Genomic DNA, 56,188 nt, shown 5'->3' on the forward strand with positions numbered 1-56,188 from the left:
TGCGCCTTCACCCCAGCAGCAACAACCACAACAGCCTCCACCGATCGGGTGTTGCGCTGGCTCCTGAACCTGCCCGTGCGCCATCACCGCGAACCGGGGGAGGAGGTGCGGGCGGCGGGGGCTCAGTCGGTCGGGCGCACGCGCACCCGCAAGGAGCGGGGGAGCACCTCGATCTGGAACGCGGTCACCTCGCCGTAGCCGTCGCCGTCCAGCTCGAACGGCTCGGGGTGGCGCAGGGCGACGATCACCTTCTTGCCGGTGAGGTAGCGCAGCGCACGGACCGACTTCTGCGCACCCTGCAGCCGGCGTCCCACCTCGGTGCGGTGGAGGACGTAGTTCTCGACCACCACCTTCGACCAGATCTGCAGCCAGCCGAAGAAGCCGTCGGGACGCAGCGCGACGATGTCGAGCTTGCCGTCGTCCAGCGTGGCCTCGGGCAGCAGCACGATGTTGCCGGGCAGGTTTCCGCAGTTGCCGATGAGCAGGGTGTGCATGTTGCGGGTGCGCTGCGGCTCGGCGTCGACGCCGATCCGCATCCGGATCCGGTTGCCGCCGCGCACGGCGTTGGCGATCGCCCGCGCGTAGGCCAGCCAGCCGATCTTCTTCTTCAGCTCCTCGTCGGTGTGCTCGATCATCTGCGCGTCCAGCCCGAGCCCGGCCAGCACCACGAAGGCCAGCTCCTCCTCGCTGCCGTCCTTGCGGCGGATCCGCGCCATCCCGACGTCGATGGACCGGTCGTGACCGGCGAAGGCGGTGCTGACCGCCTGGCTCAGGTCCTTCAGCTCCAGGTCGAGGTTGCGGGCGAGCAGGTTGCCGGTGCCCGACGGCAGCAGGCCCAGCGCGACGTCGGAGCCGATCAGCCCCTGGGTCACCGCCCGGACGGTGCCGTCACCGCCGGCGGCGATCACCATGTCGACGCCCTGCTCGACCGCCTGCCGGGCCATCGCCTCGCCCGGGTCGTCGGCGGTCGTCTCGATCCAGCTGGTCTCGCCCCAGGACGCCTCCTCCGCGGCGGCGTCGACCGTCGCCCGCAGCACCTCCAGGTCGACCTTCGTCGGGTTGTAGACGACGGCGGCCCGCGGCGGCGGCTTCTCCTCGCGGGTGTCGGCCTCACGCACCTGCTCCGCGGTCGCGGACGCGGCGTGCTCGGGGGAGGTGGAGCTGTCCGGGTCGGCGCTGGTGCGGGGCCGGGCGGGCTCGGGCCCGGGCTCCTCGGAGCGGGTCATGCGGCCCAGACTCCCACAGCGACCGCCCTGTGCCGCCGACACGACGTGGCGCGGGTCACCGTCGCAGCTCCGTCTCCTCCAGGCGCAGCTGCACGGTCCGTCCGTCCTCCCAGGTGTTGGCCCCCGGTGCCACCTCCGGCTCGGGGATGTCGGCCCGGCGCCGCCGCTTCTGCTCGGTGGACACCCCCAGCCGCTCGTCGCGCTCGCGCACCAGCTCCTCGCGCAGCTGGCCCTCGCCGGTGAAGGCCATCATCAGCTGGGGGATGCCGTAGGGGAAGTCCTCGTCGCGGTCGTACTGCCAGGTGTGGAAGGTCTTGCCGTAGGTGCGGACGAGGTCCTCGAAGTAGGCGTGCTCGGCGATCTCCGGGACACCGGGGGCCACCAGGGTGCCCGAGCGCACCTCGTGGTGGTGGCTGTGCCACAGCCGCTTCTCCTCCTCGGGCAGGCTGCGGAAGCGTTCCTCGCTGACGATGTACTCGATGCCGATCAGGCGGGCGTCGGGTGCGTTGCGGTCGAAGATGACGCACTGGTGCAGGTCGTGGCGCAGGTGGATGCAGAAGTGGCTCGCCTCCACCTGCCGGCCCATCTCGTCGGCGTACATGTGGAAGCCGTTGAGGTAGGTGCTCATCGACTCCAACGGGTACTTGCGCTGCAGCACCGACGAGCTGACGTCGAGCACGCGGTGCGCCAGCGGGTGGCCGCGCCCGGCGCGCAGCGTCGCCAGCACCTTCCGCCCGAGCAGGGCCGCCCCCGCCGCGAGCAGACCGGCACCGGCGCCGGCGGCGACCGGGAGCGTGCGTCCGCGACCGGCGGGTGTCCTGCGCTGCGAGGTCATGGCTCTGGGCTACCCGGGATCCCCGGCGCCAACCCTGGCCGGCGGCGGTGCGGGGTACCTACGATCGCCGGGTGAGGTCGACGATGATCGAGGTGGAACCGGGGACGTCGCTGCACGTCGCGGTCTACGGGCGCGGCCCGGACGTCCTGGTGCTGACCGGCGGCCCCGGCTGCGTGCAGTACCTGGAGGACGAGGAGATCGCCCCACCGGGCCACCGCTGCTGGTACGTCGAGCCACGCGGGGTCGGCCGCTCCGGCGGGGGAGCGCACAGCATGGAGCAGGCGCTGGCCGACCTGGAGGCGGTGCGGGAGCTCCTGGCCGTCGAACGGTGGACGGTGCTCGGCCACTCCTGGGGCTGCGACCTCGCGGTCCGCTACGCGCTGGAGCACCCGTCCTCGGTCGCGGGCGTGGTGGGGGTCGCCGGGCACGGACCGCACCGCGACCGCACCTGGTCGGCGGCCTACGAGGCCGGTCGCCCCACCGAGCCGGCCGTCGAGGTGGAGTGGAGCCGGGAGGTGCACGCCTCGCTGAGCGCCTCCTTCGACGAGTGGATCCACCAGCCCGGGCTGTGGCGCGACCTGGCCGACTGCCCGGTGCCGATGCGGTTCGTCGCGGCCGGGCAGGACATCCGCCCGTCGTGGCCGCTCCAACAGCTCGCCGCGGTGGTGCCCGGTGGCAGCTTCACCACCGTGGCGGACGTCCCGCACGACTTCTGGTCCACCCACCCCCGCGTCTGGGTCGGAACCGTCACGGACGCCCTGCGATCGACTGCCGCAGCCGCCCGCCCGGCCGATAGCATCTCCGGGTGAGCCGCTTCGACCTGGGTCTGCCCCTCATCCACTCCGGCAAGGTGCGGGAGCTGTACGCGTTCATGGACCCGTCGGCGATGCTGATGGTGGCCAGCGACGCCATCTCGGCCTACGACTTCGTGCTCACCCCGGACGTCCCCGGCAAGGGCGTGGTGCTCACCCAGCTCTCGCTGTGGTGGTTCGACCAGCTGGCCGACGTGGTGGAGAACCACGTGCTCAGCACCGACGTGCCGACCGCCGTCCGCGGCCGGGCCGTGGTCTGCGAGCGGCTGCGGATGTTCCCCGTCGAGTGCGTGGCCCGCGGCTACCTCACCGGGTCGGGGTGGGCGGAGTACCAGCGCTCGGGGACCGTCTGCGGGATCGCGCTGCCCGAGGGCCTGCGCGACGGCGACCGGCTCCCCGAACCCCTCTTCACCCCGGCCACCAAGGCACCCCAGGGCGAGCACGACGAGAACGTCGACTTCGCGACGGTGGTCGAGCTCGTGGGGGCCGACACCGCCGAGGAGCTGCGCCGGCTCACCCTGGAGGTCTACCGCACCGGTGAGCGGATCGCGCGGGAGCGCGGCATCATCCTGGCCGACACCAAGCTGGAGTTCGGTTCCCGCGCCGACGGCACCATCGTGCTGGCCGACGAGGTGCTCACCCCCGACTCCTCCCGCTTCTGGGACGCCGAGCGCTGGCAGCCGGGGGCGTCGCTGCCGTCGTTCGACAAGCAGTACGTGCGGGACTGGCTGACCACCGCCTCGGGCTGGGACCGGGCCTCCGACACCCCGCCGCCCCCGCTGCCCGAGGACGTCGTCCGGGCCACCCGGGAGCGCTACCTCGAGGCCTACCGCCGGCTGACCGGCAGCGAGCTGCGGCTCTGAGTGCACCGCCCGCCGGCGTCCGGGCGTCGGCGGGGGCGGCGCCGGAGCACTAGGATCTCGGCCATGGCACGTGTGGTGGTGGAAGTCATGCCCAAGCCGGAGATCCTCGACCCGCAGGGCAAGGCGGTGACCGGTGCGCTGGCGCGGATGGGTTTCGCGGGGCTGACGGTGCGCCAGGGCAAGCGCTTCGAGATCGAGGTCGAGGGCGAGCTCGACGAGGCCCGGCTGGCCCAGGTGCACGAGGCCGCCGAGAAGCTGCTGGCCAACACCGTGATCGAGGCCTTCGAGGTGCGCAGCGACGAGGCGTCGACCGCGCCGGTCGGCGGCTCTCCGGCCGACCCCGCCTCGGTCGCGCAGGGCCAGGTCTCCACCCAGCCCGACGTGCCGACGTCCGAGCCGGCGGCGACCGACGCCGCCGCGGTGCCGGCGGACAACCAGCCCGCCACCGAGGCCCCCAACGCCGAGGCGGCGGGCCAGTCGTGAGCGCCCCCGCCGCCACCCCGGACCTCGCCCAGACCGCCCCCGGCGCGCGGATCGGCGTCGTCACCTTCCCCGGCTCCCTCGACGACACCGACGCCCTGCGCGCGGTGCGGCTCTGCGGCGCGGAGCCGGTGCCGCTGTGGCACGCCTCGCAGAGCCTGGACGGGGTGGACGCCGTCATCCTCCCCGGCGGGTTCTCCTACGGCGACTACCTGCGCTGCGGCGCGATCGCCCGGTTCTCCCCGCTGATGGCCGAGCTGATCACCGCCGCCGGCCAGGGGCTGCCGGTGCTCGGCATCTGCAACGGCTTCCAGATCCTCTGCGAGGCGCACCTGCTGCCCGGGGCGCTGATCCGCAACGACGTGCGCACCTTCGTCTGCAAGGAGCAGCGGCTGCGGGTGGAGTCCACGGACACCGTCTGGACCCACGACTTCCTGCCCGCCGAGGAGATCTCCATCGTGCTCAAGAACGGCGAGGGCGGCTACGTCGCCGACGCCGACACGATCGAGCGCCTGGAGGGGGAGGACCAGGTGGTCTTCCGCTACCTCGGACCGAACCCGAACGGCTCGGTCAACGACATCGCCGGCATCACCAACGACCGCGGCAACGTGGTCGGGCTGATGCCGCACCCCGAGCACAACGTGGAGCCGCTGACCGCGCCGTCCACCGACGGCCGCCGCTTCTTCACCAGCGTGATCGGCTTCCTCGCCCGCACCCGCTGACGCCCGCCGCGGCGCGTCCGCTCAGGCCGACGCGTCCAGCTGCTGCTCGTAGTGGGCCACCATCGCCGGGTGGTAGTCGGCGAAGTCGGGTTCGGGGCCGCCGGTGACCACCGAGGCGAACCGGTCGAGGTAGTACTCCCACCCCGGGCCGGAGTCGCGGGCCTCGCCAGGCTCGACGAGGTGCTGGACGAACTCCAGCGTGGTGACGCCGTCGGCCCCCTCCTCGGTCGACTCCGACAGGTGGACCTCGAGGTCCCAGGTGCCGTACTCGTCGACCATCCGCACCCGCAGGTGCTCCGGTGCCTGGCAGGCGACGATGTCGAGGTCGCCGGTGGGCTCCTCGTCCTCGGCCGTCATGGTCAGCCGGACCGTCCGCCCGGCACCGGCCTCGCCGGTCCACGGCCCGATCCAGCGGGCCGTCCGCTCCGACTCGGTCAGCGCGGCCCAGACGTCGGCGCGCGGGGCCCGGAAGGTCCGGACCAGGACGAGGTCGGCGCCGGTCGCGGTGCGGGTCAGCCGGCCGGTGGGTGTGGGGCTCATGCGGTGTCCTCCTGGGTGTCGTCGGTGGCAGGTGCGTCCGGGCGAGCGGTGCGCCGGTCGCGGCGGGTGCGGTGCACCTCGGTCTCGAGGGCGTCCAGCCGCCGGGACCAGGGGTCGCCCAGCAGCTGGTGCAGCCAGGCGTCGAGCTCGTGCAGGGCCGTCGGGTCGAGCCGGTAGACCCGCTCCCGTCCCGTCGGCTCGTCCACCACCAGCCCCGCCTCGCGCAGCACGCGCAGGTGGCGGCTGATCGCGGGCCGGGAGATGGCGAACTGCCCCGCCAGCGCGTGCACCGTGCGGGGCGCGCGGTGCAGCAGCTCCAGGATCCGGCGTCGCACCGGGTCCCCGATCGCTGCTGCGGCGTCCACACCAGAACGGTAACAGGATGGTTACCGATACGCCAGGGGTAGCGTCGGGCCCGTGCCCGAGCACACGGTCGAGCTGGCGGTCGCGCGGTCCTGCCCGCCCGGGGTCGGATCGATGACCGGCTACCGCGGCGGAGGACCGGACGGGCTGCACCGCGGGCTGCCCTCGTCCCGGCTCACCTTCATCGTCAGCCTGGACGACGGGGTCGAGGCGGCCGCGGAGCCGGACGGGCTGCCCGCGGCCCGGCCGAACCCGCTGGTGCTCGGCGGGCTGCACGTGCGGACCAGCTGGGTGCGGCAGCGTCCCGGCCAGGCCGGCGTCCAGCTGGCGGTGCACCCGCTGGCGGCGCGGTCGCTGTTCGGCGTCCCGGCCGCGGAGCTGTCGGTGGACGACTTCGCCGGCGCGGACGTCCTCGGGGCGCCCGGACGCCGGCTGCACGAGCAGCTGTGCGAGGCGGGCGGCTGGGACGAGGCGTTCGCCCGGGTCGGCGACCACCTGGTGCGGCACCGCCGGGACGCGGCGGTGCGCCCGGAGCTGCGGCACGCCTGGGCCCTGCTGGAGGGCAGCGGCGGACGCCGTCCGGTCGCCGAGGTGGCCCGCGAGGTCGGCTTCACGGCCCGTCACCTCGACACCCTCTTCCAGCGCGAGGTCGGCCGCAGCCCGAAGACGGTCGCCCGGCTGATCCGCTTCGAACGGGCCACCACCGCGCTCGCCGGGCAGGCCCGGGTCGGGCGGGTCGACCTGGCGGGGCTGGCCGCGCGCTGCGGCTACAGCGACCAGTCCCACCTCAGCCGCGACTTCGTCGCCTTCACCGCGCTGCCGCCGCGGCGCTGGGTGGCCGAGGAGCTCTGGAACATCCAATCCGGCGGGCACCGCTCCGCGGCACCATCGGAGCATGAGCACACCGACCCTCTGGTTGACCCTGCAGGCCCGTGACGCCCCAGCGCTGATCGACTGGTACCGCGACGTCCTCGGCTTCGTCCTCACCGCGGAGCACCGCGACGGCGACCACGTCGGCCACGCCGAGCTGCTCACCGCCGACGGCGTCGGCGGGCTGATGCTCGGCAGCCACGTCGAGGGGCGGGAGTGGTCCATCCCGCCGGGCAGCGCGCACGCCTACGTGGTCTGCGCCGATCCCGACGCCCTGCACGAGCGGGCGGTCGCCGCCGGGGCGGAGGTGCTGCGGGCGCCCTCCGACACCGACTACGGCTCGCGCGAGGTCACCCTGCGCGACCCCGAGGGCAATTCCTGGACCTTCGGCACCTATCCCGGCACCGGTCGCTGAGGCGTGGCTCAGCCGTCGCCGGGCGGACGCCGGCGCTGACGTCGGTCGGCCTCGGCCTGGCGCTCCAGCAGCGCGCGGACGACGAAGCGGGTGAAGAAGACCATCACCACCACCACCGCGGCGAAGACGAGCACGACCACTCCCAGCGTGACGAGCGACGTGGCGCGGTCCCAGGTCTCCACGCCCCGACCGTAGCCCGTGCGTCCCGTCGCCGGCCCTGACCGCGGACGCCGTGAGGTCGAGCCGGGGCAGGCCGAACGGATAGGTTGCCCCCGTGGCAGATACCGTCGCGAACGCCCAGACCTCGCCCGACGTCACGCAGCCGTGGGCCGAGCTGGGGCTGAAGGAGCCCGAGTACGCCCGGATCCGGGAGATCCTCGGGCGCCGTCCCACCTCCTGCGAGCTGGCCATGTACTCGGTGATGTGGTCCGAGCACTGCTCCTACAAGTCCTCCAAGGTGCACCTGCGCAAGTTCGGTGCGCTGGAGCCGGTGACGCCCACCGGGGAGCTGCTGGCCGGGATCGGCGAGAACGCCGGCGTCATCGACGTCGGCCAGGGCTGGGCGGTCACCTTCAAGATCGAGTCGCACAACCACCCCTCCTACGTCGAGCCGCACCAGGGCGCGGCCACCGGGGTGGGCGGCATCGTCCGCGACATCCTCGCCATGGGCGCCCGCCCGATCGGCGTGATGGACCCGCTGCGCTTCGGCCCGCTGGACGCCCCCGACACCGCCCGGGTGCTGCCCGGCGTGGTCTCGGGCATCGGCGGCTACGGCAACTGCCTCGGGCTGCCCAACATCGGCGGCGAGGTGGTCTTCGACCACTCCTACCTCGGCAACCCGCTGGTCAACGCGCTCTGCGTCGGCAAGCTGCGCCACGAGGACCTGCACCTCGCCCACGCCACCGGCACCGGCAACAAGGTCATCCTCTACGGGGCGGCCACCGGCGGTGACGGCATCGGCGGGGCGTCCATCCTGGCCTCGGAGACCTTCGATCCTTCGACAGGCTCAGGACAGGCTCCGCAGCGGAAGCGGCCCAGCGTCCAGGTCGGCGACCCCTTCATGGAGAAGCTGCTGATCGAGTGCACCCTCGAGCTGTTCGCGGCCGGGGTGGTCAACGGCATCCAGGACTTCGGTGCGGCCGGCATCTCCTGCGCCACGTCGGAGCTGGCCGCGGCCGGTGACGGCGGCATGCACGTCGAGCTCGACCTGGTGCCGCTGCGGGACCCCACGCTCAGCCCCGAGGAGATCCTCATGAGCGAGTCCCAGGAACGGATGATGGCCGTCGCCTCACCCGAGCACGTGGACCGCTTCCTGGAGATCTGCCGGCGCTGGGACGTCCAGGCCACCGTGGTCGGCGAGGTCACCGACACCGGCCGGCTGGTCATCGACTGGCACGGCGAGACCGTGGTCGACGTCGACCCGCGCACGGTCGCCCACGAGGGCCCGGTCTACGAGCGCCCCTACGCCCGCCCGGACTGGCAGGACGAGGTGCAGGCCCGCGACGTCAACGCCCTCACCCGTCCCCGCACCGGGGCCGAGCTCGCCGAGACCGTGCTGGCGCTGGCCGGCTCGCCCAACCTGTGCGACCGCTCCTGGATCACCGACCAGTACGACCGGTTCGTGCTTGGCAACTCGGTGCTGGCCCAGCCCGAGGACGCCGGCGTGCTGCGGATCGACGAGGAGACCCAGCTCGGGGTCGCGCTCGCCACCGACTGCAACGCCCGGTTCACCCTGCTCGACCCGCGCCAGGGCGCCAAGCTCGCGCTGGCCGAGGCCTACCGCAACGTCTCGGTCACCGGCGCCCAGCCGGTGGCGGTGAGCGACTGCCTCAACTTCGGCTCCCCGGAGGACCCGGCGGTGATGTGGCAGTTCGTCGAGGCCGTCGAGGGGCTGGTCGAGGGCTGCGCGGTGCTCGGCACCCCGGTCACCGGCGGCAACGTCAGCTTCTACAACCAGACCGGCACCACCCCGGTGCTGCCCACTCCGACCGTCGGGGTGCTCGGCGTGCTGGAGGACGTCGCCCAGCGCGTCCCGATGGGGTTCGCCGCCGAGGGCGACACCGTCTGGCTGCTCGGCACCACCCGCGACGAGCTGGCCGGCTCCGCCTGGGCCGGCGTCGTCCACGACCACCTCGGCGGACTCCCGCCCGAACTCGACCTCGAGCACGAGATGCGGCTGTCGAGGCTGCTGCAGCGGGCCGCCCGGCAGGCTCTGCTCACCTCCGCTCACGACCTCTCCGACGGCGGCCTGTCCCAGGCGCTGGTGGAGTGCTGCCTGCGGCGCGGTCACGGCGTGCGGGTCCGGCTCGACGAGATCGACCCGTTCGTCGCACTGTTCTCCGAGAGCACCGGACGGGTCGTCGTCTCGCTCCCGGCCGACCGCGGCGAGCAGCTCGTCGAGCTGGCCGCCCAGCTCGACGTGCCGATCACCCAGCTCGGGGTGACCACCGCCGCCGACCCGGACGCCGCGCTGGAGGTGGAGGGCCTGTTCAACCTTCCGCTCTCCCAGGTCCGCGACGTCTGGACCGCCCCCATCCCGCGCGCGCTCGGCCTCACCGCCGGCTGAACGCGGCTCGCCCGGCGCGGGCAGTGCCTCGAACGGGCGGTGCTCGGGCCGTGATGTGCCGGACGCGCCGAGGCGCGCCGCGAGTGGGCGGTGCTCAGCCCTGACGCGGCGGACGCTGAGCCGCGCATCGAGTGGGCGGGGACCAGGTGGCGACGCGTCCGGGGGCTGAGAGGTGCCGCGAGTGGGCGGTGCTCGTGCTCCGCGCTGCCTCGGGGGCCGATGAACGCCGCGAGTGGGCGGTGGTGCTGCTGCGGACGGCGTCGAGAGCCGAGGTGTGCTCCGAGCGGGCGGTGGTGCTGCTGCCCGCGCCGTCGGGGCCGAGGTGTGCTCCGAGTGGGCGGTGATGCTGCTCCGCACCGCGTCGAGAGCCGAGGTGTGCCGCGAGTGGGCGGTGATGCTGCTCCGCACGCGTCCAGCGCCGATGCGCGCTCCGACCGGGCGGTGCTCGGGCCCCCGACCGCGTCTGGTGCCGACGGTGCGCCGAGAGGGCGGTGCTCAGGCTGGCCAGGACCTCAGCTCGCGGGTGAGCCGGTCGAGGTACTCCGGAGGGCCGGCCTCGCGGAACCACAGCCACAGCTCCGCGGCGTGCAGCGGCAACCAGACGCGGACGTCGGCGGGATCGGCCCCGTAGGCCTCGACCAGCGCCTCGCCGCGACGCGGGTCGTCCCGGGAGGCCCCGTAGGCCGCGCGGGACAGCTCGCGCAACGGATCGCCCACGTGGGCGGCCTCCCAGTCGACCACCCCGCTCACCAGCTCGCCGCTGAGGAGCAGGTTGCCGTTGGTCCAGTCCCCGTGGCAGAGGACCCGGCCGGACGCCGGTGGGATGCGCAGCGGCAGCGGTGGCCCGCCGGCCTCGCGGTAGCGGTGGATGGTGCGGGCGTCGTCGGGCGGGCCCGGCAGACCCGTCGGCGGTGGCAGCCGGTGCAGCTCGTGCAGCAGCGCCGCGGAGGCGCCGATGCCGGCGATCTGCCGGGAGGCGTCCAGGCCGTCCACCCGCTCACCCGGCAGCAGGGTCATCAGCACCGACCCCGGCGCTACGGCCACCAGCTCCGGCACCGGCAGCCCGCTGCCGGCCAGCGCCCGCAGCGCCTGCACCTCGGTGTCGTGGCGGACCGGGTCGGCGAACCGCTTCTCGACCAGCTCCCGGCCGTCCACCCGCACCACGCGGACCTGACCGACCGCTCCCTGTCGCACCCGCCCATCCTGCCCGCTCCTCCCCAGCCCGCCGACGGGGACGGGGCGTCGCCCGCGACCTCTCGGTAGGGTCGCCCCGTGCCGACCACCGAGTCCCTCGCCGCCGCCCTCGACCAGGTGATGCCGCGGGTCCGCCGCGACCTCGCCGACCTGGTCGCGATCCCGTCGGTGAGCGCCGACCCCGCCCACGCCGACGACGTCCGACGCAGCGCGGAGAAGGTCGCCGAGCTGGCCCGCGAGCTCGGCGCGGCCGACGTCTCGGTGGTCACCGAGGACGGCGGGCAGCCGGCGGTCATCGCGCACTGGCCCGCGCCCGCCGGCGCCCCGACGGTCTGCCTCTACGCCCACCACGACGTCCAGCCGACCGGGGACGCCACCCGCTGGAGCAGTGAGCCGTTCGCGGCCACCGAGCGCGGCGAGCGGGTGTTCGGCCGCGGCGCCGCCGACGACAAGGGCGGGCTGTCGGTGCACCTGGCCGCGCTGCGCGCCCTCGGCGGACGTCCGCCGGTGGGCGTCACGCTCTTCGTCGAGGGCGAGGAGGAGATCGGCTCGCCGACGCTGGGCCAGACCCTCACCGCGCACGCCGAGGCGATCGCCGCCGACGTCTTCGTCATCGCCGACTCGGCCAACTGGGACGTCGGCGCGCCCGCCTTCACCACCACCCTGCGCGGCCTGGCCGACTGCGTGGTGGAGGTCGCCACCCTCGACCACGCCCTGCACTCCGGCCAGTACGGCGGGGTGGTGCCGGACGCCCTCACCGCGCTCAGCCGGCTGCTCGCCACCCTGCACGACGAGCACGGCTCGGTGGCCGTGGAGGGCCTGACCGGCACCGACGGCCCCGACCTGGAGTACCCCGAGGAGCGGCTGCGCGCCGAGACCGGGATCCTCGACGGGGTGCGGTGGACCGGCACCGGGTCGGTGGTCAGCCGGTTGTGGACCCAGCCGGCGATCAGCGTGCTCGCGATCGATGCCACCCCGGTGGCGCAGGCGTCCAACACGCTGGTGCCGAGCGCCCGGGCCAAGCTCAGCCTGCGGGTGCCGCCGCACCTGGACGCCGTGGACGCCCTCGAGCGGCTGGTCGACCACCTCGAGACGCACGCCCCCTGGGGCGCCCGGGTCGAGGTCACCCGCGGCAGCACCGGTCAGCCGTCCACGGTGCCGCTGACCGGCCGGCACGCCGAGGTGGCCCGGCGGGCCTTCGCCGACGCCTGGGGGGTCGAGCCGGTCGAGGTCGGCCAGGGCGGGTCGATCCCGATGGTGGCCGAGTTCGCCGACCGGTTCCCCGACGCCACCGTGCTGGTCAGCGCCGTGGTCGACCCGGACTCGCGGATGCACGGCATCGACGAGTCGATGCACCTGGGCGACTTCGGCCGCGCCTGCCTGGCCGAGCTGCTGCTGCTCACCCGGCTCGCCGAGGGCCAGCCGGCATGAGCGCACCCCGGGGGCAGCGGTCGGCGGGCCGGCAGATCAGCGAGTCGGTGGTGGTGGACGCGCCGCCCGCGGTGGTCTTCGACATCCTGGCCGACCCGCGCCAGCACCGCCGGATCGACGGCTCCGGCACCGTCCGCGGGGTGGTGACCGGGCCGGCACGGCTGGCCCTGGGCGCGGAGTTCGGCGTGCGGATGCAGCTGTTCCGGGTGCGCTACAGGATCCGCAACCGGGTGGTGGAGTTCGAGCGCGACCGGCTCATCGCCTGGCGCCACTTCGGCGGGCACCGCTGGCGCTACCGGCTGGAGCCCTCGGGATCGGCCACCACCGTCACCGAGGAGTTCGACTGGTCGCGCTCACCGCTGCCGGCCCGGCTGGTGATGACCGTGCTGGGCATGAAGCGCCGCAACCGCCGCGCCATCCCGGCCACGCTGCAGCGGCTCAAGCACGCCGCCGAGGCCGACGCCGTGCAGGCCGGCCGCGCCGGCTGACGGCGCCCGCAGCACCCGGGGCCTCGGAGGAGGACGATCCCCACACCGGCTCCGAGCCGACGGCCTCCGGCCCGTGGCCCCAGCACCGGCACGCGGATGAGAGGTCTCTCACCTGCCCCTCCTGGCGGCCTCATCGGCGCGGACTTCACTGGTCACCATGATGAAGAAGACGACGACGTGGGTCGCCGTGGGCGGGACCGCGGCCGCACTCCTGGCACCGGTGGCGGCCCTCGCGGTCCGGCCCGCCAGCGACCCGCTCTCCGGCGCGACCGGCGTGGTCGTCGCGCACGCCCGCCAGGAGGTCCCGACCGAGAGCACCGCCCCGGCCGAACCGCGGACCGGGGGCACCGACCCCGAGGTCGTGCCGCCGGGCAGCCCCACCTCACCCGAGACGGCGGCGGACGCCCCGGGTTCGGCGAACAGCCCGGCCAGCCCGGTGACGGCCCTGACGGCGCAGAGCCCGGCCAGCCCGCAGTCCCCGGCCAGCCCCCGGACCGCGGTGAGCCCGGTCAGCCCGCGGTCTCCGGGAAGCCCCGACTCCCCGGGAAGCCCCGAGTCCCCGGAGAGCCCCGAGTCCCCGGAGAGCCCCGAGTCCCCGGAGAGCGCCGACTGAGGACGTCCACCGCGTCCCCCCACGGCCGCCCGGTGCCCGGCACCGGGCGGTCCGGCGTCGTTCCTGGGATGCTGGCCGGATGAGAGCCCCAGCGCTGCGCCGGTCCGCGGTGCGGACGCGCATCATGGCCGCGGTGCTGCTCACCACGCTGCTGGGGATGTCGGTGGCCGGGGTGGTCTCCTACGTGCTCGCCCGCCAGGCGACCTTCGACACCGTGCGGGAGGCCCTGGTGCAGGAGAGCGACGAGATCCGCACGATCGCCGAGCTGGTGGCTGAAGGAGGAGCCGAGGAGCCGATGAGCTCTCCGCGCGACGTGCTGTACCTGGCGATCAGCCGGTCGGTGCCCAACCCCAACGAGGCGATCCTCGGTCTGGTGGACGGCGCCGTCGAGATGGTGCCCCAGTCCGGCGACCCGTTCCAGCAGAGCCTGGCCGCCGACACCGAGCTGGTGCAGGCCGCGGCCGCGGTCCGGCCGGGGGCGGAGCTGGAGATTCGCTACCTCAGCACCGGGCAGCACCGCTCGGTCGCCTACCTGTCCATCCCGGTGCAGGTGGAGGGCTCGTCCAGCCTCGGGCACTACGTCGCGGTGGTCGACGTCGAGGCCGCGATGGCCCCGATCAACCGCACCCACCTCACCTACGCCGGCATCTGCGTCCTCACCCTGCTCGTGGTCGCCGCGGTCGGCTACGTCGTGGCCGGACGGCTGCTGGCGCCGCTGCGCTCGTTGCAGACCACCGCGCAACGGATCTCCGAGGCCGACCTGACCGACCGCATCCCCGCCGAGCAGCTCGCCGCCGGTGACGAGGTGTCGGACCTCGGCCTCACCGTCAACGCCATGCTCGACCGGCTCTCGGACTCCTTCGACCAGCAGCGTCGGATGCTCGACGACGCCGGCCACGAGCTGCGCACCCCGCTGACCATCGTCCGCGGCCACCTCGAGCTGGTGGACGCCGCCGACCCGGCCGACGTCATCCGCACCCGCGACCTGGCGATGGACGAGCTCGACCGCATGCACCGGATGGTGGAGGAGCTGATGATGCTGGCCCGCTCGAAGCTGCCCGACTTCACCGCGGTGCGTCCGACGGTGGTGGCCGACCTGCTCGACGACGTGCTGGCCAAGAGCACCGCGCTGGGGGACCGGCTCTGGCGGATCGAGCAGACCGTCGTGGACACCGTGCTGCTGGACCCGCAGCGGATCACCCAGGCCCTGCTGCAGCTGGTCAGCAACGCCGTGCGCTTCACCGGGCCCGGCGACCTGATCGCCCTCGGCGCGGACTGCGGCGGCGGTGAGCTGCGGATCTGGGTCCGCGACACCGGCAGCGGCATCGCCGCCGACCAGCAGGGGCGCATCTTCGAACGCTTCTACCAGGGCGGTCCGGCCGGTGCCGGCGCCCGCGAGGCCGGTGCCGGGCTGGGGCTCGCCATCGTCTCGGCCATCGCGGCCGGGCACGGCGGCACGGTCCGGTTGCGCTCGGCCCCCGGGGTGGGCAGCACCTTCACCCTCGTGCTCCCCGCCGTCCCCGACGAGGTCCCGGCGCCGCTGCTGGAGCGGACGCCGAGCCAGGAGGTCCGATGAGCTCCATCCTGATCGTGGAGGACGAGCCGCGGATCGCGGCCTTCCTCGAGAAGGGGCTGCGGGCCGCCGGCTATGCCACCCTGGTGGTCGGCGACGGCCCCGGCGGGCTCGACCACGCCCTGACCGGGGACTTCGACCTGATGGTGCTCGACATCGGGCTGCCCGGGATGGACGGGTTGTCGGTGCTGGAGAACCTGCGCGGCCAGGGCTCGACCCTGCCGGTGGTCATCCTCACCGCACGGGACTCCGTGGCCGACACCGTCACCGGGTTCGAGAGCGGGGCGGACGACTACCTGGCCAAGCCGTTCCGGTTCGAGGAGCTCGTCGCCCGGATCAAGGTGCGGCTGCGGGACCGCCCGACGGCGGCGAGCAGCACCCGCACCGTCGGCGGGCTGACCCTCGACCTGCACAGCCGCACTGTGCGGGTGGACGGCGGTCCGGAGGTCGAGCTGTCGGCGCGGGAGTTCGCGCTGCTCGACATGTTCCTGCAGCACCCCCGCCAGGTGCTCAGCCGCGAGCAGCTGCTGAGCCGGGTGTGGGGCTACGACTTCGACCCCGGGTCGAACGTGGTCGACGTCTACGTGCGCTACCTGCGCAACAAGATCGGCCCGGAGCGGATCTGCACCGTCCGCGGCGCCGGGTACCGGCTGACCGGCTGAGGGTCAGCGCCGGCGCAGCAGCCGGCGTCCCAGCGGGAGCAGCCGCTCCAGCGGGAAGGACGGCGCGTAGATCACCCCGGTGAGGTGGTGGCGGAAGCGGATGCCCATGACCACCTTGATGCCCCAGTGCAGGCCGAACACGCCGACGGACCAGAGCCGGGCCAGCCGGCGGTCCAGCAGGGCCAGCGGGGCCGCGAGCTCGAGCGCCAGCGAGCCGGCGGCCAGCACGGTGAACACCCGGGTGTGCGGGTAGAGCCGGGTGCCGGTGCTGCTCACCTGCTCCCCGAGCAGCGCCTTGCGCAGCGCGTCGGCGGCGATCTGGCTGCGCAGCGACTCCCCACGCACCCACGACCAGCCCAGCGGCCCCTTCACCTTGGCGATCGCGGTGACCAGGTAGGACGCCGCCGTCACCGCCTCCATCACCCGTCCCGGTGTGCCGTAGCGCCAGCTGTCCGGACGCGGGGCGCGGGTGTGCAGGGCGTCGACCGACAGCGCGTCGGCCGAGGGCGTGCAGCCGAGGACGGCGGTGTGCAGCACCAGGGCGTTGTCGTGGTGGAAGACCATGGACCAGCTGTTGCGGTAGGAGAGCGTCCACAGCAGCAGCGCGGCGTGGGCCGGGCCGGTGACCCGGTGCCACAGCCCGGCGGTGAAGGCGACGTCGGCGGCCAGCCCGGCGTAGAGCAGGCCGTCGGCCACCACCGGCGGCAGCGGCCGGCGCAGCACCCGGACCGGCCCGACCGGGGCGAACAGCGAGGGGTCGGTGCGGTGCACCCGGCGGAACATCCTCACCCGGCGGGCCAGGTAGACGCCGGTGTAGACGCCGTTGACGATGCGCAGCAGCGCGGGTCGGGTCGCCGGGGCGCTCGGGAGCAGCGTCTGGTCGAGACCGCGCTGCAGTCGGTCGAGCCGGCTCATCGTCGTCCTCCTGCGGGGAGGGTGGGCCGCGGCACGGTCGCGGTGGCGTGCACGGTGCGGCGCAGCGGGCCGGGGTCGCCGGCGAAGAAGTCGTCGTAGCGGTGGGTGCTGCTGACCACCTGCACCTCGACCACGCCCCGCTCGGTGGGCCGGCTGCTGGTCGCCACCGACCGGGCGGCCTCGGCGGCCAGCTCGGCGGCGCCACCGCGGGCCACCCGGCGGTTCATCTGGCGGCGCACCTGGTTCATCCCGCCGGTTCCGGCGTGGCGGTGGTGCAGCACCCGGCTCTCGCCACCGGCGTCGACGCCGAGCAGGTGCACCACGGTGCCGGTGCGCCGGCGGCGCGCGCTGAACATCGGGTAGTAGGACAGCGGGAAACCGTCGCGGCGCTCGGCCGGCGGGCGCCAGCTCTGCCGCAGGGGCACCAGCACGGCGGTGACCAGCCCGGCCGCGGCCATCAGGGTGAGCGCCTTCTGCAGCCGCTCGCCTCCCGGGGGAGGCGTCCTCGGGGTCATCTCAGCTCCTTCCGGCCAGGGCGGCCACGGGTCGCGGGTCGGCGGCGAAGAGCCGCGCGGTGGGTCCGTCGCCGGTCAGCAGCAGCGCGGGCGGGCCGGTCTCGACGACGCGGCCGTCCTGCAGGCACCACACCTCGTCGGCGCGTTCGACGAGCTCGCGGCGGTGGGTGACGACCAGGGCGGTGCCGGAGTGGTCCGCGAGTACCCGGTCGACCACCCGGCTGGCCTCGGTGTCGAGGTGGCTCTCGGCCTCGTCCAGCACCAGCAGCGGCGGACGTCCCAGCGCGGCCCGGGCGACCGCGACCCGGCCGCGCTGCCCGGCCGACAGCCGGCTGCCGGACTCGCCGACGTCGGTGCGCCAGCCGTCGGGCAGCTCGGCGGCCAGCTCGTCCAGGCCGCAGAGCGTGCTGATCCGGGCCAGCTCGGCCTCGTCCACGCGCGGGTTGCGGTAGGTGACGTTGCGCCGCAGGCTGCCGCGCAGCAGCGGGAGGTCGGGGCTGGCGATGCCGACCGCGGCCCGCACCGAGGCGAGCGAGCGGTGCCGGACGTCCTGGCCGTCGATGCAGACCTGTCCGGCGTCGGGGTCCGACAGCCGGGCCACCAGGGCCACCAGGGTGCTCTTGCCCGCGCCGTTGGCGCCGACCACCGCGACCCGGCGGCCACCGCGGACCCGCAGGGTGACGTCGGCCAGTGCCTCGCCGAGGCTGACCCGCTCGATCTCCACCGCGCCGGTGCGCACCTCCAGGTCGGGCTGGTCGGCGGGGTCGGGCAGCGGCGGGATGTCGAGGAAGCCGTGGACGGCCCGGCGGGCGATCCGCGCGCCGGCGGCGTACTCGGCCACCCGGCCGAGGTCGCGCAGGTAGCCCCCGAGCAGCCCGGCGAGGCTGACCGCGGCGAGCACGGTACCGGCGCTGGCGCGTCCCTCCCGCACCTCGAAGGCGCCCACCAGCAGCGCGGCCACGCCGGCAGCGGCCGCGGCACCCTCGGCGATCGCACGGACGGTGCCGGAGGCGCCGGCCTGGTCGACCATCGCGTCGGCGACCCGCTGGCTGCGCCGCTGCACCCGGCGGCGCTCACGGTCCTCCTGACCGGCCGACTGCAGCACGCCGAGCTGGGTGAGCCGCTCGGTGACCTCCCCGGTCAGCCGGGAGCGGCGCCGGCGGGACGCCCGCGCGGTGTGCAGCAGCCGGGGGGAGGCGGCCCAGGTCGCCAGGGCGCCAGCCACCAGCACCCCGCCGACCGCGGCGGCCAGGGCGGGGTTCATCACCGCCAGCGCGGCGAGCACCAGCCCGACCGCCACGCCGGCGACCAGCAGCCGGGCGAGCCCGCGGCCGACCCACAGCCGCAGCGCGGAGAGGTCGCCGGCGAAGCGGAGCAGCATGCTGCCGCGGTGGCGGCGTCCGAGCTCGCGTGCCGGCACCCGGGTGAGGTGGGCGAAGAGCACGTCGCGCACCTCCTGCACGTAGTGCTGGGCCACCTGCTCCGAGGCCAGCCGCTCCGCGCCGCGGAACAGCGCCGAGCCGAGCACCGCGCCGGCCAGCCCGGCGACCAGCCAGCCCACCGCACCGGTGGGCAGCGGGGCCGGGACGGCGCGGCCGGTGCCGACCAGCAGGTCGAACCCGCGCTGCACCAGGACCGCGATCGAGACGGCGGTGAAGGCCTGGCCGACGCCGATGCCGACCAGCCGGGCGAACGCCCACCGCCGCGGGCGGGCCAGTGGCCGGGGGATCACCGGCGCGCCGCCAGCTGGTGGAACAGCTCGGCCGCCGCGGACGGATCACCCAGCCGGGGCAGCGACCACAGGGGCTCCGAGGTGGCGGCCTCAGCCTCGGCCACCGCCAGCGGGGAGGCGGTGAGCACCCCGCTCAGCCCGAGCACCGGCAGCCCGCGCTCGCGCAGCCAGGCCGAGCCGGCGGCCGCGCCGAGGGCGTCCCGGGCGGCGAACAGCACGCCGTCCACCCGCTCGATGAACCGGGGGTCGGTGAGCAGCGTCGCCGACTCCTCGTGGAACAGCCCGTCGGCGACCTCGAGCACGACGACGTCGCAGCCGTCCCCGGCCAGCCGGTCGGTGAGCTCGGTGAAGATGCGGCGGACCTCGGCCGGACCGGTCCGGTAGGTGGTGGGCACGCCGGCGGAGGTGAAGTCGTAGACCGGGTCGGCGCCGGCGTCGCCCAGCAGCCAGACGTCCCCGCCGGCGCCGGTCCCGGTGACCTTGGCCGCCCCGACCCGCAAGCCGGCCAGCCGCAGCCCGCGCACCAGGTGGGCGGCACTGGTGGTCTTGCCGGCGTTCATCGACGCGCCGACGACGGCCACGGTGACGGGACGCCGGGCCGGTGCGGGCGCCGGCGGGAGCGCGGCCGAGCGCAGGTTGATGCGGCGGCCCTCGGCGTCCAGCAGCAGACCGGTGGGCTCGAGGGTGGTGGCCGAGCCCATCCGGTCGTGGGCCGACTCGACCCGTCCGGCCAGGCCACCGGCGGCCACGAGGTGGCAGGGTGCGAGGTCGTCGGGGACTCCGGCGTGGAACTGGTCGGGGGCGTAGCGGGCGCCGTAGCAGACCACGACGTCGTCGCCGGGGAAGAGGCTGGCCCGGCGGCCGTCGCGCAGCTCCAGGCGCGGGTGCTGGCCGACGCTGACCACCCGCGCGAGCACCAGGTCGCCGGCCGCGGGCACTCCCTCGAGCTCGACCCGGGTCACGCCCGCGGTGCTCACCCGCCGGGTGGTGTAGGCGTGCTTGGCGCGGGCCACCCGGTCCGGGTCGAGGTCGCCGGTCCGCGCCGCCCCGGCCGGCACCGGGTCGGTGCGCAGGTCGGTCAGCGGGGTGGGCAGGTCGGTCAGGACGGACATCACGTACTCCTCGCACGGGGGTGTCGGACGACCCGACCCTGCGCGGCCGGCATGATGCCCCGATGACGCGTCGATGAGAGAGTCATCATCGCGACCTCAGGACTTCAGCGCCTTCCCCATCCCAGCGCCCTGAGCCTGTCGAAGGGCGAGCACCGGGCCGCAGGGGAACAGGTACGCCAGCACCTCGGAGTCGTCGGCAGACGCGGGTAGACTGCGGCCAGAGCACGGGGTCCCGTGCGCCGGGTGGCAGGGACGGCGCACACCACGACCGGCGCACCCGCGCCGCACCCTGGAGCTCTGCGATGTCCCACTCCTCCGCCGTACCCGGCTACCGGCAGCTGTTCGCGCTGACCGGTCCCTGGTTCGCCCCCGTCGCCTTCGTCGCCCGGCTGCCGCTGGCGATGGCCCAGCTCGGCAGCCTGCTGCTCGTCTCCGGCGTCACCGGCTCCTACGGCGCGGGCGGTCTCACCGCCGGCGCGCTGGCCGTCGCCAACGCCGTGGTCGCGCCGCTGGCCGGTGCGCTTGCCGACCGGGTCGGCCAGCGTCCGGTGCTGCTGGTCCAGTCGATCGGGGCCGCGCTCGCCCTGCTGGCGCTCGTGCTGACCGCCACCCCCGGACGTCCGCTGGTGCTGGTGCTCGGCTGCGCCGCCATCGCCGGGGCGCTCCTCCCGCAGGCCGGCACCCTGGCCCGGGTCCGCTGGCGGCTGCTCGCCTCCCGGGCCGAACGTCCCCGGCTCACCGAGACCGCCTTCGCCTACGAGGGCGCAGCCGACGAGGCCTCCTTCGTCCTCGGCCCGGCGCTGGTGGGTCTGCTGGCCGCCCTGGTCGCACCCGCCGGTGCGCTGCTGGTGGCCGCCGCCCTGGTGGTCGTCTTCGGGCTGGCCTTCGCGCTGCACCCCTCGGCCACGCTGACCCGTCCCGACCGCAGCCTGCCCACCACGACCGGCGGTGGGCCGCTGCTGCCGCCCGGGCTCGCCGTCCTGCTGCTGGCCATGCTCGGCGTCGGGATGGTGTTCGGTTCGGTGCAGACCGGCAACTCGGTGCTGGCCACCGCCGCCGGGGAGCCCGGGCTGACCGGCGGCCTGCACGCCCTGCTCGGGGTGGGCAGCGTACTGGCCGGGCTGCTCGTGCCGGCCCTGCCCGCCCGCTGGACGCTGCGCCGCCGGCTGCTCGTCTCCGCCGCCGCGCTGCTGGTGCTCAGCCTGCCGCTGCTGGCTGTCAGCACCCTGCTGCCGCTGTCGGTGGTGCTGCTGGTGCTCGGGCTGAGCATCGCCCCGACGATGATCACGCTGTTCTCACTGGTGGCCGAGGTCGCCCCGCCGCAGCGGATCACCACCGCGCTCACCCTGCTCGCCGGCACCACCGGCGTCGGCTACGCGCTCGGCTCGGGACTGGCCGGACGGCTGGCCGACTGGGGCGGGCACACCCCGGCCTACGCGGTCACGGTCGCCGCCGGTGCGCTGGCGGCGGGGATGGCCCTGGCCGCCCAGCGGTCCGCGTCCGTCCCGCAGCGGGTCGCCGACCGGGTGGACGCAGGGGCGTCCGGCCCGACCACCACCCGCTGACCCCCCGACGCACCTCGTCGACCGCAACCTCCCCGACCCGCCCGTCCCTGCACGCGAGTGTGGCCGGGACGTCGTCTGGGTCAGGCGCGAGACGACGTGTCGTCCACACTCGCGGGCGGGGGTCAGGCGGGGGTCAGGCGGGGGTCAGGCGGGGGTCAGGCGGGGGCCAGGCGGGGGTCAGCGCTCGGCGACGACCGCCACCCTGCCGGCGGGGACGCGGAGCAGGCCGTCGACGTCGGCGCCGGCCACCAGGTCGCGGCCGGTGGCCGGCAGCGTCGCCTCGGTGGCGGTGTGGTTGATGACGAAGAGGTAGGACGCGCCGTCGGTGCCGTGGCGGCGCACCACCTCCACGCCCGGCAGCACGTCGGCCTCCGGCTCGACGCCGGCCTCGGCCAGCACCCGCTCGACCAGCCGGGCCACACCCACCTCGTCGGGACGGGTGGCGACGTACCAGGCCGCGCCCTCGCCCACCACGTTGCGGGTGACCGCCGGTCCGCCGGCCAGCGGCCCGTCCACCCAGCGGTGCACCGCCTCGGCACCCTCCAGCCGGGTGTGCTCGCTCCACAGGTCCGCGGTGGTGCCGTCGTCGAGGGTCAGCCGCTCGTCCTCCTGCAGCGGGAAGAACTCCTCGGTCCGGACGCCCAGCAGCTCGCGGAACGCGCCGGGGTAGCCGCCGAGGTAGACGTGGTCGTGCTCGTCCACCGTCCCGCTGAGGAAGGTGACCAGCGCCGAGGCGCCGCCGCGGACCGCCTCGGCCACCCCGGCCGCGTCGGCGTCGGAGACGCTGTGCAGGGTGGGCAGCACCACCGCGCGGTAGCCGGTGAGGTCGGCCCCGGCCGGCACCACGTCGACGGTGACCCCGCGACGCCACAGCGCGCGGTACCAGCGCAGCACCTCCTCGGGGTAGCTCAGCGCCGACGTGGGGTGGAAGTCGGCCTCGACCGCCCACCACGACGGGTAGTCGAAGACCAGCGCCACCGACGCCCGCACCCGCGACCCGCGGACCGGCGCCAGCTCGCCCAGCACCCGGCCCAGCTCGACGGTGTTCCGCCACACCGCGCTGTCGGTGCCGGTGTGCGGGACCATCCCGGAGTGGTACTTCTCCGCACCCGCCACCGACTGCCGCCACTGGAAGAACATCACCGCGTCCGCCCCGCGGGCGACGTGGGTGAGGGAGTTGCGCAGCATCTCACCGGCCCCCTTGGCCCGGTTGCGGGGCTGCCAGTTCACCGCCGAGGTGGAGTGCTCCATCAGCATCCACGGGTCTCCGCCGGCCACCCCGCGGCTGAGGTCGGCGCTGAAGGCCAGGTCGACGTAGCCCTCGGGGTCGGCCGCCACCAGGTAGTGGTCGTTGGCGATGACGTCGAGGTCGCCGGCCCAGCTGAAGTAGTCCATCCACTTCGCGTTGGGCAGCATCAGGTTGGTGGTGGTCGGCACCGCCGGGGTGACCTCGCGCAGCACGTCGCGCAGCGCCCGGTAGTGGGTGAGCAGCTCGTCGGAGGAGAACCGTGCGAAGTCGAGCTGCTGGGTGGGGTTCAGCCCGGTCGGTGAGGCCCGCGGCGGCTGCACCTCGGCGAAGGAGTCGTAGCGCTGGGACCAGAACGCGGTGCCCCAGGCGGCGTTGAGCGCCTCGACGTCTCCGTAGCGCTCCTCGAGCCAGCGCCGGAACGCCACGGCGGCGTTCTCGGAGTAGTCGTGCGGGACGTGGCAGCCGAGCTCGTTGTCGACGTGCCACAGCGCCAGCGCCGGGTGGTCGCGGTAGCGCTCGGCCATCCGCCGGGTCATCGCCACGGCGTAGGAGCGGAACATCGGGGAGGAGACGGCATAGGCCTGCCGGCTGCCCTGGCCCAGGACCACACCCTCGGCGGTCACCGGCAGGATCTCCGGGTGGTTCGTGGTCAGCCACGGCGGCGGGGACGCCGTCGCGGTGGCCAGCGCGACCCGGATGCCACCGGCGTGCAGCCGGTCCAGCACGGCGTCCAGCCACTCGAAGGTGTACTCGCCCTCGCGCGGCTCGAGCTGGGCCCAGGAGAAGATGGCGACGCTGACCAGGTTCACCCCGGCCAGCTGCATCAGCTCGACGTCCTCCAGCTGGGTCTCCAGCGGCCACTGCTCGGGGTTGTAGTCCCCGCCGTAGGCCAGACCGGGGACGTCCACCGGCCAGGGACGGGCGGGGGTGGGGGACTCGGTCATGGGGCGCCTCTCCGGATCGGTGGCGGGCCCGCAGGTCGGGCACCGGCCGGCAGGACGCTACGGAGCACGCGCTGGCGGCGTCAATCGACTCCCGGCGCGTCCGAGCGGCGCCTAAGGTGGGCCCATGGCCCCGTTCGAGAACTGGATCGACCGGCAGATCCGCGAGGCCACCGAGCGCGGGGAGTTCAGTGGCCTCAAGGGTGAGGGCAAGCCGCTGGCGGGGCTCGACCGCGGTGGTGACGACTGGTGGATCCGGCAGAAGCTCGAGGACGAGGACCTCACCGGTGCCCTGCCCACCAGCCTCAGCCTGCGCCGCGAGCGGGAGCGGATCCAGGAGGTGCTGGCCGAGGCCCGCACCGAGCAGGCCGCCCGCGAGCTCGTCGAGGACCTCAACGCCCGCATCCGCCACTCCCACCGCCGGGCGGTGCAGGGCCCACCGATCTTCATCCGCACCCTCGACGTCGAGGAGACGATCGCCGAGTGGCGCCGCCGCCGTCGGAGCTGACGGCGCCTAGACCTCGATCGCGCCCGGACGCCCGTCCTCGACCACGAACGAGCGCAGCACCTCCGCCGGGGAGTCCGGACGTCCGACCGTGTCAACCATCACGAGATCGGTCCGCCATTCGTCGGCCGTGACGACGTGGCGCTGGTAGCCGCGACGGTCGCCGTCGAAGAACTTCATGTGCGGGTTGTACCTGATCATGGGCCCGTAGTACGGCCCGTACGGGGTGCCGTCGCCGTTGGTGCTGATCGAGGTGCCGACGAACTCGGTCGCCACCACCGGGCTGCCGGGGGTGTCGAAGTCGCGGTGGATGTCGTTGACGAAGGTCGAGTGCCAGTCGCCGGTGACGAAGACCGGGTTGCTCAGCCCCGCGCCGACCACCTGCTCCAGCAGCCGGTTGCGGGCGGCGGGGAAGCCGTCCCAGGCGTCGTGCCACAGCAGGTCGCCGAGGTCGCCGTCGTGGTCGAGCCGGGCCACCATCACGTTGTTGCCGAAGATGTTCCAGCGGGCGGTGCTGGCCGCGATCCCGGCCGCCAGCCACTGCTCCTGCTCCGCACCCAGCATGGTGATGGACGGGTCGTAGGCCGCCGCGCAGGCCTGTGCCTCGCCCCAGCCGCAGGGCGGGGCGTCGCGGTACTGCCGGCCGTCGAGCATGTCGACCTGGGCCAGGGAACCCCAGTGCAGCCGGCGGTAGATCCGCACCGCGTCCTGCTTGACCAGCAGCGCGGCCCGCAGCGGCTGGTGCTCCCAGTAGGCCTGGTAGGCCGCGGCGCGGGCGGCCGGGGCGCCGCCGGGCTGCTCGTCCTCCCAGCCGCCGGCGTAGTCGTTGGTGTACTCGTGGTCGTCCCAGGTGGTGATGAACGGCACCTTCGCGTGCAGCGCCTGCAGCTGCTCGTCCTGCTTGTACAGCGCGTGCCGGGCCCGCCACTGGGTCAGCGTCCGCGGGGCGGGCCGGCAGACCTCGGGCACGGGGGTGCCGCGGTAGCCGGCGGTGGCACCCATCGCGTACTCGTAGACGTAGTCGCCCAGGTGCAGCACGAAGTGCGGGTCGTCGGCCAGCACGTGCGGGAAGGAGGAGAAGAAGCCGTCCTCGTACTTCTGGCACGACATCGAGGCGAACCGCAGCTCGGAGGCGTCCGCCCCGGCCGCTGGCGCGGTGCGGGCCCGGCCGACCGCGCTGGCCTCCCGACCGACGAAGAAGCGGTAGAAGTACTCGCGGTCGGGCTGCAGACCCTGGACGTCCACGTGCACGCTGTGCGCCCAGCGCGCCTCGGCCGCCGCCACCCCGCGGGCCACCACGTGGCGCATCCGCTCGTCGGTGGCGACCTGCCAGCGCACCGGCACCCGGCGGGCGCCGCCCATGCCGAAGTCGTCGGCGAAGGGCTCCGGCGCGAGCCGGGTCCACAGCACGAAGCCGGTGGGCTCCGGGTCACCCGAGGCGATGCCGAGGGTGAAGGGGTGCTCGATCCGCGGAGCGGCCTCGACCAGGGCGGGAGCGCCGCTGAGCCCGAGGCCCAGACCGGCGGCGCCGGCCACGAAGGCCCGGCGGGGGAGGGAGGTGGTCACGGGTCGATCCCAACCCCGCCCCGGGACGCCCAGGCGGCCGGTGGTTGAACGCGGCGTGAACACCGCTGACCAAGCCGGCGCCGACCGTCCGCCCGGCACCCGACGGGGACGTCCTAGCCTGGCCGGGCGATGACGGACGGGGCGACGGTGACGCGGCGGCTGCGGGTGACCCCGCCGCCGGTCCCGGTGCGGGCGGTGGTCCTGCTGCTCCACGGCGGTTGGCCCCGCAGCTCGCTGCGGATCGGGGCCTGGTACCCGCCGGTGCAGCAGATCCGGCGGCTGGCCCGCCACCTGGCGCGGACGCTCGGCGCCCGTGGTGTCGCGGTGGTCGAGGTGCAGAACCGGCTGCGCGGCTGGAACGCACCCGAGCTGCCGGCGGTCGCGGATGCCCGCGAGGCCGCGGCCGAGGTGCGCCGCCGCTGGCCGGACGTCCCGCTGGTGCTGCTGGGCTGCTCGATGGGCGCCCGGGTGGCTGCGCGGCTGGCCGGGGAGACCGATGTCGCCGGCGTGGTGGCCCTCACGCCCTGGTGGCCCGAGCCCCAGCCCGGGCTGGCCGGCACCCCGACGGTGGTGGTGTGCGGCACCTGGGACGTCCTCACCCCGGTCTGGCGGGCCCGACGCGTCGTCGAGGCGTTGCGGGCGACCGGGACACCGGTGCACGCCGTCGAGCTGACCGGGGCCGGCCACCTCATGCTGGTCCGGCGCCCGGCGTGGTTCCGGGCCGCGGTCGACGGGGTCGAGCGGGTGCTGGATGGGTCGTTCTCTGGAACGAGCCGATAGGCTGGCTGCCGTGCCTCGTCCCGACGGTCGTCTGAACCACGACATCGACCCCGAAGAGCGCGGCCCCCAGGACGCCTGCGGGGTCTTCGGCGTGTGGGCTCCGGGTGAGGAGGTCGCCAAGCTGACCTTCTTCGGGCTCTACGCCCTGCAGCACCGCGGCCAGGAGTCGGCCGGCATCGCGGTCAGCAACGGCAGCCAGATCATGGTCTTCAAGGACATGGGCCTGGTCAGCCAGATCTTCGACGAGTCGACCCTCGCGTCGCTGCAGGGTGACGTCGCCATCGGCCACACCCGCTACTCCACCACCGGCGCCAGCGTGTGGAACAACGCCCAGCCGACCTTCCGCCCCACCGCCACCGGCGGCCTGGCGCTCGGCCACAACGGAAACCTCACCAACACCGACGAGCTCGAGGCCTGGCTGGAGAGCCGCCCGAACGCCCAGCCGGTGAGCCACAAGGTGACCATGGACTCCAGCAACGACACCTCGCTGGTGACCGCGCTGCTCGCCACCTACGACGACCTCACGGTCGAGGAGGCGGCGATGGAGGTGCTGCCGCGGCTGCGCGGGGCGTTCTGCCTGGTGTTCATGGACAACGACACCATCTACGCCGCCCGCGACCCGCAGGGCATCCGCCCGCTGGTGCTGGGCCGGCTGGAGAAGGGCTGGGTGGTGGCCAGCGAGACCGCCGCCCTCGACATCGTCGGCGCCGCCTTCGTCCGCGAGATCGAGCCGGGTGAGCTGGTCGCGATCGACGTCGACGGCCTGCGCAGCCAGCGCTTCGCCGAGCCGGAGCCCAAGGGCTGCCTGTTCGAGTACGTCTACCTGGCCCGTCCCGACACCACCATCAGCGGACGCCGGGTGCACTCCGCCCGGGTGCGGATCGGGCGCCAGCTGGCCCGCGAGCACCCGGTCGAGGCCGACCTGGTCATCCCGGTCCCGGAGTCGGGGACGCCGGGCGCGATCGGCTACGCCGAGGAGTCCGGCATCCCCTACGGCCAGGGCCTGGTGAAGAACTCCTACGTGGGTCGGACCTTCATCCAGCCCAGCCAGACCATCCGCCAGCTCGGCATCCGGCTCAAGCTCAACCCGCTGCGCGACGTCATCGAGGGCAAGCGGCTGGTGGTGGTCGACGACTCCATCGTGCGCGGCAACACCCAGCGGGCGCTGGTGCGGATGCTGCGCGAGGCGGGTGCCGCGGAGGTGCACGTGCGGATCTCCTCCCCGCCGGTGCGCTGGCCCTGCTTCTACGGGATCGACTTCGCCACCCGCGCCCAGCTGATCGCCAACGGCCTCGGGGTGGAGGAGATCTGCACCTCGATCGGCGCGGACTCCCTGGGCTACATCTCCCTCGACGGCCTGGTCGAGGCCACCACGGTGCCCAAGGACGACCTCTGCCGGGCCTGCTTCGACGGCGTCTACCCGGTCGAGATCCCGATGCGCGAGCGCACCGGCCGTCACGCCATCGACGCCTCCACCCAGCCGGCGCTCGAGCTCGACGGGCCGGACGCGGAGGAGGCCCGGCCGACCGCCGGCACCCGGCGGCCGCAGGCGGTGGAGATCCGATGACGACCACGCCGTCCGCCTACGCCCGTGCCGGGGTCGACATCGAGGCCGGCGACCGGGCCGTCGACCTGATCAAGACCTCCGTGGTGCGCACCCGCCGGCCGGAGGTGATCGGCGGTCTCGGCGGTTTCGCCGGCCTCTTCGACGCCGGTGAGCTGCTCCGCCGCTACTCCCACCCGGTGCTGGCGACCTCCACCGACGGCGTCGGCACCAAGGTCGCCATCGCCCAGGCGATGGACGTCCACACCACCATCGGGCGCGACCTGGTGGGGATGCTGGTCGACGACCTGGTGGTCTGCGGCGCCGAGCCGCTGTTCGTCACCGACTACATCGCCTGCGGGCAGCTCGTCCCCGAGCGGGTCGCCGACATCGTCGCCGGCATCGCCGAGGGCTGCGTGCAGGCGGGGGCGGCCCTGCTGGGTGGGGAGACCGCCGAGCACCCCGGGCTGCTCGAGCCCGACGAGTACGACGTCGCCGGCGCCACCACCGGGGTGGTCGAGCGGGACGCCATGCTCGGCGCCGAGCGCGTCCGCGCCGGTGACGTGCTGGTGGCGATGGCCTCCTCCGGGCTGCACTCCAACGGCTACTCGCTGGTGCGCAAGGTCGTCGCCGACGTCGGCTGGGCGCTGGACCGCGACGTGCCCGAGTTCGGGCGGACCCTCGGTGAGGAGCTGCTCGAGCCGACCCGCATCTACGCCCTGGACTGCCTGGCGCTGATCGAGGCCTGCGAGGTGCACGTGATGAGCCACGTCACCGGCGGCGGGCTGGCCAACAACCTGGCCCGGGTGCTGCCCGAGCGGCTGTCGGCCACCGTCGAACGCAGCAGCTGGCAGCTGCCCCCGGTGTTCGACGTCGTCCAGCGGGTCGGCGGCATCAGCACCCCCGACATCGAGGCCACCCTCAACATGGGGGTCGGCATGGTGGCGGTCGTGCCCGAGGACGCTGCGGCCACGGCGCTGGCCACCCTGACCGACCGCGGCGTCCCGGCCTGGGTCTGCGGACGGGTCGAGGACACGCCCGGCGGGACGGTGGAGCTGGTCGGCGAGCACCGCTGACCGGCTCGGGGAGCCGCCCGGGAAACCCCGGGCGGACGCTGCTTTGCGTGCCCGGACCGCTCGGGTAGATTGAGCCCCACGAAGATGACCACACAGAGCCGCGGTACCGCCGCGCGCTGATGAAGCGAGGGGGTCGCCCGTATGGGACGCGGCCGTGCGAAGGCAAAGCAGACCAAGGTCGCCCGTGAGCTGAAGTACCGGTCGGTGGACACGGACTTCTCCTCCCTGGAGCGCGAGCTGGCGGGTCGCCCCGTCGACGACCACCACGAGGTCCCCGATCCGTATGCCGACCTGGCGGACAAGTACGCCGTCGACGACGACGAGGGCGACGAGGTCGGTCAGTACCGCCGCTCAGGGTGAGGCCGGGGTCCGAGCTGCTACCAGGCGGCCGGACGCGCCACTAGCCTGTGCGGCATGACTGAGCCTCGTTTCCCGCAGGACCGGCAGCCCGAGAGCCCCGACAGCGTCGAGCAGTCGTGGGAGCTCGGTCCGGACGCCGATCCGGCTCGAACCCAGGACGCCGACCCGCAGCAGGATGAGGCAGGCCCCGTCCAGGGTGGTGACTACGCCGGCCCCAGCTACTCCACGCCGTCGTACCACCAGCCGGGTGGCCCGGGCGACCAGCCCGCGCCGGCCAGCGCCGACCAGGGCTCCTACGGCACGTCGGCCGAGACCGGTGCCGGATCGGCGCCGCAGCCCACCCAGCCGCTCCCGTCGGCCGAGCAGCTCGACGACCCGGACGCCGCCGACGCGCCCTCCGACGCCGGGCAGGAGTCCGGGGCATCCGGGGGCGCGCCGTACCCGACCGGCCAGTACCAGGCGGGCACCGGCGGCGACGCGACGTTCGGCTCCGGGTCGGTGCCGTCGGCGCCGGAGCACCAGCCTGCCGACCCCTACGCCGCTCCGAGCGAGGCGTCCCGCCCGTACGCCCAGCAGGGGCAGCCGGCCGCGGACCCCTACGCGCAGCAGGGCCCGTACTCCCAACCCAGCGCGAACCAGTACGGCCAGCAGGGCGGGTACTCCCAGCCCAGCGCCGACCCGTACGCCCAGCAGGGCCCCTACTCCCAGCCCAGCGCGAACCAGTACGGCCAGCAGGGCGGGTACTCCCAGCCCAGCGCCGACCCGTACGCCCAGCCGGGCCCGTACTCCCAGCCCAGCGCGAACCAGTACGGCCAGGGCGGGTACTCCCAGCCGGGCGCCGACCCGTACGGCCAGCCGGGCGGGTACTCCCAGCCGGGCGCCGATCCCTACGCCCAGCAGGGCCCCTACTCCCAGCCGAGCGCCGACCCGTACGCCCAGCAAGGGGGCGGGTACTCCCAGCCCAGCGCCAACCAGTACGCCCAGCCGGGTGGGTACGGCCAGTCCGGCCAGGACCCGTACGGCTACCCGGGCCAGCCCGGCTCGATGGCCCAGGGCGGCCCCGGTGCGCCGGGACAGCCCGGGTGGTCGCAGGGCGCGCCGGCCGGACCGCCGGTGAGCCAGAGCGACGAGAAGACGTGGGGCACCCTGGCCCACGTCGGCATGCTGGTCGGCGGCTTCCTCAGCACCGGCTTCCTGGCCTTCGTGGTGCCGCTGATCCTGTTCCTCGTCTACAAGGACCGCTCGCCGTGGCTGCGCTACAACGCGGTGCAGGCGCTGAACTTCGGCATCCTGGCCGCCATCGTGTCGGTGGTCAGCGTCATCCTCAGCACCGTGCTCATCGGCTTCCTCACCTGGCTGGCGATCGGCGTCCTGGGGCTGATCTTCGGCATCCAGGCGGCGATGAAGGCCAACAACGGCGAGTTCTACAAGTACCCGCTCAACGTCTCCTTCGTGAAGTGACGGGTCGGGCGTGACCGAGGACGTCAGCTGGCGTCCCGACGTCCTGCCCGGCTACGAGGCCACCGACCTGGCGCTGCCCCGGGCGCTGCCCGCGCCCGGGGAGGTGGAGGGCCCCATCTCGGCCACCCTCGTCCGGCGGGTCGCGGGTCGCGACACCTCCCGGGCCGTGCTCTACGTGCACGGCTGGAACGACTACTTCTTCCAGACCCACCTGGCCGACTTCCTCGCCGGGCTGGGCTTCGCCTTCTACGCGGTGGACCTGCGCCGCTACGGCCGCTCGACCCGGCCCGGGCAGGTGAGCGGCTGGATCACCGACCTCGAGCTCTACACCGAGGAGCTCGACGCCGCCCTCGACCTGGTGCAGGCCGAGCACCCCTCGGTCACCCTGATGGCCCACTCCACCGGCGGGCTGGTCGGCGCCCTGTGGGCCGACCAGCGACGCGGCGAGCTGGACGGGGTCATCCTCAACTCGCCGTGGCTGGACCTGCAGGGCTCGCAGATGCTGCGCACCCTCGGCTCGCCGCTCGTCAGCACACTCGGGCAGCGGCTGCCGACCGCGGTGCTGCCGCTGCCGGAGTCGAACCACTACTTCCGCAGCGTGCACGCCAGCCAGGAGGGGGCCTGGGACTACGACCTGGCCTGGAAGTCCAGCTCGTCCTGGCCGGTGCGCGCGGGCTGGCTGCGCGCCATCCTGCAGGGCCACCAGCGGGTGGCCGCCGGGCTGGCGATCGACTGCCCGGTGCTGGTGATGTGCTCGACCCGCAGCGACTTCCGCCGCAAGTGGCACGAGGACCTGCGGCTGGCCGATGTCGTCCTCGACGTCGAGCAGATCGCGACCCGCGCCGTCCGGCTGGGCCCGCACGTCACCGTGGTCCGCATCGCCGGTGGGATGCACGACCTCACGCTGTCCGACGAGCCGGCGCGCACCGTCGTCTTCGACGAGCTCCGGCGCTGGGTGCGGGCCTACCTGACCGGCTGAGTGGACGCCGTCGGGGGCACGCGGCGGCACAGGATCCGGCCCGCGTCCGGTGCTGTCCAGCGGATGAGGCCAACGTCACACCCGCGAGGCCCCCGAGGGGCCGCCCCCGATTTCCGGGTCCCGGGGCGAAGCGCAAGAATGAGGGCATGAGCACAGGACCCCACGTGGTGGTTGTCGGCGCGGGCTTCGCCGGAGTGGCCGCCGTCCGCCGGTTGACCAAGCTGGGATGCCGGGTGACCCTGGTCGACCGGCACCCCTACAACACCTTCCAGCCTCTGCTCTACCAGGTGGCCACCGGCGGTCTGAACCCCGGCGACGTCACCTACTCGCTGCGGGCGCTCGCCGCCAAGCAGCACCGTCGGCTCGCGCGCTTCCGCCGCGCCATGGTCACCGGCATCGACCGGGAGAAGCGCCAGGTCATCGTCGACGACGGCCCGCCGATCGACTACGACTACGTGGTGCTCGCCAACGGTGTGACCACCAACCACTTCGGCATCCCGGGCGCGGCGCACTACTCGCACTCGCTGTACACCCGCAAGCAGGCCATCGAGGTCCGCGACACCATCTTCGGTGCCATGGAGCGGCTCGCGGCCAACCCCGACGAGGCCGAGCGCGGGTTCACCGTGGTCGTCGTCGGCGGCGGCCCGACCGGGGTCGAGATGGCCGGCTCGCTGGCCGAGATGCGCACCTACGGCGTCCCCGTCGTCTACCCCGAGCTCAAGCCGGAGAACGTCCGGGTCGTGCTGGTGGAGATGATGGACGAGCTGCTCGGCCCCTTCGAGGCCGACCTGCGCGCCTACACCCGCAAGGAGCTGGAGGAGCGCGGGGTCGAGGTGCGCACCGGCACCGCGATCGCCGAGGTCCACGCCGACAGCGTCGACCTCAAGGGCGGCGAGACCATGCAGGCCGACCTGGTGATCTGGGCCGCCGGCATCGGTGGCTACAGCTTCGTCAAGGAGTGGGGTCTGGAGACCGGCCGCGGTGGCCGCATCCTGCTCGAGGACACGCTGCTGGCCAAGGGCGAGGAGCGGATCTTCGTCGCCGGTGACTGCGGCATGGTGGAGTCCGGCCCGCTGCCGCAGCTGGCGCCGGTGGCGATGCAGCAGGGCAAGCACGCCGCCGACAACGTGGTGGCGCTGGCCAAGGGCGAGCCGATGAAGCCGTTCAACTACGTCGACAAGGGCACGATGGCCACCATCGGCCGCAACGACGCCGTGGTCGAGCTGCGCGGCGGCATCAAGTTCAAAGGCTTCATCGCCTGGGCCGCCTGGGTGGCGCTGCACATCTACATGCTGCTGGGCGGCCGGAACCGGGCGCAGGCGTTCATCAGCCTGATGACCCGCTACCTGACCTTCCCGCGGAACTCGGTGGCCATCGTCGGTGACGTCGCCGACACCCCGGGGCGCAAGGAGTTCATCGCCTCCCTGGCCAAGGCCCGCGAGAACTCCGAGGGTGAGGTGGAGGGGTCCGACGTGCCGGAGCAGGGCACGGCGCAGGAGAACACCGAGACGCCGGCCCCGCAGGTCAGCCGGGCCTGACACGTCCCTCCGAGAGGGGTCCCGCCGGCCGGCGGGGCCCCTCTCGTCGTTCCCTGGCGCGGGGGCACCCCGGGGACGACGAACGCCCCGGTCCGCGGGGACCGGGGCGTTCGGGTGGTGGCCAGGGCCGGGTTCGAACCGGCGACCTTTCACTTTTCAGGCGAACGCTGCTACCAGCTGAGCTACCTGGCCGTGACGGTCGAGAGTGCCTCTCAACCACAAGAGCGGCTCAGATCCAGTGGATCTTCACCGCTCTCGCGACCCCGACGGGACTCGAACCCGCGACCTCCGCCGTGACAGGGCGGCGCGCTAACCAACTGCGCCACGGGGCCCAGATCTTGCTGCGGGCCTCACCGGTCATCTCGACCAGCGCGCGCAACTATAGCCGAGCGTCCACCCCAGTGCGAATCGTCCGGCCGCGCACCTCGGCACCTCCAGACTGGGACCCATGACCGGCTACCGCCAGATCCTGCTGCCCGGACGGCACCACCTGCTCACCCGGTTCCAGACCGCCTACCTGCACGAGCTGCTCGCCGGCCGCGTGTGCGACACCGACGGACGTCCGGTGCCGATGGCCGAGGGGGCGGAGGTGGTGTGGGCGGTCACCTCGGCCAACCACCGCGGCACCCGCCGCAACCCGGTGGCGGCCAACCGGCGCGAGGCGGCGATCGAGCGCGCCAGCACCCTCGAGCAGCTGCCCTCCGCCGTCGTGGCCGTGGTCGACACCCGTCCCACCGATCGGTTCGCCAGCACCGTGGTGGAGACCGTCGCCACCGAGCTGGGACGCCGGCCCCACCCCGAGCACACCGTGGTCGCCTGCTCCACGCCGGAGGTCGCGGCGATGTACCGGGCGCTGGGCTACCCGGTGGTCGCGGTGGAGGCCGACGAGGAGACCGCCGGACGGCTGGCGGCGTCCGGGCTGGAGCCGCGGCGGCCCTGGGACGTGCTGGAGCTGCTGGTCGCCGGCGACCCCCGCTGGGCCGAGCTGGCCCACCCGGCCACCGTCGACGTCTACCACCGCTACGACCTCGTCACCGAGGTGGTGCGGATCGGCACCGACCCGGTGGTCTCGGCCGAGGGTGACCTGACCGAGACCCGCGACTACCGCAGCTACGCCGAGTCGTTCGAGGTGGCCTCGGACCGCAAGTGGGAGCAGGTGCGGCCCTTCGTCCGGCCCGGACGGGTGGTCGACCTGGGCTGTGCCACCGGTGGACTGGTGGAGCGGGCCGCGCGGGCGCCGGAGCTGCACGAGAGCGACCTGTTCGGGGTGGACGTCGCCCGGCACCTGGTGGCCGAGGCCGAGCACCGCAAGGCCCAGGGCGTCTTCGCCAACCCCAACGTGTGGTTCCTGCAGCGCAACCTGCTCGCCGACCCGGTCTTCCCCGACGCCACGGTCGACACCACCATCACCCTCGCCCTCACCCACGAGATCAGCAGCTACGGCGACGGCCCGGCCGACCTGCACCGGCTGGCCCGGCGGATCGCGGCGCACACCCGTCCGGGCGGGGTGTGGATCAACTCCGACGTGGTCGGCCCGACCGGCGGGGAGCGGCGGGTGGTGCTGCGGCTGCGCACCGACGACGGCGTCGACCCGGGCGCTGCGGTCGAGCTGGACGGGCTGGACCCGCAGCAGGTCACCGACCACGTGGGGTCGCTGTCCACGCGGGCCCGCCTCGACCAGTTCGCCCGCGACTTCCCCCGGCTCTCCGGCGCGGACTTCCACCCCACCCCGGTGCCCGGTCGTCCCGGTGAGGTCGAGCTGACGCTGCGGGAGGCGATGGAGTTCCTCACCACCAAGGACTACGTCGGCAACTGGCTGAGCGAGTGCCACGAGCGCTTCTGCGACCTCGACGTCGACGACTGGGTGCGGCTCGTCACCGACGCCGGGTTCGTGGTCGACCCGGCCAGCCGAGCCTGGCGCAACGAGTGGATCGTCGAGCACCGGTTCGACCCGGTGGCCGAGCTGCTCGACCCGACCGACGGCCGTCGGCTGCCCTGGCCCGACACCCACCTGCTGCTGGTCGCCCGCCGCGAGCCGGCGGCCGCGGCGGTCTGAGCACCCGCCCCGGAGACGACCCGACCCCGGGCCCGCGCGGGGCGGGACCGGGGTCGTGCGGGTGGTGCGGCTCAGACCAGGGTGACGGCGCGGGCGGCGGCCTCGTCGATCCGCTGCTGCGCGCGGGCGTACAGCAGGCCGGTGGTGAACGCGTTGTGGCCGCTGCGGGCCCCCAGGGCGGCGTGGTCGCGCAGGAACTCGGTGATGACGACGTCGTCCTGCACCGCGCCCAGCACCTCCTGGGCCTTCTTGGCGCGCCTGCGGTGCTTGTCGGCCGACCCGAGATCGGCCAGCAGCTCGGCGGCGTAGCGCCACCGCTTGGCCGCCTTGCGGGCCGAGTGCAGCGAGTCGGGGTGCGCCTCGGCGGCCTCGATCCGGCGCCGGACGCGGCGGCGCGCCTTCTTCAGCACGGTGGCGGGGTCCGAACCCTCCAGCGTCGGTGGCTCGGTGCGCCAGCGGGTCAGCTGGGCCACGGCCCGCCCCCAGCGCTCGTCCTGGCGGGCCTCGGCGACGGCGTCCAGGGCCTTGCGGCGGCGGACGCCGAGCTCCTCCTGCACCTCCCGGCGGACCGGGCCGAGCACCAGCGTCTCGGGCAGGGAGTCGATCTCGGTCAGCAGGCGGTCCAGCAGCACGTCGGCGTCGCGGACGTGCCCGAGCGCGACGGCGACGAAGCGCAGGTCGTCGTCGAGGCCCTCGGTGCCGGGGAACGAGCCGGCGAAGGTGCGCAGGGTGGCGCGGAGCCGGCGCAGCGAGGTGCGGGTCTCGTGCACCACCTCGACGCTGGCATCCTGCTGCTCCAGCCGCGCGAGCCCCTCCAGGGCACGGTCGGCGTACTGGCGGACGTAGTCGGACAGGGGGTCGTTGGCAGTCATCGGGCTCCTCTCAGCCCTCCAGGATGCCAGGTCCCGTTCGTCGGCGGCCCACCGGTGTCCCCTCGCCGGCGGCGCGTCACCAGCTCAGGCAGCCCCGTGGTGCCTCGACCCGGCCCGCGCGGAGGTCTCAGCGCAGCCGGTCGAGGGGGATGCTGCGGAAGGTCAGCGTCTGCGAGGGGCGCTCCGGGCCGGTCTCGCACAGCAGCCCGACCGCACCGTCGAGGGCCACCAGGTCGGAGTAGCCGGCCGGGTCGGGGGAGAGGGTGAGCGCCCGGGTGAAGCGGTGCCCGGCGTCCGCGCTCACCCACAGCGCCATCGACCGTCGGGCCCGCGGGTCGGAGGGCCCTGAGAGCACCAGCAGGCCGTCGACGGCGACCACGGCGGCCTGCACCACCGGCAGGTCGTCGAGGTCGGGGGCCCGGGTGTAGGGCGTCCGGGCCGTCTCGCCGCCGTCGTCGGACCACGTCTGCAGCCGGTTCCCCGGTCCGTCGCCGAGCTGGTCGCGGCTGGTCAGGTAGAGGGTGCCGTCCTCGAGCTCGGCGACCTGGCTCTCGTTCGGGTTGGCGCCGTCGGCGCCGGGGTCGACCAGCCCGAGGTGCCAGCTGTGGCCGCCGTCGTCGGAGCAGAGCAGGTGGCCGCCGTAGTGGTGCGGCTCCGCACCGGTGTCGTCGGACCCGGGGGCGGGGGCGGCGCTGTGGTTGGCGGGCGCCACCAGCCGGTCGCGGTGCGGGCCGGAGCGCAGGGCGATCGCGTGGCCGGGGCCGGTGGCGTACCAGCGCCAGCCCTCGCGCCGCACCTGGTCGGTGATCTCGGCCGGCGGCGACCAGCTCAGCCCGTCGTCGCCGCTGCGCTGCACGTGCACCGTCCGCGGTGCGGCGTGACCGGTGAGGACGGCCTCCTCCTCGGCGTCACCGGCGTTGCCGCAGGTGAGCAGCACGACGTCCCCGCTGGTCGGGTCGACGACCGGGCACGGGTTGCCGACGGTGTGCCCCTCGCCCCGGCGGACGACCAGCAGCGGTCCCCAGCGGCGTCCGCCGTCGGTCGAGCGGCGCAGCACGACGTCGATCTCACCGGCGTCGGCGCCGCCGGCCACGCGTCCCTCGGCGAAGGCGAGCAGCGTGCCGGCCGGGGTGCGGAGCAGGGCCGGGATGCGGAAGGTGTGGTAGCCGTCGGTGCCGGAGCGGAACGGCACCGAGACGATCTCGTCGGCGACCACCACGAGCGGCATCCGTCGCACGCGTCACCTCCGGGGTTGGGCGGCCGACCGGGATCGACCACGGTGTCGGCCCCAGGCTAGTGCCACCGGAGCGGTGGGGGAGGGGGCGGCGGCGCGGTCAGTGCGGCAGCTCGCCGCGGACGATCGAGGTGCCGGAGTGGGCGACGTCCCCGTCGTCGAGGGGTTCGAGCGAGACGTCCACCAGCGGGAAACGCGCCACGTCGAGGTCGGGCGGACGAAGAGCGTGCCGTCGTCGGTGCCGATCGTGCCCAGCCAGACCATGTCCTGCAGGTCGGGGGCGATCAGCCACACCTGCCTCTCCTCCGCGACCTCGTGCGCTTCGGATGCGCCATCCAGACAGATCGCCTCAGGTGGTCCCGGCGGACGTCCCGGGGCCCCGTGCCGTCACCAGGACGACACCGGGACGTGGCGCCGGTCACACCGCGATGTCGCCTGCGGCTGGGTGGATGGGGGCGACCCTCCCCACCAACCAGGAGCGCACCATGTCCCTGCACCTCAGCCGCCGCCAGCTGGTCGGCGCCGGTCTCGTCGGAGGCGCCGCCGCCCTCACCGGCGCCGGCACCCTGCTCACCGCCCCCTACGCCGACGCCGCCCCTGCCGGCGACCTGTTCACCCTCGGGGTCGCCTCCGGTGACCCGCTGCCCGACGGTGTCGTGCTGTGGACCCGGCTGGCGCCGTCCCCGCTCGACCCGGACGGCCGCGGCGGGATGGCCGACCGCGTCCGTCCGGTGGCCTGGCAGGTCGCCGCAGACCCGGAGTTCCGGCGGGTCGTCCGTCGCGGCGTCGAGGTGGCCCGCCCCGAGTGGGGCCACTCGGTGCACGCGGAGGTGTCGGGTCTGGAGCCGGGCCGGGAGTACTGGTACCGCTTCCGCGTCGGCGACCAGGTCTCCCCGGTCGGCCGGACCAAGACCGCCCCGGCCCTCGGCGCACCGCTCTCGGCCGCCGTCTTCGGGTTCGTGTCCTGCCAGAACTTCCCCGCCGGCTACTTCACCGCGCTGCGCCACGCCGCCGAGGACCAGCTGGACGCCATGCTGCACCTGGGTGACTACATCTACGAGGGGGCCGGTGCCAGCCAGCTCCCCGGACGCGCCCACTCCCCGGCCGCGGAGATCTTCACCCTGGCCGACTACCGGGTCCGGCACGCCCAGTACAAGACCGACCCCGACCTGCAGGCCGCCCACGCCAGCACCCCGTTCATCTCCGTGCCCGACGACCACGAGGTCGAGAACAACTGGGCCGGCGACATCTCCCAGGTCGACACCGAGCCCGACCAGGACCCGGCCGTGTTCCGCCAGCGCCGGGCCGACGCCTTCAAGGCGCTGTACGAGAACATGCCGCTGCGACGCGCCTCGATGCCGGTCGGGCCGGACATGCAGCTCTACCGCCGGATCCGCTACGGCGACCTGCTCGACTTCTCCATGATCGACACCCGCCAGTACCGCGACGACCAGCTCGCGGCCTGCGAGGGCGAGTGCGCCGGGCGCAACGACCCCTCGCGCACCATCCTGGGCGAGCAGCAGAAGGCGTGGCTGGTCGAGGGTCTCGCCTCCTCCGAGGCCACCTGGCAGATCATCGGCAACCAGTCGATCACCTTCGACAACGACACCGTCCCGGGTGCCGGGGTGGACTACTCCGAGGACAACTGGAACGGCTACGCCGGCGAGCGCCGCTCGGTCTACTCCCAGATCCACGAGGCGGGGGTGCAGAACGTCGTCATCGTCACCGGTGACGCCCACGCCAGCGCCGCCTCCGACCTGCGGGTGGACTTCAACGACACCAGCTCGCCGGTCATCGGCACCGAGTTCCTCGGCACCTCGATCACCTCCGGCGGCAACGGCTCGGACCAGAGCAACCGCACCCGCGCCTGGCTCGCGGAGAACCCCCACATCAAGTTCGCCAACAACAACCGTGGCTACCAGCGCGTCCGGGTGAGCCCGGAGCTGCTGCAGGTCGACTACCAGGTGGTGGACGCCGTGACCACCCCGGACGCCCCCGTGCGGACCCGCGCCACGCTGACGGTCGAGGCCGGACGTCCGGGCATCGCCGGCGTCGACGACTGACCCCGGCCGCGCCCGGACGTCCGGGCGTCTGAGCGGCACGGGCCCGGGCTCTCGCAGCACGCGGGGCCCGGGACCGTGCCGTCCGGCGTGCGAGGTGTGGAAGGAGATTGCGGCGAAGGGGTTGCCCTGCCCGTCGGTCTCGGGTGAGGATCGACCAACGTCCCGAATGGTCTGGACCTCTACCCCAGCGGCCACCGCCGCGTCTCCGACACATTGGAGTGGCTATGACGCACCCGACGTCTCCCGTCCGCCCCCGCACCCTCCTCGCCGGGCTGGCCGTGGCGGCCCTGACCGTGGGGCTCGCCGCCTCGCCGTCGGAGGCCGCCCCGAAGCAGCCGGCCGAGCGTGCCGAGAGCAGCCGCGGCTTCTGCACCGCCTGGAGCCGGTCCACCACCCGCCACCTGACGCTGGACGAGAAGGTCGGCCAGCTCTTCATCCAGGAGCTGTACGGCCCGACCGCCACCACCCGCGACGCCCGCAACGTCGACTTCTACGGCCTGGAGACCCCGGCCGAGATCGTCCAGGAGTACCACCTGGGCGGGGCGATCTACTTCGCCTGGACCGACTCCGTCGGCGGCGGACCCGAGCAGATCGCCGGGCTCTCCAACGGCCTGCAGGAGGCCGCGCTGGAGGGCTCGACGCTGGACGTCCCGCTCTGGGTCGGCATCGACCAGGAGATGGGCATCGTCACCCGGATGGGCCCGCCCGCCACCCAGTTCCCCGGCGCGATGGCCGTCGCGGCCACGCGCAGCACCGAGAACGCCCGCACCGCCGCGGCGATCACCGGTGAGGAGCTCGCCGCGGTCGGCGTCAACGTCAACTTCGCCCCCGACGCCGACGTCAACGTCAACCCGGCCAACCCGGTGATCGGCGTCCGTTCCTTCTCCTCCGACCCGCAGCTGGCCGCCGACTTCACCGCCGCCCAGGTCCAGGGGCTGCAGGACGACGCCGGCCTGTCTGCGGCCGCCAAGCACTTCCCCGGCCACGGCGACACCGCGGTCGACTCCCACACCGGGCTGCCGCAGATCACCCACACCCGCGAGGAGTGGGAGCAGATCGACCGCCCGCCGTTCGAGGCCGCGATCGAGGCCGGCACCGACATGATCATGACCGCGCACATCGTGGTGCCCTCGCTCGACCCGTCCGGTCTGCCGGCCACGCTGAGCAAGCCGATCCTCACCGACCTGCTGCGCGAGGAGATGGGCTACGAGGGCCTGATCATCACCGACTCGCTGCAGATGGCCGGCGTCCGCCAGCAGTTCGACGACGGCGAGATCGCGATCCGGGCCCTGGAGGCCGGCGCGGACCAGCTGCTGATGTCGCAGGACCTGCCGACGGCCTGGAACGCCGTCCGCGACGCCGTCGGCACCGAGCGGCTGCCGAAGGCCGAGCTCGACGCCAAGGTGCAGCGCATCCTCAAGACCAAGTGCGACAACGGCCTGGTCCGCGAGCCGCTGGTCGACGAGTCGGCCGTGATGGACGTCGTCGGCGACCCCGAGCACCTGGCCACCGCCGCCGAGATCACCGACGCCACCCACACCCTGGTCGAGAACGAGGCCGGGCTGCTGCCGCTCGACGTCGACGGCACCGACGTGCTGGTCACCGGCTGGGGCGCCAGCACCACCGCCAACCTCGGCGCCGAGCTGACCGCCCGGGGCGCCACCACCACCGTCCGCGAGACCGGGGCGAACCCGAACGAGACCGCGATCACCGGCGCGGTCACCGCCGCCGAGGACGCCGACGTCGTCGTGGTGCTGACCAACAACGCCGCCACCTCCGCCGCCCAGCAGAACCTCGTCCGCCGGCTGCACGCGACCGGCACCCCGGTCGTCACGGTGGCCGTCCGCAACCCCTACGACATCGCGCACCTGCCCGACGTCCACACCTACCTCGCCACCTACTCCTACAGCCCGGTCTCGGTGCCCTCGCTGGCCCGCGTGCTCACCGGCGAGGTCGCCCCGACCGGCAAGCTGCCGGTCGACATCCCCGCCGCCGGCGACCCCGGGACGGTGCTCTACCCCCTCGGTCACGGCCTGACCTACTGACCTCCGCAACCCCCTGAGGAGAACGAGATGACCACAGTGAACCGACGGCACCTGCTCGCCGGGGCGGGGGCGGCGGCGGTCGCCGTCCCGCTGGCCGGGGCGACCGGCGCCCCCGCGCACGCCGAGACCACCAGCCCCCGGGTGCGCACCGGCGCCCAGGTGCTGGCCGACCGCGGCTGGAGCGGGCTGTCCGGCCGGGTCGGGGTCTTCACCAACCCCACCGGCGTGCTGGCCAACGGCCGCAGCATCGTCGACGAGATGCACGAGTCCGGCAACGTCGACGTGGTGGCGGTGTTCGGGCCCGAGCACGGCTTCCGCGGCACCGCCCAGGCCGGCGAGTCCGAGGGCGACACCGAGGACCCGCGCACCGGGATCATGGTCTACGACGCCTACGGCGCCAACGCCACCTCGCTCGCCGAGATGTACCGCGAGGCCGACGTGGACGTCGTCGTCTTCGACATCCAGGACGTCGGCGCCCGCTTCTACACCTACATCTGGTCGATGTACACCGCGATGGAGGCCGCCGCCCGCGAGGGCGTCGCCTTCACCGTCCTCGACCGGCCCAACCCGATCGGCGGCACCCCGCGCGGCCCGCTGATGACCCCGGAGTACACCTCCGGCGTCGGCGCCCACGAGATCATCCAGGTGCACGGGATGACGGTGGGGGAGCTCGCCCGATACTTCAACTCAGAGCTCCTGCCCGAGAAGGCCGGTGCGTCCGTGGGCGACCTGCAGGTGGTCGAGGTCGAGGGCTGGCGCCGCGACATGCTGTACGAGGACACCGGCCTGCTCTGGGTGCTGCCGAGCCCGAACATGCCGACCCCGCAGACCGCGCTGCTCTACCCGGGCACCTGCCTCTTCGAGGGCACCAACCTGTCGGAGGGTCGTGGCACCACCCGGCCGTTCGAGCTGATCGGGGCGCCCTACGTCGACTACCGCTGGACCGAGTGGCTCACGGCGCGGGAGATCCCGGGTGTGCTGTTCCGGGAGGCCTACTTCAACCCGATCCAGAGCAAGCACGTCGGCGAGGTCTGCGGCGGCGTCCAGGTGCACATCGTCGACGCCGACGCGCTCGACCCGGTCCGGGTCGGGGTGGAGATGCTGGTCGGGCTGAAGGCCCTCTACCCCGAGTTCGCCTGGCGCCAGGATGCCTGGGACCCCCAGCGCCCGTTCTGGATCGACAAGCTCACCGGTTCGCCCCGGCTGCGGACCCAGATCGACGCCGGCGCCAGCGCCGCCGAGGTGATCGCCGCCTGGAAGCGGGAGACCGCCGCCTTCGCCGCCGACCGGCGCCGCTACCTGCTGTACCGCTGACCCGCGGCCCATCCCGGGTCGAGCCCGCTCCCGCCTTGTGCAGGGGCGGGCTCGCTCGCGTCCCCCGCGCTTCGACAGCTCAGCGCGCGGTGGTCGGGTTCGGGTGCTCGCGCTTCGACAAGCTCAGCGCGCTGTGTCTGCGACCGTGCCCCTGTCCCGCCCGGTCGCGAATCCGTCCCCAGCGCCCTGAGCCTGTCGAAGGGCGATCCGCCCGCCCGTCTCGACCCGGTCGCGGATCCTGCCCCAGCGCCTGAGCCTGTCGAAGGGCGAGCCCCGCGCCACCCGGCCTCGACGCGGCCGCCGAGGGGTGGCGTGGCACAGTGACCGGCATGGATCCCGTGGTGGTCGTCGGAGCCGGGATCGCGGGGGTGGCCGCGGCGCGGGCGCTGACCGCGGCCGGCGTCCCGGTGGTGGTGCTCGACCGGGGCCGGCGTCCCGGCGGACGGATGGCGGTGCGCACCACGGACGGTCGGCCGGTCGACACCGGAGCGTCCTACCTCACCGTCTCCGACCCGGGCTTCGAGCAGGTGGTGCGGGACTGGGAGCGGCGCGGGCTGGCCCGGCCCTGGACCGACACCTTCGCCGCGGTCGGCGCCGAGGGCCGCAGCGAGAAGCGGGGCTCGGTGCGCTGGGCCGCCCCGGCCGGGCTGCGGTCGCTGGTGGAGGACCTCGCCAAGGGGCTCGACCTGCGCCGGGTGAGCGTCGAGCGGGTCGACTCGACGGACGAGGTCGCCGGCGTCGCCGCCTCGGCGGTGGTGCTGGCCATGCCCGACCCGCAGGCCCGCCGGCTGCTGGGTGACCGCTTCGCCGCCGAGCGCGACGCCCTGGACGACCCCTTCGAGCCGGTGCTGGCCCTCACCGCGTCCTGGCGCGAGCGGGTCTGGGACGACGTCGACGGCGTGTTCGTCAACGACGACCCGGTGCTGTCGTGGATGGCCGACGACGGCCTGCGCCGCGGCGACCGCGCCCCGGTGCTGGTGGCCCATTCGACCGCCGGCTTCGCCGCCGGGCACCTGGACGACCCCGACGCCGCCACCGGCGCCATGGTCGCCGCCCTCCGGCAGGTGGTCGGCGCGGCGGAGGAGCCGGCCGCCACCCACGTGCACCGCTGGACCTTCGCCCGCCCCGCCTCCGGCCACGACCGCCCCTACCTGCTCGGGGAGTCCCGCCTCGGCGTCTGCGGCGACGCCTGGTCCGACCGCCCCCGCGTCGAGGCCGCCTGGCTCTCCGGCACGGCCCTCGGCCGAGAGCTCGCCTCCCGCCTCCAATCCCCCGCGCGCGCCGCCGCCACTCCCTGAACCCGTGTATGTCATCGCCGTCTCGACCGGCGTGTCGCGGCGTGTCGCCGGCCCCGCGCGCGATGGCGAACACGATCCCAGGGACGTCCCGGTCCGACCCGGGTCGGTTGTGCCCTCGGTGATCCACGACGCCGGGATGAGCCGCTCCTGCCGGATCGGTGACGCTCGTCAGCGGCACACACGCCCAGCCGGACCTAGCGTCAGGGTCATGCCGAGCAGCACGAACGCCGTCCCGTCCGTCGCCACCCGCCCCGACTCCCCGTCGACCCCTGCCAGCACCGCCGCCGGGCCGCCGGCGCAGCGTGCCTGGGTGACGGCCGGCTGGGCGGTGCACTGGGTGATCCGGATGCAGCTGGCGCTGGGGCTGCTGGTCTACGGCTGGAGCAAGGTCTTCCTCATGCAGATGGGCCGCGCCGACATCGGGGACGCGCTGGTGCAGTTCGGCGAGATGAGCCCGATGGGGCTGCTGTGGCGGTTCATGGCGTTCTCACCTGCGGTGCAGGTGCTGGCCGGGCTGGCCGAGGTGCTGGCCGCCGCGCTGCTGCTGTTCCGCCGCACGGCCTGGCTGGGTGGGCTGCTGACCGTCGCCGACATGGGCGTGGTGTTCCTGCTCAACCTCACCTTCGACGTCCCGGTCAAGCAGCTGGCCCTGCTGATGTGCCTGGCCGGGGTGGCGGTCGTGGCGCCCTTCGTCCCGCACCTGTGGTCGGTGCTGCGCGGACGGGCCACCGTCCGGCCGCTGCCCACGGTGCTGCCCTGGCCGCCGGTGCACCGCGTCACCCGCTGGCTCGGGGCCGTGGCCGGGGTGGGCGCGCTGGCGGTCTCCGGCGCCGGGTTCGCCGTCGTCACCTCCGGCGGCTTCACCCCCGCCGACACCGCTCTCACCGGCGCGCACCGGGTGGTCGAGGACACCGCCGAGCCCGCCGCCCAGCTCAGCCAGGACACCCGCTGGCAGCAGGTCGCCTTCGGCCAGTACCAGAACGCCGGCTGGGCGCGGGTGGCGATCCGCTACGCCGACGGCCGCTACCAGGAGGGCACCTACGCCGTCGACGGGGACGCCGTCACGCTGCGGCTCTACCCGGTGCGCGAGGGCAGCCAGGGTCTGGTGCGCGACTACGAACGCACCATCGAGCTGACCTGGACCGAGCCGGGGGAGGGCCGCGTCCGGCTGGTCGGGGAGGGCGTCGACCTGGTGGTGGCGCCCGACCCCGAGGCCACCTACCTGTTCGACCGCGACTTCTCCTGGACGCCGTCGACGCCGATCAACCGCTGACCCGACTGGCGCTGGCAGCCGCGTGGCGCACACTGCTCCGCATGCCGCGGAGCAGGAGAGCAGCCGACCGGTGGCGCGCATGCGTCACCGAGGAGCAGGCGCCCTAGGTCGCCGCCGTGGTCGCGGCCCGGCCCGGGCTGGCGCGGTCGTTCCGGGAGATGGAGGCCGGCGGGCTCGTCCCCATCGACCACCACGGCCACGGCTACTACCTGCTGGTCGACCAGCACGCGGGCGACCCGGCCCGTAAGTACGCGGTCGGTGACGACGGCGGCCTGTACTGGGCGCCGATCGCCGACCGCGACGACGACCCGGCGCGCGACGCCCACACCTGGGTGATCATGTACGGCCTGCGGTGGCTGGCGCTCGACGAGCGGGGGCGGCTACTGGCCCGCTGGGGCGAGGAGCTGGTGCCGGTCGTCGACAAGGTGCGCACCGACCTCGCCGCGCTGCGGGAGAGGAGGACGCGACGGTGACCTCCGCGGGGTATCCCCAACGGGATTCGAACCCGCGCTGCCGCCTTGAAAGGGCGGAGTCCTAGGCCGCTAGACGATGGGGACCTGGGCAGCACTCTAGCCGCCGGGGACACCTGCGGCCCAACCGTCGGGGGATCGGTTGGGCCGCAGGGGGCTCGGGTCGGACGCTCAGAACGTCGTGATGTGGATGTGGTTCTTGTGGTTGGCGTTGTCCGAGCCGCGGTCGGCCATGTAGCGCCAGCCCTCACCGCTGCGACGGACGTTCCAGATGCGCTGGTCGTAGATGATGTACTCCACGTTCAGCTGGGCGGCGTTGTTCTTGATCCACTCCGCCATCTCCTTGCCGAGCGCCCGGCTGGAGGCCGAGCGGTAGTTCGGGATCATGGCGTCCAGCGCCTTGCCGGAGGGGTGGTCGGGGATCGCGTCCGGTCGCACGCCGTGGTAGGTGGTGATGTGCGGGTAGCGGGCCTTGAGCCGGGCCAGCAGGTAGCGGGAGTTCGACGTCAGACCCGACTCGCCGGTGACGGTGACCTTGCCGCCGCGGCCGTCGGTGTCGTCCGAGGCGTCCTGGCGCGGGGTCTCCTTCGAGAGGTACTGCGCCGTCACCCAACGCACCGCGCCCTTGTAGACCACCTGGGCCCGGCCGTGCTCGACCTTGCCGGTGATCTCGAGCTTGGTGCCGGCCTTCACGTCGGTGATGGTCGACCCGCCCCGGGAGGCGGTGCGGATGGCCAGCAGCGTGGTGGCGTAGCGCACGCCGGTGACCTTCGGGTCGGCCGGGGCCTTCGGCCCGGCCGCCTCACCCTGCGGTCGCTTCTCCGACAGGTACTGCGCCGACACCCACCGCTTCTTGCCCTGGAAGGTGACCTGGGCGTAGCCGTTCTCCACGACCTCGTGGAACAGGAAGCCGTAGCCGCGACCGGCGACGTTGACGATGGTGGCGCTCTTGCGGGGCTCGGTGCGCACGTTGAGCGCGGTGGTGCCGTAGCGCCACACGCCCTTGGCGTTGCCTGCCGGGGCCGGCTTCGTCTCGGGCTTCGGCTTCGGTGCGGGCTCGGGCGCCGGCTTGGCGGGGGAGCCCGACGGCATCGGCTCCTTGGGCTGGGAGGTGCCGGACGGCTTGGTCTCGCTCAGGTAGCGCGCCGAGACCCAACGGGTCTTGCCCTTGAAGGTGACCTCGGCGAACCCGTTCTCCTGGCGGCCGTGGTAGATGAAGCCGTAGCCACGGCCGGCGACGTCGACCACCTTGGCGCGCAGGCTCGGGTCGGTGCGGACGTTGAGGTTCGTGGTGCCGTAGCGCCAGGTCTTCTTCGCGTCCGGGGTCTTGGTGCCGGGCTTGTCGGGGCTGAGGTACTGCGTGGTGACCCAGCGCGACTTGCCCTTGAAGTTGACCTCGCTGAAGCCGTTCTTCGTCGCACCCGTGACCTGGAAGCCGTAGCCCTTGCCGGCCACGGTGACGATCGGGGAGCTGATGCTCGGCCCGGTCCGGACGTTCAGCGCGACCGAGCCCCAGCGCCAGCCCTTGGACGGCTTGGCATCGTCGGCCTCGGCGTCGGAGTCGCTCAGCACGACGTAGTCGGAGGAGATCCAGGCCGACGTGCCGGAGTAGCTGACCGGCGTCCAGCCGTCCTTGGCCTTGCCCTTGACGGGCAGGCTCTGCCCGGTCGAGAGCGAGCCGAGGACCCGGTGCTTGGTGCTCGGCCCGGTCCGGACGTTGACGTTCGTCGTCGCGGTGACCATCTCGTCGCCTGCCTCGGCGACGGTCGTGGCCACCAGCGAGACGCCCGAGATGAGTCCGGCGGCCACCGTGAGAGATGCCGCCGCCCCACCGATGCGTTTCAGGGCGCTGTTCACCGATCTGTCCTCCCCGACGGCCTTCCCCTGCCGTCAGTCGTGGGCGTGATCGACGCGGTCGGACGTCCCCCCAGACCCCAGTTGTCACATCCGACACAGGGGCCCCGACCACCACATCAACCTCAAACTGCTCAGGACACTAAGAGGCAACGCTCAGGATCCGCAATAACCCTCAACCTCAGGTGCAAGTCGACACGCCGTGCCATTCCTAAGAACTACACCGGTGTCATTTGCGTTCCGCTACCCTGACCCGGTGCTGTCGATGGAGCGCGAGGAGTTCGACCACCTCGTCGAGCAGGCCCTCGCCGACGTCCCGGCGGAGCTGGCCGCGCTGGTCGAGAACTGCGTCATCGTGGTCGAGGACGACGCCCCGGCCGAGGAGCCGGGTCTGCTCGGCTTCTACGACGGCGTGCCCCTGACCGAGCGCGACACCGGCTACGGCGGGGTGCTGCCCGACCGGATCGTCGTGTTCATGAACCCCACGCTGGCCATCTGCGAGACCCGGGAGGACGTGGTGGAGGAGGTGGCGATCACCGTCGTGCACGAGATCGCGCACCACTTCGGCATCGACGACGACCGGTTGCACGAGCTCGGCTGGGCCTGATCGGCCGACCCGGTCCGGTCAGGACCACAGCAGGAGCAGCAGCCCCGCGCCGGCGCCGACGGTCAGCACCAGCAGCACCATCACCAGGTTGACCCGCCCGTCGGGCAGCTGGCCGCGGGAGCGGATCGCCACCTCGGCCGCGGAGTAGCGCCGTCCCGCCAGCACCGCCATGACCAGCCCGAGCAGCAGCGCGACGCCGCCGAGCAGGAGCCCGGGCAGCAGGGCCTCGGTGGCGACCAGCCGGGCCACCACCAGGGCCGCCACCGTCAGCGAGAGCAGGGTGCGCTGCCAGGCCAGGCGGGTGCGCTCGTTCTGCGCCCCCGGGTCCCAGAGCCGGGCCTGCCCGTCCTGCCCGGACCGGCTCACACCAGGACGACCACGGCGATCACGGCCACCAGCACGAGGGTGCCGGTGAGCAGCAGGAGGGCCGGGGAGGAGGGGAGCGGACGCTGCAGCCGCAGTGCCTTCTCGTTGCGCGCCCAGCGCGCCAGCGCCACCACCCCGGAGAGCACACCGCAGACCACCAGGACGGCGGCGGCGACGTGGGCCAGCAGCTCCCGGCCGGGCAGCAGACCGGCGATCGTGGTGAGCGCGACGCCGGCGGTGAGGAAGGCGAGCCCGGTGCGGATCCAGGCGAGGAAGGTGCGCTCGTTGGCGAAGGTGAAGCGGGGGTCGGGCTCGTCGCCCACCCCGTAGACCGAGCGCGGCCAGCGGCGGTCGACGGGCTCCTCAGCTGGCACGACGGTCATCCTAGACAGGCGGGTCCTCGCCGCGGTCGGGCGAGGTGACGCCGTCGGCGTCCACGACCACCCAGCTCTGCCGCCGATCGCTCACCCAGCGGGAGCACCGGCCGAGCACCGTGGACGGCACCCAGCCCGACTGCAGGTCGGCGGTGCCCACCGGGGTGGCGCCGGTGGCGATCTGCACCTCGTCGCGGGCGCGGGCGTCGACCCCGGTGACGGCGAGCAGCCGACGGGTGCGCTGGATCTGGTTGACCTCGAGCGTGCGCACCAGGGTCGGGTCGATCTCGGGCGCGAGCACGACGTGGGCGGGAGCCGGCTGCTCGAGGAACGGCAGCAGCGCCCGCAGGCTGCGCACCGGGTCGGCGCAGAGCAGCACGAGCGGCGCGTCCAGGACGGCCCGTCCGGAGGCCTGGTCGGTGACGAACCCGGCGGCCGCCATCCCGTGCCCGAGCCGGGTGGCGGCGACCAGCTGGCGCTCCAGCTCGGTCCGCTGCGCCGCGGACAGCTCGGTGCCGGGGACGTCTGGTGGGGGTGTGCCGGCCCGCTCGTCGCTCAGGTAGAGCGGTGAGACCTCGCCGCCGGGACCGGGGATCGCGCGGGCCGGTGGGCGCAGCAGCTCCTCCTCGCGGGCGCGCTGGCGGTGCCGGTCGTGCAGGGCGCCGAACAGGATGACCCCGGTGCCGACGATGAGGACGACGGCCAGCCAGAAGATCCAGGACGGCACGGCGACCCCCGGTGGGATCAGTGCAGGTCGCGCTCGGTGTACTCCTCGCGCGGCGGTCGGCTGCCGTCGTCGACCACCCGACGGGTCGTGCTGCGGCGGGGAGCGCGGGCGCTCTGCATCCAGATCAGGCCGATGATGATGCCGATCACACCGGCACCCATGAGGATGTAGCCGATCAGCTGCAGGTCGACGGCCTCGAGGTCGACGTCGACCGCGAAGGCGAGGATGGCACCGATCACCAGCAGGGCGATGCCGGGTCCGATCTTCATCGTCGTGCTCCCTTCCTCGGGGGCCCGTGTGGGCTGGTCCCACCCTAGGCGATGGCCACCGGACGCTGCGTCGGTGCCGTCCCCGGGCGCGCCACGGGACCGGCGCGATGAGACGCGGGCCCGCGCGGGGTCGACACGGACGAGGGTCGACCGGGAGGACGAGATGGACGGGCTGCAGGAGCTGGTGGAGGAGCCGACGCGGACGGGGTCGGTGCCCGGGGTGGTGGCGCTGGTCGCCACCGGGGGCCGGCGCGAGGTGGCCGTGGCCGGCGTCCGGTCCCTCGGAGGTGCGGCGATGAGCCGGGACACGGTGTTCCGGATCGCTTCGATGACCAAGCCGCTGGTGGCCGCGGCCGCGATGGTGCTGGTGGACCGGGGCCGGCTCGGTCTGGACGACGAGGTGCGCCGCTGGCTGCCCGAGCTCGCCGCGCCGTCGGTGCTGCGGACGCCGACCTCGGAGCTGGACGACGTGGTGCCGGCGGAGCGGCCGATCACGGTGCGGCACCTGCTCGAGTTCTCCGCCGGGCACGGGCTGGTCCCGCAGTTCGACGCGCCGGTGGTCGTCGCGCTGCAGGAGCGGCTGCACCAGGGGCCGCCGGAGCCGCAGCGGATCCCGGCACCGCAGGAGTGGGTGGCCCGGTTGGCGGAGATCCCGCTGGTGCACCAGCCCGGTCGCGGCTGGACCTACAACACCGGGGCCGACGTGCTCGGGGTGCTGCTGGCCCGGGTGGCGGGCACCAGCCTGTCGCAGGTGCTCGCCGACACCGTCCTCGATCCGCTCGGCCTGCACGACACCGGGTTCTCGGTGCCGGCCGGCAGCCGCGACCGCTTCGCGACCTCCTACCGTGCCGACGACTCCGGCGATCTCGTCCAGGTGGACGGGCCGGACGGGCAGTGGAGCGAGGAACCGGCATTCGCCTCCGGCGCGGGCGGGACGGTCTCCACCGTGGACGACTGGTGCACCTTCGCCCAGATGCTGCTCGCCGGCGGGCAGCACGCGGGTCGTACCGTGCTCTCGACCGAGGCGGTGCGGCAGATGATCTCGCCGCAGAACCGTGCCGAGCCGGGCAACCTCTTCCTGCAGGACCAGGCCTGGGGCTTCGGCGGCAGCGTCGACGTCTCCGCCGGACAGCTCTGGGAGGTGCCCGGGCGCTACGGCTGGATGGGTGGCACCGGGACCGCGGGCTACCTCTACCCCGCGACCGGGACCGTGGCGGTCTGGCTGTCGCAGCGGGAGATGGCGGGCCCGGCCGACTTAGCCACCGTCGGCCGGTTCCTGACCGCCGTCGCCCGCCCGGGACGCTGAGCACGCTCCGGACGTGGCACATCCCGCTGCGAGTACGCAGCGGGATGTGCCAGGAGATGCGGTCAGCGCTTCTTCCTGTCCTGGAGCCGGGGGTCGTCGACCCCGGGCGTCCAGTTGAGGGTGGCGGCACGCTCCAGGAACTCGTCGGTGGAGATGTCACCCCCGGCGTAGCGGTTGGCGAGGATGGTGCGGGCCTCGAACTCCGGCGGGCGGAAGAACGAGGGCGGTCCTGCCAGCCGGCCGCGCTTGGCCAGGAAGAGCAGGGTGCCGACGAAGAGGATCGTGAACAGCAGGAACATGAGACCTCCAAGGATCGGGACGAAGGGCGGTGGGCCGTCGAAGGCCGGGTGGTAGATCGGCATGTCCCCAGGGTGGTCGGGAGGGCGCCCGCGGACATCGGCCAGGCGACGACACCTGCGCTGCGCCCGCTGACGTAGGACGGCTACGCGCCGCACCGGATGCGGGGCGCGCGGAGGCCGTCCTACGCTCGGCAGCGTGCCCCGGCCGACGGGCACCGGACGACCGGAGGAGGGCCGATGGTGCGAGCTCACCCGCGGGTGCTCCTGCTGGACGTCCCGCTGGCCCTGCTCGTCGGCGCGACCACCTGGGTCAGCCTGTTCCTCGCCAAGCTGCCGGTCGGCGGCCCGTACGGCGCGCCGTGGGAGGGTGGCGGGCCGCCCTGGCGTGAGCCCGCCGCGCCCCCCTTCGCGGTCGCCGACGTGCCACCGCTGCTCGGTGTCGTCGTGCTGGCCCTCGTGGTCGCCCTCGCGCTGCGTCGGCTGCGACCGTTGGCGGCGTTCCTCGGGGTGGCGCTGGCGGCCGCGGTCCTGCTGGCCGCGGACGCCCCCTTCTGGCCGCTGTGCTTCGCACCGGCGCTCGCGCTGCTGGCGCTGGCCTCCAGCTCCGCCCCGCGCCGCTACCTGCCGTGGACCGCGCTGCTCGTGCCGGTGCTGGCGCTGGGCTGGTGGCCCTTCGAGACCGAGCAGCTGGCGCTCGGCAGCACCACCTCGACGACCTTCGCGCTGGTGGTGTTCGCGGTGGCGCTGCTGCTCGGCACCCTGCACCGTGCGCGTCGGCTGGCGGCCCAGCGGATCCGCGCCGAGGAGCTGCGGCAGAGCGCGGACGCCGAGCGGCTGCGGATCGCCCGCGAGGTGCACGACGTGGTCGGCCACTCGCTGTCGGTGATCACCATGCAGGCCGGCGTGGCGCTGCACGTGGTGGACCGGCGTCCCGACCAGGTCGAGGAGTCGCTGCGGGCGATCCGCCGCACCGGGCTGGAGGCGATGGCCGAGCTGCGGGCCGCGATGGGGGTGTTCCGCGACGGCGAGGTCGGCACCGCCCCGCTGGCCGGGCTGGACCGGATCCCGGTGGTCGTGGAGGAGCTGCGGGCGGCGGGCCGGCAGGTCGGGCTGGAGGTCGCCGACGACCTGGGCGAGGTGTCGCCGACGGTCGCCCACGCGGCCTACCGGATCGTGCAGGAGTCGCTGACCAACGTCGGCAAGCACGCCGGCGGCGCCCCGGCCGAGGTGCGGCTGACCCGGGAGGGGTCCACGCTGGTGGTCAGCGTCGTCGACTCCGGTCCGGTGCTGGCGCACCCGCCGGAGCCCGGGCACGGGATCGCCGGGATGACCGAGCGCGCCCGCGGTGTCGGTGGCAGCCTCGACGTGCGGGCCGTGCCGGACGGCGGGGTGCGGGTGACGGCGCGGCTGCCGTTGCAGGGCGACGCCGGGCGGGGGAGCGGAGGAGGCCGGTGACGATCACCGTGGCGGTGGCCGACGACCAGTCGCTGATCCGGATGGGTCTGCGGGTGCTGGTCGAGGCCGAGGACGACCTGGAGTTCGCCGGCGAGGCTGAGAACGGGCACGCGGCCGTCCAGCTGGTGCGCCGCCGGCGTCCCGACGTCATCCTCATGGACATCCGGATGCCGCTGCTGGACGGGATCGAGGCGCTGCGCCAGATCTCGGCCGACGAGACCCTCGGCGGCACCCGGGTCGTCATGCTGACCACCTTCGAGAACGACGACTACGTGCTGGATGCGCTCCGCGCCGGTGCCGCGGGGTTCCTCGTCAAGGACGACGACCCGACCGAGATGCTGCGGGCGATCCGGCTCGCCGCGGCCGGGGAGTCGCTGCTGTCGCCGTCGGTGACCCAGCGCGTGATCGCCTCGGTGCGCGAGGGACCGGTGCGGCGGGTGCAGCCGCACCCGCTCCTGGGCGAGCTGACCGACCGCGAACGCGAGGTGCTCGGCCTGATCGGCGAGGGCCTCAACAACGAGGAGATCGCCCAGCAGCTGGTGGTCAGCCCGGCCACCGCGCGCACCCACGTCAGTCGCGCGATGACCAAGCTGGGTGCCCGCGACCGCGCCCAGCTGGTGGTGATCGCCTACCGCTCCGGGCTGGTCTGAGCACACATCTCCGGGAATTCAGCTCCGACGCTCAGGAGCGTCTCAGCCACCGCCTGCGCAGCGCCCGTAGCGTTCGGGCGTCCTGCAGTGCTGGTCTCCGAAGGGCTCCCCGATGTCCCCGACTCGTTTCAACCCACCTCCCGGCTGGCCGGCGCCCCCGACACCCGACGGGCGACCGCCCGCCGGATGGCAGGTGCCTGAGGGGCTGTCCGTGCCTGAAGGTTGGTCCCTCTGGGTGGATGACCAGGGCCGGCCGGCGGCCCCTCCCGCTGCAGCTCCGGCGGCGACCAGTGCCAGGCGGTCCCGGACCTGGGTGTGGGCCACCGGCGGCGTCCTGGGTGGTCTGCTCGTCGGCGTGCTGCTCGGCAGCGGAGGACAGACGACGACCGCGACCCCGGCGGCCACGGACCCGTCGTCCCCGGCGCCGACCGCCACCACGACCGTGACGGCGGCACCGCTCCCGGCTGAGACGGTCACGGCCACGGCCGAGGTGACCGTGACGGCGACCTCCGAGGTCACCGTGACGGCGGACCCCGAACCGGCGCCGACGGTCACCGAGACGGCCTACCTCGAAGCCGAGGAACCGGACGTGCAGAAGTGGGCCTCCGACACCGGAGGCGGTGGCGACACCTACTACAAGAACTGCAGCGCCGCGCGGGCAGCGGGCGCAGCACCGGTGCGCAGGGGCGACCCTGGCTACGGACCACATCTCGACCGTGACGGCGACGGCGTCGGCTGCGAGTAGAGGCGCCCTGGACGCGCATGACGGCTCCGCGGCGGTCGGTGTGCCGCCCGGACCGCCGTCACGGGTCAGTCGGCTGCCGATCCGGGCGGCCGATGGCGCGGGCGTGGCGGTGCTGCAGGTAGGTGAGGGTCCGCGAGGTGCTGGACGCGAGGTTGCCGAACCCGCGGAACCGGTGGGTGCCGGCGTCCACGAGCCGGCCGTCGCGACGGATGCCACCCGCAGCGGTGATCCGCAGGGTGCGCCAGTTGCTCTCCAGCTCGAGACCGGTCACGGCGGACCAGGGGATCTCGGTCGACCGGCCGAGCTCCGACGTCAGCCGCAGTCCCTGGTCGTCAACCGTCAGCCGGACCGGTCGTAGCCGCCAGGCGAGGACGGCCATGAGGACCCGAGCAGGAACAGGCCGACAGCCAGGACCAGCCCCACCGTGTCCCTCCCGTGCACCGGCATCTGACCGTCCGACGCGGGTCCGCGGTCAGCCGCCGACCGCCTCGACGATCCTGCGGATCTGCTCCTGCCCGGCGACCGCGGTGGCGATGCCGAAGACGACCACCGCCCAGATCATCGCCACCAACCGCCAGCCACGGATCCTGATCGGGGCCGGCAGCAGCCGGCGGTTGATGAGGATCAGCAGCCCCGAGTAGATGAACATCATCGCGCCGCCGACCACCGCCGAGATCACCAGCAGCGCCAGCGGCTGGTCGAACCCGATCAGCAGCACCAGGACGCCGATCGCCACCAGGCCCCAGACCAGACCGGCGTAGAGCTTGTTCTCGTCCGCCTTGCGGGCGTAGGAGGTCTTGACCACGTCGGCGGCCATCCGCGAGGTGTAGTCGACGATGCCCAGGGCCGCCCCGAACAGCGAGACCGCCCCGACCACCCAGAACAGGTACTGGAACCACGGCCCGACGCGCTCGCCGAGCACCTGGCCCTCCACCTGCACGAAGGTGACGTCGTCGTTCAGCCCCTCGGTGCCGTAGACGGTCGAGTAGGCCAGCAGCGAGGTGAACACGATGGTGATGAGGGTGATGAGGACGAAGGTCACCAGCTGCTCGACGTTGGCGAACCGCCACCAGCCGCGCCAGCGGGTCAGGTTGTCCGCGGTGGGCTCGAAGACGTAGCCGGTGCTCGGCTTGGCCTCCTTCTGACCCGTCACCGGGCTGACCAGCCGGGGCACGTAGGTGCCCATCCCGAAGCCCTTGTCGCGGATCCAGTTGGCCTGCACCAGGTTCTGCCCACCGCCGGCGCCGGCGAAGGCGAGCGCCCCGACGAGGACGGCGAAGCCCAGCTGCTCGTACGGCAGGGAGGCCCGGGTGACCGCCTGCGGCAGGTCGGCCCAGGTGTCGGCCCCGATGGCGAACACGGCCGCCACCGCGAACAGCAGCAGCGCGGCCGCCACCTTGATCATCTGCGCCCGCTCGAGG

At 73.9% G+C, this 56,188-nt stretch carries 53 protein-coding genes, 3 tRNA genes and 1 pseudogene (1 of these 57 cut by a window edge); 31 read left to right on the plus strand and 26 right to left on the minus strand.

The features are described 5' to 3' along the window. Nucleotides 1-122 precede the first annotated feature (122 nt). Entirely contained in the window at nt 123-1,226 is a 1,104-nt protein-coding gene (locus DT076_RS08865) for a diacylglycerol/lipid kinase family protein (protein WP_114126332.1), read from the minus strand. Nucleotides 1,227-1,281: 55 nt separating this feature from the next. Then, entirely contained in the window at nt 1,282-2,061 is a 780-nt protein-coding gene (locus DT076_RS08870) for an OBAP family protein (protein WP_114126333.1), read from the minus strand. A 71-nt stretch (nt 2,062-2,132) separates the two neighbouring features. On the opposite strand from DT076_RS08870, the gene DT076_RS08875 reads away from it, so the two are divergent. The 3 genes and pseudogenes from DT076_RS08875 to purQ all read left to right on the plus strand — a co-directional run bounded on the left by DT076_RS08875 (nt 2,133) and on the right by purQ (nt 4,938). Then, on the plus strand, nt 2,133-2,870 hold the full coding sequence (locus tag DT076_RS08875; protein ID WP_199539077.1) for an alpha/beta fold hydrolase: 738 nt from the start codon (nt 2,133-2,135) through the stop codon (nt 2,868-2,870). Next, a pseudogene (locus DT076_RS08880) lies at nt 2,867-4,039 on the plus strand (phosphoribosylaminoimidazolesuccinocarboxamide synthase); the annotation flags it as partial. The gene DT076_RS08875 and the pseudogene DT076_RS08880, both read left to right, overlap by 4 nt. 176 nt (nt 4,040-4,215) lie before the next feature. Then, a complete protein-coding gene (purQ, locus tag DT076_RS08890; protein ID WP_114126337.1) occupies nt 4,216-4,938 on the plus strand; it encodes a phosphoribosylformylglycinamidine synthase subunit PurQ in 723 nt (240 codons plus the stop codon). 21 nt (nt 4,939-4,959) lie between these two features. On the opposite strand, the gene DT076_RS08895 is transcribed toward purQ, so the two are convergent. Together DT076_RS08895 and DT076_RS08900 are read right to left on the minus strand one after the other, a co-directional pair. Further along, complete coding sequence (locus DT076_RS08895; protein WP_114126338.1) at nt 4,960-5,478, minus strand: SRPBCC family protein; 519 nt, start codon at nt 5,476-5,478, stop codon at nt 4,960-4,962. Then, nucleotides 5,475-5,843: an ArsR/SmtB family transcription factor gene (locus tag DT076_RS08900; RefSeq protein WP_114126339.1), complete on the minus strand. Its 369-nt coding sequence runs from the start codon at nt 5,841-5,843 to the stop codon at nt 5,475-5,477. The genes DT076_RS08895 and DT076_RS08900 overlap by 4 nt, the downstream gene beginning before the upstream one ends. 52 nt (nt 5,844-5,895) lie before the next feature. Between DT076_RS08900 and DT076_RS08905 the strand changes: the two genes are divergently transcribed. After that, on the plus strand, nt 5,896-6,777 hold the full coding sequence (locus DT076_RS08905) for an AraC family transcriptional regulator (RefSeq protein ID WP_199539078.1): 882 nt from the start codon (nt 5,896-5,898) through the stop codon (nt 6,775-6,777). Then, nucleotides 6,737-7,126 carry a VOC family protein gene (locus DT076_RS08910; RefSeq protein ID WP_114126340.1) on the plus strand — a complete coding sequence of 130 codons (390 nt, stop codon included), beginning with the start codon at nt 6,737-6,739 and terminating at the stop codon, nt 7,124-7,126. Before DT076_RS08905 ends, DT076_RS08910 begins: the two co-directional genes overlap by 41 nt. 8 nt (nt 7,127-7,134) lie before the next feature. Here DT076_RS08910 and DT076_RS19365 read toward each other — a convergent pair whose 3' ends face one another. Next, the gene (locus DT076_RS19365; protein WP_158548091.1) at nt 7,135-7,308 is read right to left on the minus strand and encodes a hypothetical protein; all 174 of its coding nucleotides are present in this window, start codon (nt 7,306-7,308) and stop codon (nt 7,135-7,137) included. A 92-nt stretch (nt 7,309-7,400) separates the two neighbouring features. Between DT076_RS19365 and purL the strand changes: the two genes are divergently transcribed. After that, nucleotides 7,401-9,692: a phosphoribosylformylglycinamidine synthase subunit PurL gene (gene purL, locus DT076_RS08915; protein ID WP_114126341.1), complete on the plus strand. Its 2,292-nt coding sequence runs from the start codon at nt 7,401-7,403 to the stop codon at nt 9,690-9,692. Between the two features lie 495 nt (nt 9,693-10,187). Here purL and DT076_RS08925 read toward each other — a convergent pair whose 3' ends face one another. Next, on the minus strand, nt 10,188-10,886 hold the full coding sequence (locus DT076_RS08925) for a phosphotransferase family protein (protein ID WP_158548092.1): 699 nt from the start codon (nt 10,884-10,886) through the stop codon (nt 10,188-10,190). Between the two features lie 78 nt (nt 10,887-10,964). On the opposite strand from DT076_RS08925, the gene DT076_RS08930 reads away from it, so the two are divergent. Together DT076_RS08930 and DT076_RS08935 are read left to right on the plus strand one after the other, a co-directional pair. Beyond that, nucleotides 10,965-12,317 carry a dipeptidase gene (locus DT076_RS08930; RefSeq protein WP_267896812.1) on the plus strand — a complete coding sequence of 451 codons (1,353 nt, stop codon included), beginning with the start codon at nt 10,965-10,967 and terminating at the stop codon, nt 12,315-12,317. Continuing rightward, nucleotides 12,314-12,805, plus strand: a complete 492-nt coding sequence (locus DT076_RS08935; RefSeq protein ID WP_114126343.1) for an SRPBCC family protein — start codon at nt 12,314-12,316, stop codon at nt 12,803-12,805. The genes DT076_RS08930 and DT076_RS08935 overlap by 4 nt, the downstream gene beginning before the upstream one ends. 108 nt (nt 12,806-12,913) lie before the next feature. Here the strand turns inward: DT076_RS08935 and DT076_RS08940 are convergent, their stop codons facing one another. Further along, nucleotides 12,914-13,441 (minus strand): hypothetical protein, encoded by a 528-nt coding sequence (locus tag DT076_RS08940; protein ID WP_114126344.1) that lies wholly within the window; start codon nt 13,439-13,441, stop codon nt 12,914-12,916. 56 nt (nt 13,442-13,497) lie between these two features. Here DT076_RS08940 and DT076_RS08945 point away from each other — a divergent pair, with 56 nt between their 5' ends. Both DT076_RS08945 and DT076_RS08950 read left to right on the plus strand, forming a co-directional pair. Further along, nucleotides 13,498-14,994 carry a sensor histidine kinase gene (locus DT076_RS08945; RefSeq protein ID WP_147264110.1) on the plus strand — a complete coding sequence of 499 codons (1,497 nt, stop codon included), beginning with the start codon at nt 13,498-13,500 and terminating at the stop codon, nt 14,992-14,994. Further along, nucleotides 14,991-15,653, plus strand: a complete 663-nt coding sequence (locus DT076_RS08950; RefSeq protein ID WP_114126346.1) for a response regulator transcription factor — start codon at nt 14,991-14,993, stop codon at nt 15,651-15,653. The genes DT076_RS08945 and DT076_RS08950 overlap by 4 nt, the downstream gene beginning before the upstream one ends. A 3-nt stretch (nt 15,654-15,656) precedes the next feature. Here DT076_RS08950 and DT076_RS08955 read toward each other — a convergent pair whose 3' ends face one another. From DT076_RS08955 to DT076_RS08970, 4 genes are read right to left on the minus strand one after another with little or no spacing between them, the layout of a single operon-like run. Continuing rightward, on the minus strand, nt 15,657-16,568 hold the full coding sequence (locus tag DT076_RS08955; RefSeq protein ID WP_114126347.1) for a hypothetical protein: 912 nt from the start codon (nt 16,566-16,568) through the stop codon (nt 15,657-15,659). Then, nucleotides 16,565-17,083, minus strand: coding sequence for a hypothetical protein (locus DT076_RS08960; protein ID WP_114126348.1), 519 nt, complete (start codon nt 17,081-17,083; stop codon nt 16,565-16,567). Before DT076_RS08960 ends, DT076_RS08955 begins: the two co-directional genes overlap by 4 nt. Before the next feature lies 1 nt (nt 17,084). Further along, nucleotides 17,085-18,815: an ABC transporter ATP-binding protein gene (locus tag DT076_RS08965; RefSeq protein ID WP_114126349.1), complete on the minus strand. Its 1,731-nt coding sequence runs from the start codon at nt 18,813-18,815 to the stop codon at nt 17,085-17,087. Further along, on the minus strand, nt 18,812-19,927 hold the full coding sequence (locus DT076_RS08970) for a P-loop NTPase family protein (protein ID WP_199539079.1): 1,116 nt from the start codon (nt 19,925-19,927) through the stop codon (nt 18,812-18,814). Before DT076_RS08970 ends, DT076_RS08965 begins: the two co-directional genes overlap by 4 nt. A gap of 302 nt (nt 19,928-20,229) precedes the next feature. Between DT076_RS08970 and DT076_RS08975 the strand changes: the two genes are divergently transcribed. Then, nucleotides 20,230-21,492, plus strand: a complete 1,263-nt coding sequence (locus DT076_RS08975) for an MFS transporter (protein ID WP_114126350.1) — start codon at nt 20,230-20,232, stop codon at nt 21,490-21,492. A gap of 177 nt (nt 21,493-21,669) precedes the next feature. Here the strand turns inward: DT076_RS08975 and DT076_RS08980 are convergent, their stop codons facing one another. Further along, nucleotides 21,670-23,685, minus strand: a complete 2,016-nt coding sequence (locus tag DT076_RS08980) for a beta-galactosidase (protein ID WP_114126351.1) — start codon at nt 23,683-23,685, stop codon at nt 21,670-21,672. A gap of 124 nt (nt 23,686-23,809) precedes the next feature. Here DT076_RS08980 and DT076_RS08985 point away from each other — a divergent pair, with 124 nt between their 5' ends. Then, on the plus strand, nt 23,810-24,190 hold the full coding sequence (locus DT076_RS08985) for a DnaJ family domain-containing protein (protein WP_114126352.1): 381 nt from the start codon (nt 23,810-23,812) through the stop codon (nt 24,188-24,190). A 6-nt stretch (nt 24,191-24,196) separates the two neighbouring features. Here the strand turns inward: DT076_RS08985 and DT076_RS08990 are convergent, their stop codons facing one another. Next, nucleotides 24,197-25,753 (minus strand): alkaline phosphatase D family protein, encoded by a 1,557-nt coding sequence (locus DT076_RS08990; RefSeq protein ID WP_199539080.1) that lies wholly within the window; start codon nt 25,751-25,753, stop codon nt 24,197-24,199. A gap of 129 nt (nt 25,754-25,882) precedes the next feature. On the opposite strand from DT076_RS08990, the gene DT076_RS08995 reads away from it, so the two are divergent. From DT076_RS08995 to DT076_RS09025, 7 genes are all read left to right on the plus strand, one after another. Beyond that, nucleotides 25,883-26,533, plus strand: a complete 651-nt coding sequence (locus tag DT076_RS08995) for an alpha/beta fold hydrolase (RefSeq protein WP_114126353.1) — start codon at nt 25,883-25,885, stop codon at nt 26,531-26,533. 10 nt (nt 26,534-26,543) lie between these two features. Further along, entirely contained in the window at nt 26,544-28,100 is a 1,557-nt protein-coding gene (purF, locus tag DT076_RS09000; RefSeq protein WP_114126354.1) for an amidophosphoribosyltransferase, read from the plus strand. Then, nucleotides 28,097-29,152, plus strand: coding sequence for a phosphoribosylformylglycinamidine cyclo-ligase (gene purM / locus DT076_RS09005; protein WP_114126355.1), 1,056 nt, complete (start codon nt 28,097-28,099; stop codon nt 29,150-29,152). Before purF ends, purM begins: the two co-directional genes overlap by 4 nt. Nucleotides 29,153-29,293: 141 nt before the next feature. Beyond that, entirely contained in the window at nt 29,294-29,512 is a 219-nt protein-coding gene (locus DT076_RS09010) for a DUF3073 domain-containing protein (protein ID WP_114126356.1), read from the plus strand. Nucleotides 29,513-29,566: 54 nt separating this feature from the next. Continuing rightward, a complete protein-coding gene (locus DT076_RS09015; protein WP_114126357.1) occupies nt 29,567-30,973 on the plus strand; it encodes a DUF4870 domain-containing protein in 1,407 nt (468 codons plus the stop codon). 10 nt (nt 30,974-30,983) lie between these two features. Beyond that, the gene (locus DT076_RS09020; RefSeq protein WP_114126358.1) at nt 30,984-31,952 is read left to right on the plus strand and encodes an alpha/beta hydrolase; all 969 of its coding nucleotides are present in this window, start codon (nt 30,984-30,986) and stop codon (nt 31,950-31,952) included. Nucleotides 31,953-32,098: 146 nt separating this feature from the next. Next, entirely contained in the window at nt 32,099-33,490 is a 1,392-nt protein-coding gene (locus DT076_RS09025) for an NAD(P)/FAD-dependent oxidoreductase (RefSeq protein ID WP_114126359.1), read from the plus strand. 115 nt (nt 33,491-33,605) lie between these two features. On the opposite strand, the gene DT076_RS09030 is transcribed toward DT076_RS09025, so the two are convergent. Continuing rightward, nucleotides 33,606-33,682, minus strand: a tRNA-Phe gene (locus DT076_RS09030). Between the two features lie 66 nt (nt 33,683-33,748). After that, nucleotides 33,749-33,822, minus strand: a tRNA-Asp gene (locus tag DT076_RS09035). A gap of 116 nt (nt 33,823-33,938) precedes the next feature. Here DT076_RS09035 and DT076_RS09040 point away from each other — a divergent pair. After that, nucleotides 33,939-35,546 carry a class I SAM-dependent methyltransferase gene (locus DT076_RS09040; protein WP_114126360.1) on the plus strand — a complete coding sequence of 536 codons (1,608 nt, stop codon included), beginning with the start codon at nt 33,939-33,941 and terminating at the stop codon, nt 35,544-35,546. Between the two features lie 71 nt (nt 35,547-35,617). Here DT076_RS09040 and DT076_RS09045 read toward each other — a convergent pair whose 3' ends face one another. Continuing rightward, nucleotides 35,618-36,418: a CHAD domain-containing protein gene (locus DT076_RS09045; protein WP_114126361.1), complete on the minus strand. Its 801-nt coding sequence runs from the start codon at nt 36,416-36,418 to the stop codon at nt 35,618-35,620. A 127-nt stretch (nt 36,419-36,545) separates the two neighbouring features. Beyond that, nucleotides 36,546-37,646 carry a sialidase family protein gene (locus DT076_RS09050; RefSeq protein ID WP_114126362.1) on the minus strand — a complete coding sequence of 367 codons (1,101 nt, stop codon included), beginning with the start codon at nt 37,644-37,646 and terminating at the stop codon, nt 36,546-36,548. 455 nt (nt 37,647-38,101) lie between these two features. Between DT076_RS09050 and DT076_RS09055 the strand changes: the two genes are divergently transcribed. The 6 genes from DT076_RS09055 to DT076_RS09080 all read left to right on the plus strand — a co-directional run bounded on the left by DT076_RS09055 (nt 38,102) and on the right by DT076_RS09080 (nt 46,118). After that, nucleotides 38,102-39,715: an alkaline phosphatase D family protein gene (locus DT076_RS09055; RefSeq protein ID WP_233493813.1), complete on the plus strand. Its 1,614-nt coding sequence runs from the start codon at nt 38,102-38,104 to the stop codon at nt 39,713-39,715. A 224-nt stretch (nt 39,716-39,939) separates the two neighbouring features. Next, complete coding sequence (locus DT076_RS09060; protein WP_114126363.1) at nt 39,940-41,760, plus strand: glycoside hydrolase family 3 protein; 1,821 nt, start codon at nt 39,940-39,942, stop codon at nt 41,758-41,760. A gap of 27 nt (nt 41,761-41,787) precedes the next feature. Then, on the plus strand, nt 41,788-43,074 hold the full coding sequence (locus DT076_RS09065; protein ID WP_114126364.1) for an exo-beta-N-acetylmuramidase NamZ family protein: 1,287 nt from the start codon (nt 41,788-41,790) through the stop codon (nt 43,072-43,074). 329 nt (nt 43,075-43,403) lie between these two features. Next, nucleotides 43,404-44,372, plus strand: a complete 969-nt coding sequence (locus DT076_RS09070; RefSeq protein ID WP_114126365.1) for an NAD(P)/FAD-dependent oxidoreductase — start codon at nt 43,404-43,406, stop codon at nt 44,370-44,372. A 208-nt stretch (nt 44,373-44,580) separates the two neighbouring features. Then, a complete protein-coding gene (locus tag DT076_RS09075; protein ID WP_199539082.1) occupies nt 44,581-45,645 on the plus strand; it encodes a hypothetical protein in 1,065 nt (354 codons plus the stop codon). A 116-nt stretch (nt 45,646-45,761) separates the two neighbouring features. Further along, nucleotides 45,762-46,118 carry a hypothetical protein gene (locus DT076_RS09080; RefSeq protein ID WP_114126366.1) on the plus strand — a complete coding sequence of 119 codons (357 nt, stop codon included), beginning with the start codon at nt 45,762-45,764 and terminating at the stop codon, nt 46,116-46,118. Nucleotides 46,119-46,129: 11 nt separating this feature from the next. Here DT076_RS09080 and DT076_RS09085 read toward each other — a convergent pair. Both DT076_RS09085 and DT076_RS20250 read right to left on the minus strand, forming a co-directional pair. Beyond that, a tRNA-Glu gene (locus tag DT076_RS09085) sits at nt 46,130-46,202 on the minus strand. A gap of 84 nt (nt 46,203-46,286) precedes the next feature. Then, nucleotides 46,287-47,972 (minus strand): SH3 domain-containing protein, encoded by a 1,686-nt coding sequence (locus DT076_RS20250; protein ID WP_114126367.1) that lies wholly within the window; start codon nt 47,970-47,972, stop codon nt 46,287-46,289. A gap of 262 nt (nt 47,973-48,234) precedes the next feature. Here DT076_RS20250 and DT076_RS09095 point away from each other — a divergent pair, with 262 nt between their 5' ends. Then, the gene (locus tag DT076_RS09095; RefSeq protein WP_114126575.1) at nt 48,235-48,576 is read left to right on the plus strand and encodes a metallopeptidase family protein; all 342 of its coding nucleotides are present in this window, start codon (nt 48,235-48,237) and stop codon (nt 48,574-48,576) included. Nucleotides 48,577-48,594: 18 nt separating this feature from the next. On the opposite strand, the gene DT076_RS09100 is transcribed toward DT076_RS09095, so the two are convergent. From DT076_RS09100 to DT076_RS09115, 4 genes are read right to left on the minus strand one after another with little or no spacing between them, the layout of a single operon-like run. Beyond that, complete coding sequence (locus DT076_RS09100) at nt 48,595-48,942, minus strand: DUF202 domain-containing protein (RefSeq protein ID WP_114126368.1); 348 nt, start codon at nt 48,940-48,942, stop codon at nt 48,595-48,597. Next, nucleotides 48,939-49,316, minus strand: coding sequence for a YidH family protein (locus DT076_RS09105; protein WP_233493815.1), 378 nt, complete (start codon nt 49,314-49,316; stop codon nt 48,939-48,941). Before DT076_RS09105 ends, DT076_RS09100 begins: the two co-directional genes overlap by 4 nt. Nucleotides 49,317-49,326: 10 nt before the next feature. Next, nucleotides 49,327-50,043, minus strand: a complete 717-nt coding sequence (locus DT076_RS09110; RefSeq protein WP_114126370.1) for a hypothetical protein — start codon at nt 50,041-50,043, stop codon at nt 49,327-49,329. A 17-nt stretch (nt 50,044-50,060) separates the two neighbouring features. Then, nucleotides 50,061-50,312, minus strand: a complete 252-nt coding sequence (locus DT076_RS09115; protein ID WP_114126371.1) for a DUF6458 family protein — start codon at nt 50,310-50,312, stop codon at nt 50,061-50,063. A 163-nt stretch (nt 50,313-50,475) separates the two neighbouring features. Between DT076_RS09115 and DT076_RS09120 the strand changes: the two genes are divergently transcribed. Beyond that, a complete protein-coding gene (locus DT076_RS09120) occupies nt 50,476-51,618 on the plus strand; it encodes a serine hydrolase domain-containing protein (protein WP_114126372.1) in 1,143 nt (380 codons plus the stop codon). Nucleotides 51,619-51,680: 62 nt separating this feature from the next. On the opposite strand, the gene DT076_RS09125 is transcribed toward DT076_RS09120, so the two are convergent. Next, nucleotides 51,681-51,980 carry an SHOCT domain-containing protein gene (locus DT076_RS09125; RefSeq protein ID WP_114126373.1) on the minus strand — a complete coding sequence of 100 codons (300 nt, stop codon included), beginning with the start codon at nt 51,978-51,980 and terminating at the stop codon, nt 51,681-51,683. Between the two features lie 174 nt (nt 51,981-52,154). Between DT076_RS09125 and DT076_RS09130 the strand changes: the two genes are divergently transcribed. The 3 genes from DT076_RS09130 (at nt 52,155) to DT076_RS19940 (ending at nt 54,767) form a co-directional block, all read left to right on the plus strand. After that, the gene (locus DT076_RS09130; RefSeq protein WP_158548093.1) at nt 52,155-53,372 is read left to right on the plus strand and encodes a sensor histidine kinase; all 1,218 of its coding nucleotides are present in this window, start codon (nt 52,155-52,157) and stop codon (nt 53,370-53,372) included. Then, on the plus strand, nt 53,369-54,022 hold the full coding sequence (locus tag DT076_RS09135) for a response regulator (RefSeq protein WP_114126375.1): 654 nt from the start codon (nt 53,369-53,371) through the stop codon (nt 54,020-54,022). Before DT076_RS09130 ends, DT076_RS09135 begins: the two co-directional genes overlap by 4 nt. A 496-nt stretch (nt 54,023-54,518) precedes the next feature. Further along, entirely contained in the window at nt 54,519-54,767 is a 249-nt protein-coding gene (locus DT076_RS19940; RefSeq protein WP_233493820.1) for an excalibur calcium-binding domain-containing protein, read from the plus strand. 58 nt (nt 54,768-54,825) lie between these two features. Here DT076_RS19940 and DT076_RS09145 read toward each other — a convergent pair whose 3' ends face one another. Continuing rightward, nucleotides 54,826-55,146: a PH domain-containing protein gene (locus DT076_RS09145; RefSeq protein WP_114126377.1), complete on the minus strand. Its 321-nt coding sequence runs from the start codon at nt 55,144-55,146 to the stop codon at nt 54,826-54,828. 93 nt (nt 55,147-55,239) lie between these two features. Beyond that, nucleotides 55,240-56,188, minus strand: partial view of an Nramp family divalent metal transporter gene (locus DT076_RS09150; protein WP_114126378.1) — the 3' portion only. It continues 518 nt past the right edge of the window; 949 of the gene's 1,467 nt are visible here — the last part of the coding sequence; the start codon falls outside the window, past its right edge; its stop codon occupies nt 55,240-55,242.

Origin of the sequence: Desertihabitans brevis (assembly GCF_003327535.1) — a bacterium.
Lineage (GTDB): Bacteria > Actinomycetota > Actinomycetes > Propionibacteriales > Propionibacteriaceae > Desertihabitans > Desertihabitans brevis.

Excerpts from the sequence above, each read along its gene's own strand:
- DT076_RS08960 (WP_114126348.1), bottom strand. The coding sequence starts at position 17,083 with ATGACCCCGAGGACGCCTCCCCCGGGAGGCGAGCGGCTGCAGAAGGCG.
- DT076_RS09120 (WP_114126372.1), top strand. The coding sequence starts at position 50,476 with ATGGACGGGCTGCAGGAGCTGGTGGAGGAGCCGACGCGGACGGGGTCG.
- DT076_RS08985 (WP_114126352.1), top strand. The coding sequence starts at position 23,810 with ATGGCCCCGTTCGAGAACTGGATCGACCGGCAGATCCGCGAGGCCACC.
- DT076_RS09125 (WP_114126373.1), bottom strand. The coding sequence starts at position 51,980 with ATGCCGATCTACCACCCGGCCTTCGACGGCCCACCGCCCTTCGTCCCG.
- DT076_RS09060 (WP_114126363.1), top strand. The coding sequence starts at position 39,940 with ATGACGCACCCGACGTCTCCCGTCCGCCCCCGCACCCTCCTCGCCGGG.
- DT076_RS09010 (WP_114126356.1), top strand. The coding sequence starts at position 29,294 with ATGGGACGCGGCCGTGCGAAGGCAAAGCAGACCAAGGTCGCCCGTGAG.
- DT076_RS09025 (WP_114126359.1), top strand. The coding sequence starts at position 32,099 with ATGAGCACAGGACCCCACGTGGTGGTTGTCGGCGCGGGCTTCGCCGGA.
- DT076_RS09130 (WP_158548093.1), top strand. The coding sequence starts at position 52,155 with ATGGTGCGAGCTCACCCGCGGGTGCTCCTGCTGGACGTCCCGCTGGCC.
- DT076_RS08950 (WP_114126346.1), top strand. The coding sequence starts at position 14,991 with ATGAGCTCCATCCTGATCGTGGAGGACGAGCCGCGGATCGCGGCCTTC.
- DT076_RS09115 (WP_114126371.1), bottom strand. The coding sequence starts at position 50,312 with ATGAAGATCGGACCCGGCATCGCCCTGCTGGTGATCGGTGCCATCCTC.
- DT076_RS08895 (WP_114126338.1), bottom strand. The coding sequence starts at position 5,478 with ATGAGCCCCACACCCACCGGCCGGCTGACCCGCACCGCGACCGGCGCC.
- DT076_RS08975 (WP_114126350.1), top strand. The coding sequence starts at position 20,230 with ATGTCCCACTCCTCCGCCGTACCCGGCTACCGGCAGCTGTTCGCGCTG.
- purM (WP_114126355.1), top strand. The coding sequence starts at position 28,097 with ATGACGACCACGCCGTCCGCCTACGCCCGTGCCGGGGTCGACATCGAG.
- DT076_RS08870 (WP_114126333.1), bottom strand. The coding sequence starts at position 2,061 with ATGACCTCGCAGCGCAGGACACCCGCCGGTCGCGGACGCACGCTCCCG.
- DT076_RS08970 (WP_199539079.1), bottom strand. The coding sequence starts at position 19,927 with ATGTCCGTCCTGACCGACCTGCCCACCCCGCTGACCGACCTGCGCACC.
- DT076_RS09145 (WP_114126377.1), bottom strand. The coding sequence starts at position 55,146 with ATGGCCGTCCTCGCCTGGCGGCTACGACCGGTCCGGCTGACGGTTGAC.
- DT076_RS08865 (WP_114126332.1), bottom strand. The coding sequence starts at position 1,226 with ATGACCCGCTCCGAGGAGCCCGGGCCCGAGCCCGCCCGGCCCCGCACC.
- DT076_RS09095 (WP_114126575.1), top strand. The coding sequence starts at position 48,235 with ATGGAGCGCGAGGAGTTCGACCACCTCGTCGAGCAGGCCCTCGCCGAC.
- DT076_RS09045 (WP_114126361.1), bottom strand. The coding sequence starts at position 36,418 with ATGACTGCCAACGACCCCCTGTCCGACTACGTCCGCCAGTACGCCGAC.
- DT076_RS08910 (WP_114126340.1), top strand. The coding sequence starts at position 6,737 with ATGAGCACACCGACCCTCTGGTTGACCCTGCAGGCCCGTGACGCCCCA.
- DT076_RS09015 (WP_114126357.1), top strand. The coding sequence starts at position 29,567 with ATGACTGAGCCTCGTTTCCCGCAGGACCGGCAGCCCGAGAGCCCCGAC.
- DT076_RS09070 (WP_114126365.1), top strand. The coding sequence starts at position 43,404 with ATGGATCCCGTGGTGGTCGTCGGAGCCGGGATCGCGGGGGTGGCCGCG.
- DT076_RS09055 (WP_233493813.1), top strand. The coding sequence starts at position 38,102 with ATGGGGGCGACCCTCCCCACCAACCAGGAGCGCACCATGTCCCTGCAC.
- DT076_RS08955 (WP_114126347.1), bottom strand. The coding sequence starts at position 16,568 with ATGAGCCGGCTCGACCGACTGCAGCGCGGTCTCGACCAGACGCTGCTC.
- DT076_RS08945 (WP_147264110.1), top strand. The coding sequence starts at position 13,498 with ATGAGAGCCCCAGCGCTGCGCCGGTCCGCGGTGCGGACGCGCATCATG.
- DT076_RS08935 (WP_114126343.1), top strand. The coding sequence starts at position 12,314 with ATGAGCGCACCCCGGGGGCAGCGGTCGGCGGGCCGGCAGATCAGCGAG.
- DT076_RS08980 (WP_114126351.1), bottom strand. The coding sequence starts at position 23,685 with ATGACCGAGTCCCCCACCCCCGCCCGTCCCTGGCCGGTGGACGTCCCC.
- DT076_RS08995 (WP_114126353.1), top strand. The coding sequence starts at position 25,883 with ATGACGGACGGGGCGACGGTGACGCGGCGGCTGCGGGTGACCCCGCCG.
- DT076_RS09040 (WP_114126360.1), top strand. The coding sequence starts at position 33,939 with ATGACCGGCTACCGCCAGATCCTGCTGCCCGGACGGCACCACCTGCTC.
- DT076_RS09050 (WP_114126362.1), bottom strand. The coding sequence starts at position 37,646 with ATGCCGCTCGTGGTGGTCGCCGACGAGATCGTCTCGGTGCCGTTCCGC.
- DT076_RS09065 (WP_114126364.1), top strand. The coding sequence starts at position 41,788 with ATGACCACAGTGAACCGACGGCACCTGCTCGCCGGGGCGGGGGCGGCG.
- DT076_RS09075 (WP_199539082.1), top strand. The coding sequence starts at position 44,581 with ATGCCGAGCAGCACGAACGCCGTCCCGTCCGTCGCCACCCGCCCCGAC.